51 protein-coding genes, 7 tRNA genes and 2 pseudogenes (1 of these 60 cut by a window edge) are annotated in these 55,070 nt (G+C 72.1%); 20 read left to right on the forward strand and 40 right to left on the reverse strand.

Features of this window, described 5'->3' with window-relative positions; all coding sequences use genetic code 11:
* Window positions 1-132: 132 nt before the first annotated feature.
* The 14 genes from ACIQZO_RS14840 to pgsA all read right to left on the reverse strand — a co-directional run bounded on the left by ACIQZO_RS14840 (window position 133) and on the right by pgsA (window position 12,655).
* Complete coding sequence (locus ACIQZO_RS14840; protein ID WP_403625416.1) at window positions 133-687, reverse strand: adenine phosphoribosyltransferase; 555 nt, start codon at window positions 685-687, stop codon at window positions 133-135.
* On the reverse strand, window positions 684-1,739 hold the full coding sequence (gene secF, locus ACIQZO_RS14845) for a protein translocase subunit SecF (protein ID WP_403625418.1): 1,056 nt from the start codon (window positions 1,737-1,739) through the stop codon (window positions 684-686). The genes ACIQZO_RS14840 and secF overlap by 4 nt, the downstream gene beginning before the upstream one ends.
* 3 nt (window positions 1,740-1,742) lie before the next feature.
* On the reverse strand, window positions 1,743-3,524 hold the full coding sequence (gene secD / locus ACIQZO_RS14850) for a protein translocase subunit SecD (protein ID WP_403625421.1): 1,782 nt from the start codon (window positions 3,522-3,524) through the stop codon (window positions 1,743-1,745).
* A gap of 153 nt (window positions 3,525-3,677) precedes the next feature.
* On the reverse strand, window positions 3,678-4,160 hold the full coding sequence (yajC, locus tag ACIQZO_RS14855) for a preprotein translocase subunit YajC (protein WP_403625424.1): 483 nt from the start codon (window positions 4,158-4,160) through the stop codon (window positions 3,678-3,680).
* Between the two features lie 165 nt (window positions 4,161-4,325).
* The gene (ruvB, locus tag ACIQZO_RS14860; protein WP_030723602.1) at window positions 4,326-5,387 is read right to left on the reverse strand and encodes a Holliday junction branch migration DNA helicase RuvB; all 1,062 of its coding nucleotides are present in this window, start codon (window positions 5,385-5,387) and stop codon (window positions 4,326-4,328) included.
* A gap of 112 nt (window positions 5,388-5,499) precedes the next feature.
* Entirely contained in the window at window positions 5,500-6,132 is a 633-nt protein-coding gene (gene ruvA / locus ACIQZO_RS14865; RefSeq protein WP_403625429.1) for a Holliday junction branch migration protein RuvA, read from the reverse strand.
* The gene (gene ruvC / locus ACIQZO_RS14870) at window positions 6,129-6,659 is read right to left on the reverse strand and encodes a crossover junction endodeoxyribonuclease RuvC (RefSeq protein WP_403625432.1); all 531 of its coding nucleotides are present in this window, start codon (window positions 6,657-6,659) and stop codon (window positions 6,129-6,131) included. The genes ruvA and ruvC overlap by 4 nt, the downstream gene beginning before the upstream one ends.
* Before the next feature lie 129 nt (window positions 6,660-6,788).
* A complete protein-coding gene (locus tag ACIQZO_RS14875) occupies window positions 6,789-7,541 on the reverse strand; it encodes a YebC/PmpR family DNA-binding transcriptional regulator (protein ID WP_403625435.1) in 753 nt (250 codons plus the stop codon).
* 57 nt (window positions 7,542-7,598) lie between these two features.
* Window positions 7,599-8,201 carry a pyridoxal 5'-phosphate synthase glutaminase subunit PdxT gene (pdxT, locus tag ACIQZO_RS14880; RefSeq protein ID WP_403625438.1) on the reverse strand — a complete coding sequence of 201 codons (603 nt, stop codon included), beginning with the start codon at window positions 8,199-8,201 and terminating at the stop codon, window positions 7,599-7,601.
* 6 nt (window positions 8,202-8,207) lie between these two features.
* Window positions 8,208-9,125 (reverse strand): pyridoxal 5'-phosphate synthase lyase subunit PdxS, encoded by a 918-nt coding sequence (gene pdxS, locus ACIQZO_RS14885; RefSeq protein WP_030010552.1) that lies wholly within the window; start codon window positions 9,123-9,125, stop codon window positions 8,208-8,210.
* 138 nt (window positions 9,126-9,263) lie between these two features.
* A complete protein-coding gene (locus tag ACIQZO_RS14890; protein ID WP_030387183.1) occupies window positions 9,264-9,806 on the reverse strand; it encodes a membrane protein in 543 nt (180 codons plus the stop codon).
* Between the two features lie 109 nt (window positions 9,807-9,915).
* Entirely contained in the window at window positions 9,916-11,088 is a 1,173-nt protein-coding gene (locus ACIQZO_RS14895; protein WP_403625442.1) for a glycosyltransferase family 4 protein, read from the reverse strand.
* Window positions 11,088-11,990 carry a phosphatidylinositol mannoside acyltransferase gene (locus tag ACIQZO_RS14900; protein ID WP_403625445.1) on the reverse strand — a complete coding sequence of 301 codons (903 nt, stop codon included), beginning with the start codon at window positions 11,988-11,990 and terminating at the stop codon, window positions 11,088-11,090. The genes ACIQZO_RS14895 and ACIQZO_RS14900 overlap by 1 nt, the downstream gene beginning before the upstream one ends.
* The gene (gene pgsA, locus ACIQZO_RS14905) at window positions 11,990-12,655 is read right to left on the reverse strand and encodes a phosphatidylinositol phosphate synthase (RefSeq protein ID WP_403625448.1); all 666 of its coding nucleotides are present in this window, start codon (window positions 12,653-12,655) and stop codon (window positions 11,990-11,992) included. The genes ACIQZO_RS14900 and pgsA overlap by 1 nt, the downstream gene beginning before the upstream one ends.
* Window positions 12,656-12,978: 323 nt before the next feature.
* Between pgsA and ACIQZO_RS14910 the strand changes: the two genes are divergently transcribed.
* The 3 genes and pseudogenes from ACIQZO_RS14910 (at window position 12,979) to ACIQZO_RS14920 (ending at window position 17,459) form a co-directional block, all read left to right on the forward strand.
* Entirely contained in the window at window positions 12,979-15,162 is a 2,184-nt protein-coding gene (locus tag ACIQZO_RS14910; protein WP_403625765.1) for an elongation factor G-like protein EF-G2, read from the forward strand.
* 153 nt (window positions 15,163-15,315) lie between these two features.
* Window positions 15,316-16,983: a hypothetical protein gene (locus tag ACIQZO_RS14915; RefSeq protein WP_403625451.1), complete on the forward strand. Its 1,668-nt coding sequence runs from the start codon at window positions 15,316-15,318 to the stop codon at window positions 16,981-16,983.
* Between the two features lie 40 nt (window positions 16,984-17,023).
* A pseudogene (locus ACIQZO_RS14920) lies at window positions 17,024-17,459 on the forward strand (DUF1992 domain-containing protein).
* Here the strand turns inward: ACIQZO_RS14920 and ACIQZO_RS14925 are convergent.
* Both ACIQZO_RS14925 and thrS read right to left on the reverse strand, forming a co-directional pair.
* Window positions 17,456-18,016 carry an HIT family protein gene (locus ACIQZO_RS14925; RefSeq protein WP_403625454.1) on the reverse strand — a complete coding sequence of 187 codons (561 nt, stop codon included), beginning with the start codon at window positions 18,014-18,016 and terminating at the stop codon, window positions 17,456-17,458. The pseudogene ACIQZO_RS14920 and the gene ACIQZO_RS14925 sit on opposite strands and share 4 nt — an antisense overlap.
* An 80-nt stretch (window positions 18,017-18,096) precedes the next feature.
* Window positions 18,097-20,073, reverse strand: coding sequence for a threonine--tRNA ligase (thrS, locus tag ACIQZO_RS14930; RefSeq protein WP_403625456.1), 1,977 nt, complete (start codon window positions 20,071-20,073; stop codon window positions 18,097-18,099).
* A gap of 170 nt (window positions 20,074-20,243) precedes the next feature.
* Between thrS and ACIQZO_RS14935 the strand changes: the two genes are divergently transcribed.
* Window positions 20,244-20,744 (forward strand): GNAT family N-acetyltransferase, encoded by a 501-nt coding sequence (locus tag ACIQZO_RS14935; RefSeq protein ID WP_403625459.1) that lies wholly within the window; start codon window positions 20,244-20,246, stop codon window positions 20,742-20,744.
* 10 nt (window positions 20,745-20,754) lie between these two features.
* Window positions 20,755-21,255, forward strand: a complete 501-nt coding sequence (locus ACIQZO_RS14940) for a DUF4232 domain-containing protein (protein WP_403625462.1) — start codon at window positions 20,755-20,757, stop codon at window positions 21,253-21,255.
* Here ACIQZO_RS14940 and ACIQZO_RS14945 read toward each other — a convergent pair.
* Window positions 21,252-22,457, reverse strand: coding sequence for a hypothetical protein (locus tag ACIQZO_RS14945; RefSeq protein WP_403625465.1), 1,206 nt, complete (start codon window positions 22,455-22,457; stop codon window positions 21,252-21,254). The genes ACIQZO_RS14940 and ACIQZO_RS14945 overlap by 4 nt on opposite strands.
* A complete protein-coding gene (locus ACIQZO_RS14950; RefSeq protein WP_403625468.1) occupies window positions 22,457-23,035 on the reverse strand; it encodes a DUF4365 domain-containing protein in 579 nt (192 codons plus the stop codon). The genes ACIQZO_RS14945 and ACIQZO_RS14950 overlap by 1 nt, the downstream gene beginning before the upstream one ends.
* Before the next feature lie 202 nt (window positions 23,036-23,237).
* Between ACIQZO_RS14950 and ACIQZO_RS14955 the strand changes: the two genes are divergently transcribed.
* Window positions 23,238-23,963, forward strand: a complete 726-nt coding sequence (locus tag ACIQZO_RS14955; protein WP_403625470.1) for a 3'-5' exonuclease — start codon at window positions 23,238-23,240, stop codon at window positions 23,961-23,963.
* A gap of 100 nt (window positions 23,964-24,063) precedes the next feature.
* Here the strand turns inward: ACIQZO_RS14955 and ACIQZO_RS14960 are convergent.
* A tRNA-Val gene (locus ACIQZO_RS14960) sits at window positions 24,064-24,135 on the reverse strand.
* 151 nt (window positions 24,136-24,286) lie between these two features.
* On the opposite strand from ACIQZO_RS14960, the gene ACIQZO_RS14965 reads away from it, so the two are divergent.
* Window positions 24,287-26,617, forward strand: coding sequence for an SCO7613 C-terminal domain-containing membrane protein (locus ACIQZO_RS14965; protein ID WP_403625473.1), 2,331 nt, complete (start codon window positions 24,287-24,289; stop codon window positions 26,615-26,617).
* Window positions 26,618-26,669: 52 nt separating this feature from the next.
* Here the strand turns inward: ACIQZO_RS14965 and ACIQZO_RS14970 are convergent.
* A tRNA-Val gene (locus ACIQZO_RS14970) sits at window positions 26,670-26,741 on the reverse strand.
* A gap of 46 nt (window positions 26,742-26,787) precedes the next feature.
* A complete protein-coding gene (locus tag ACIQZO_RS14975) occupies window positions 26,788-27,270 on the reverse strand; it encodes a TIGR02611 family protein (RefSeq protein WP_403625476.1) in 483 nt (160 codons plus the stop codon).
* Window positions 27,271-27,447: 177 nt separating this feature from the next.
* Here ACIQZO_RS14975 and ACIQZO_RS14980 point away from each other — a divergent pair, with 177 nt between their 5' ends.
* The gene (locus tag ACIQZO_RS14980) at window positions 27,448-27,861 is read left to right on the forward strand and encodes an SsgA family sporulation/cell division regulator (RefSeq protein ID WP_030011909.1); all 414 of its coding nucleotides are present in this window, start codon (window positions 27,448-27,450) and stop codon (window positions 27,859-27,861) included.
* A gap of 202 nt (window positions 27,862-28,063) precedes the next feature.
* On the forward strand, window positions 28,064-28,711 hold the full coding sequence (locus ACIQZO_RS14985; protein WP_403625479.1) for a CGNR zinc finger domain-containing protein: 648 nt from the start codon (window positions 28,064-28,066) through the stop codon (window positions 28,709-28,711).
* A 187-nt stretch (window positions 28,712-28,898) separates the two neighbouring features.
* Here the strand turns inward: ACIQZO_RS14985 and ACIQZO_RS14990 are convergent, their stop codons facing one another.
* Entirely contained in the window at window positions 28,899-29,351 is a 453-nt protein-coding gene (locus ACIQZO_RS14990; protein WP_403625482.1) for a hypothetical protein, read from the reverse strand.
* A 257-nt stretch (window positions 29,352-29,608) separates the two neighbouring features.
* On the opposite strand from ACIQZO_RS14990, the gene ACIQZO_RS14995 reads away from it, so the two are divergent.
* Window positions 29,609-30,118 carry a DsbA family protein gene (locus tag ACIQZO_RS14995; RefSeq protein WP_403625485.1) on the forward strand — a complete coding sequence of 170 codons (510 nt, stop codon included), beginning with the start codon at window positions 29,609-29,611 and terminating at the stop codon, window positions 30,116-30,118.
* A 3-nt stretch (window positions 30,119-30,121) separates the two neighbouring features.
* On the opposite strand, the gene ACIQZO_RS15000 is transcribed toward ACIQZO_RS14995, so the two are convergent.
* From ACIQZO_RS15000 to ACIQZO_RS15010, 3 genes are all read right to left on the reverse strand, one after another.
* Window positions 30,122-30,946 carry a GNAT family N-acetyltransferase gene (locus ACIQZO_RS15000; RefSeq protein WP_403625488.1) on the reverse strand — a complete coding sequence of 275 codons (825 nt, stop codon included), beginning with the start codon at window positions 30,944-30,946 and terminating at the stop codon, window positions 30,122-30,124.
* Between the two features lie 62 nt (window positions 30,947-31,008).
* The gene (locus ACIQZO_RS15005) at window positions 31,009-31,830 is read right to left on the reverse strand and encodes an aminotransferase class IV (protein ID WP_403625491.1); all 822 of its coding nucleotides are present in this window, start codon (window positions 31,828-31,830) and stop codon (window positions 31,009-31,011) included.
* A complete protein-coding gene (locus ACIQZO_RS15010; RefSeq protein WP_403625494.1) occupies window positions 31,827-32,909 on the reverse strand; it encodes a chorismate-binding protein in 1,083 nt (360 codons plus the stop codon). The genes ACIQZO_RS15005 and ACIQZO_RS15010 overlap by 4 nt, the downstream gene beginning before the upstream one ends.
* Window positions 32,910-33,089: 180 nt before the next feature.
* On the opposite strand from ACIQZO_RS15010, the gene ACIQZO_RS15015 reads away from it, so the two are divergent.
* From ACIQZO_RS15015 to ACIQZO_RS15035, 5 genes are all read left to right on the forward strand, one after another.
* Window positions 33,090-33,162 (forward strand) — tRNA-Gly (locus ACIQZO_RS15015).
* A gap of 39 nt (window positions 33,163-33,201) precedes the next feature.
* Window positions 33,202-33,275, forward strand: a tRNA-Cys gene (locus ACIQZO_RS15020).
* 1 nt (window position 33,276) lies between these two features.
* Window positions 33,277-33,348 (forward strand) — tRNA-Val (locus tag ACIQZO_RS15025).
* A 19-nt stretch (window positions 33,349-33,367) separates the two neighbouring features.
* Window positions 33,368-33,439 (forward strand) — tRNA-Val (locus tag ACIQZO_RS15030).
* A 42-nt stretch (window positions 33,440-33,481) separates the two neighbouring features.
* A tRNA-Val gene (locus ACIQZO_RS15035) sits at window positions 33,482-33,553 on the forward strand.
* A gap of 266 nt (window positions 33,554-33,819) precedes the next feature.
* Here the strand turns inward: ACIQZO_RS15035 and ACIQZO_RS15040 are convergent.
* Entirely contained in the window at window positions 33,820-34,029 is a 210-nt protein-coding gene (locus ACIQZO_RS15040; protein ID WP_372453106.1) for a hypothetical protein, read from the reverse strand.
* Between the two features lie 527 nt (window positions 34,030-34,556).
* Here ACIQZO_RS15040 and ACIQZO_RS15045 point away from each other — a divergent pair.
* Window positions 34,557-35,811, forward strand: a pseudogene (locus ACIQZO_RS15045) (protein kinase).
* Here ACIQZO_RS15045 and ACIQZO_RS15050 read toward each other — a convergent pair.
* From ACIQZO_RS15050 to ACIQZO_RS15085, 8 genes are all read right to left on the reverse strand, one after another.
* On the reverse strand, window positions 35,778-36,596 hold the full coding sequence (locus ACIQZO_RS15050; RefSeq protein WP_403625497.1) for a TrmH family RNA methyltransferase: 819 nt from the start codon (window positions 36,594-36,596) through the stop codon (window positions 35,778-35,780). The pseudogene ACIQZO_RS15045 and the gene ACIQZO_RS15050 overlap by 34 nt on opposite strands.
* A 42-nt stretch (window positions 36,597-36,638) precedes the next feature.
* Entirely contained in the window at window positions 36,639-37,874 is a 1,236-nt protein-coding gene (gene cobA / locus ACIQZO_RS15055; protein ID WP_403625500.1) for a uroporphyrinogen-III C-methyltransferase, read from the reverse strand.
* A 321-nt stretch (window positions 37,875-38,195) separates the two neighbouring features.
* Window positions 38,196-41,420 (reverse strand): nicotinate-nucleotide--dimethylbenzimidazole phosphoribosyltransferase, encoded by a 3,225-nt coding sequence (gene cobT, locus ACIQZO_RS15060; RefSeq protein WP_403625503.1) that lies wholly within the window; start codon window positions 41,418-41,420, stop codon window positions 38,196-38,198.
* Window positions 41,421-41,694: 274 nt separating this feature from the next.
* Window positions 41,695-42,900 (reverse strand): precorrin-6y C5,15-methyltransferase (decarboxylating) subunit CbiE, encoded by a 1,206-nt coding sequence (gene cbiE / locus ACIQZO_RS15065; RefSeq protein ID WP_403625506.1) that lies wholly within the window; start codon window positions 42,898-42,900, stop codon window positions 41,695-41,697.
* A 106-nt stretch (window positions 42,901-43,006) separates the two neighbouring features.
* Complete coding sequence (locus tag ACIQZO_RS15070) at window positions 43,007-43,705, reverse strand: GNAT family N-acetyltransferase (RefSeq protein ID WP_403625509.1); 699 nt, start codon at window positions 43,703-43,705, stop codon at window positions 43,007-43,009.
* Window positions 43,706-43,969: 264 nt separating this feature from the next.
* Window positions 43,970-44,833: a MetQ/NlpA family ABC transporter substrate-binding protein gene (locus ACIQZO_RS15075; protein WP_403625512.1), complete on the reverse strand. Its 864-nt coding sequence runs from the start codon at window positions 44,831-44,833 to the stop codon at window positions 43,970-43,972.
* Between the two features lie 94 nt (window positions 44,834-44,927).
* Entirely contained in the window at window positions 44,928-45,596 is a 669-nt protein-coding gene (locus tag ACIQZO_RS15080) for a methionine ABC transporter permease (RefSeq protein ID WP_403625515.1), read from the reverse strand.
* The gene (locus ACIQZO_RS15085; protein WP_403625518.1) at window positions 45,593-46,648 is read right to left on the reverse strand and encodes a methionine ABC transporter ATP-binding protein; all 1,056 of its coding nucleotides are present in this window, start codon (window positions 46,646-46,648) and stop codon (window positions 45,593-45,595) included. Before ACIQZO_RS15085 ends, ACIQZO_RS15080 begins: the two co-directional genes overlap by 4 nt.
* Before the next feature lie 556 nt (window positions 46,649-47,204).
* Between ACIQZO_RS15085 and ACIQZO_RS15090 the strand changes: the two genes are divergently transcribed.
* Both ACIQZO_RS15090 and ACIQZO_RS15095 read left to right on the forward strand, forming a co-directional pair.
* Window positions 47,205-47,573: a hypothetical protein gene (locus ACIQZO_RS15090; RefSeq protein ID WP_189972692.1), complete on the forward strand. Its 369-nt coding sequence runs from the start codon at window positions 47,205-47,207 to the stop codon at window positions 47,571-47,573.
* Entirely contained in the window at window positions 47,566-47,997 is a 432-nt protein-coding gene (locus ACIQZO_RS15095) for a hypothetical protein (RefSeq protein ID WP_403625523.1), read from the forward strand. Before ACIQZO_RS15090 ends, ACIQZO_RS15095 begins: the two co-directional genes overlap by 8 nt.
* Window positions 47,998-48,022: 25 nt before the next feature.
* On the opposite strand, the gene ACIQZO_RS15100 is transcribed toward ACIQZO_RS15095, so the two are convergent.
* The 3 genes from ACIQZO_RS15100 to ACIQZO_RS15110 all read right to left on the reverse strand — a co-directional run bounded on the left by ACIQZO_RS15100 (window position 48,023) and on the right by ACIQZO_RS15110 (window position 50,400).
* Window positions 48,023-48,529 carry a GNAT family N-acetyltransferase gene (locus ACIQZO_RS15100; RefSeq protein ID WP_403625526.1) on the reverse strand — a complete coding sequence of 169 codons (507 nt, stop codon included), beginning with the start codon at window positions 48,527-48,529 and terminating at the stop codon, window positions 48,023-48,025.
* Window positions 48,530-48,566: 37 nt separating this feature from the next.
* Window positions 48,567-49,151 (reverse strand): RNA polymerase sigma factor, encoded by a 585-nt coding sequence (locus ACIQZO_RS15105; protein WP_403625529.1) that lies wholly within the window; start codon window positions 49,149-49,151, stop codon window positions 48,567-48,569.
* Window positions 49,152-49,224: 73 nt separating this feature from the next.
* On the reverse strand, window positions 49,225-50,400 hold the full coding sequence (locus tag ACIQZO_RS15110) for a glycerophosphodiester phosphodiesterase (protein ID WP_403625532.1): 1,176 nt from the start codon (window positions 50,398-50,400) through the stop codon (window positions 49,225-49,227).
* Window positions 50,401-50,634: 234 nt separating this feature from the next.
* Here ACIQZO_RS15110 and ACIQZO_RS15115 point away from each other — a divergent pair, with 234 nt between their 5' ends.
* Window positions 50,635-51,324, forward strand: a complete 690-nt coding sequence (locus tag ACIQZO_RS15115; protein ID WP_403625535.1) for a lysophospholipid acyltransferase family protein — start codon at window positions 50,635-50,637, stop codon at window positions 51,322-51,324.
* Window positions 51,325-51,331: 7 nt separating this feature from the next.
* Here ACIQZO_RS15115 and ACIQZO_RS15120 read toward each other — a convergent pair whose 3' ends face one another.
* From ACIQZO_RS15120 to ACIQZO_RS15130, 3 genes are all read right to left on the reverse strand, one after another.
* Window positions 51,332-52,807, reverse strand: coding sequence for a membrane-associated oxidoreductase (locus ACIQZO_RS15120; RefSeq protein WP_403625538.1), 1,476 nt, complete (start codon window positions 52,805-52,807; stop codon window positions 51,332-51,334).
* 69 nt (window positions 52,808-52,876) lie between these two features.
* Window positions 52,877-54,421 (reverse strand): MFS transporter, encoded by a 1,545-nt coding sequence (locus ACIQZO_RS15125; protein WP_403625541.1) that lies wholly within the window; start codon window positions 54,419-54,421, stop codon window positions 52,877-52,879.
* On the reverse strand, window positions 54,418-54,969 hold the full coding sequence (locus tag ACIQZO_RS15130) for a TetR/AcrR family transcriptional regulator (protein ID WP_403625544.1): 552 nt from the start codon (window positions 54,967-54,969) through the stop codon (window positions 54,418-54,420). Before ACIQZO_RS15130 ends, ACIQZO_RS15125 begins: the two co-directional genes overlap by 4 nt.
* Before the next feature lie 89 nt (window positions 54,970-55,058).
* On the opposite strand from ACIQZO_RS15130, the gene ACIQZO_RS15135 reads away from it, so the two are divergent.
* Window positions 55,059-55,070, forward strand: partial view of an HAD domain-containing protein gene (locus ACIQZO_RS15135; protein ID WP_403625547.1) — the beginning only. Its footprint extends 519 nt past the window's final position; 12 of the gene's 531 nt are visible here — the first part of the coding sequence; its start codon is at window positions 55,059-55,061; the stop codon falls past the right edge of the window.

Below are 55,070 nucleotides of genomic sequence, written 5' to 3' on the forward strand. Positions count from 1 at the left end.
TGGGGCCCCCCGGGGCCCCCGCGGGGTTGGGGGGGGGGGGGGCGGGGGGCCCCCCCCCCCCCCCCCCCCCCCCCCAACGGGGGGGGCCCCCGGGGCGGCCCGGGGGCCCCGCCGCTCGGCAAGCGAAGAGGTTCAGACCACGATCAGCGCGTCCAGCGGAGCCTCACCCAGCGCGGGAGCCAGCTTGGCCCTCCCCGGCAGGAACGACAGTTCCATCAGCACCGCCACACCGGCGACCTCCGCCCCGGTCCGCCGGATCAGCGAGAGCGAAGCCTCCGCCGTACCACCGGTGGCCAGCACGTCGTCGATGACCATGACCCGGTCACCGGCCGCCAGATCCTCCGCGTGGACCTCGATCTCCGCCGAGCCGTACTCCAGCTCGTACGACTGTGCGAGCGTCGCACCCGGCAGCTTTCCGGCCTTGCGCACCGGCACGAAGCCGATACCGGCCTGCACGGCGACCGGGGCCGCCAGGATGAACCCGCGCGCCTCCAGTCCGACGATCTTCGTCGCGCCGTACTGCCGGGCCAGTTCCACCAGGGTGTCCGTCAGCGCGGCGAACGCCTTCGGGTCCGCCAGCAGCGGGGTGATGTCCTTGAACATCACGCCCGGCTTCGGGTAGTCCGGTACGTCCTTGATCCGGCTGAGCAGCAGGTCCCGGATGTCCTGGGACAGCGGCCCGGTCAACGCCGCCGCCCCGACCGGCCCGGCGCCACGGCCTCCGGCTCGTCCCGGGTCCCGTAGCCCTCGTCCGGTGACTCGCCCTTGGCGGCCGCGGCCGCCCGCTTGGCGAGCACCCGCTTCTTGAGCGCCTTCATCGCCGGCTCGCGCTCCTTGAGGTCGACGACCAGCGGGGTCGCGATGAAGATCGAGGAGTACGCACCGGCCGCGAGGCCGACGAACAGCGACAGCGAGATGTCGTTCAGCATGCCGGCGCCCAGGAAGCCACCACCGATGAACAGCAGCGCGGCGACCGGGAGCAGCGCCACGATCGTGGTGTTGATCGAGCGGACCAGGGTGCCGTTGATGCTGCGGTTGGCGACCTCGCTGTACGTCCAGCGGGTCTGCTTCGTGATGTCCTTCGAGCCCTCCTTGAGACCGTCGAAGACGACGACGGTGTCGTAGAGGGAGTAACCGAGGATGGTCAGCAGACCGATGACCGTACCCGGGGTGACCTCGAAGCCGACGAGCGCGTAGATGCCGACGGTGATCGTGAGGTCGTGGATCAGGGCGATCAGCGCCGCGATCGCCATGCGCCACTCGAAGGCGATGGCCAGGTAGATCACCACGAGGACCATGAAGATCCCGAGGCCGGTCCATGCCTTGTTGGCGATCTGCTCGCCCCAGCTGGGGCCGACCAGGTCGGCGTTGATGCCGGCCTCGTCGACCTTGAGGTCGGCGGCGAGCTTCTTCTTGACGTCGGTGGCGGCGTCGGTGTCCACACCCGAGATCTGGATGCGCAGACCGCCGGTGCCGAGCTCCTGGACGATCGCGTCGTGGCCGGAGGCCTCTTCGGCGAACTCGCGCGCCCTGGGCTCCGAGACGGCCGTCTTCGGGGTGGTGAAGACCGCACCGCCCTTGAACTCGATGCCCATGTTGAGGCCCTGGACGGCCAGGGCGACGATCGCCGTGATGGTGATCAGGATGGAAACGCCGTACCAGAGAAAGCGCTTGCCGACGAAGTCGTAGCCGACCTCACCGCGGTACAGCCTGGCGCCGAGATCTCCCAGCTTCGACATCTCTCACGCCTCCTTTGCGTCGACGGGGGCGGGGGCGGAACCGGTACGGCGGGACCGGCGCAGCGGGGGCTTGGCGCCCAGCCGCTTCGGGTCCAGCCCGGACCACGGGTGACCGCTGGCGAAGAACTTCGTGCGTGCCAGCAGCGTCATGATCGGCTTGGTGAAGAGGAACACCACGACCACGTCGAGCAGGGTCGTAAGACCCAGTGTGAAGGCAAAGCCCTGGACCTTGCCCACGGTGACGATGAACAGCACCGCCGCGGCCAGGAACGACACGAAGTCGGACACCAGGATCGTGCGACGGGCGCGCGGCCAGGCGCGCTCGACGGCCGGACGCAGGGTGCGGCCCTCGCGGATCTCGTCACGGATGCGTTCGAAGTACACGATGAACGAGTCCGCCGTGATACCGATCGCCACGATCGCACCGCAGACGGCGGGCAGGTTCAGCGCGAAGCCGATGCCCTTTCCGAGCAGCGCCATGATCGTGTAGGTCAGGATCGCGGAGACCAGGAGGCTGATGATGGCGACGAACGCCAGGCCCCGGTAGTACACCAGCAGGTAGATCACCACGAGGATCAGGCCGATGGCGCCGGCGATCAGGCCGGCCTTCAGCTGCTCGCCGCCGAGCGCGGCGGTGACGGTGGTGACGCTGTCCTCACTGAAGGAGAGCGGCAGGGCGCCGTAGGAGAGCATGTTGCCCAGGTCCTGCGCGGACTGCTGGGTGAAGCCGCCGGAGATCTCGGCGTTGCCACCGGTCAGCGCCTGGCTCACGGACGGGTCGGAGATGACCCGGCCGTCGAGCACGATCGCGAACTGGTTCTGCGGCATCTGCTTGGTGGCGAGCTCACCGGTGATCTTGGCGAACTTGTCGGCGCCCTTGTCGGTGAACTGCATGGTGACGATCCACTGGCCGCGCTGGGGGTCGATGACTCCCTTGGCTTCCTTCACGTCCTGGCCGTTGACCTGGGCCGGGCCGAGGATCCACTTGCCCCAGGTGTCTCCGCGCTGGCCACAGGCGAGCATCGGGTCCTCGGGCTTGGCGCCCTTGCCGGCGGCGGCGCGCTGCGCCTCGTTGGTGCAGTCCAGGGCCGCGAATTTGGCCTGGAGGTCGGCGGCCGCGGCCTCGTCGCCGGTGGGCGGCGTGGAGGCGGAGGGCGACGGAGCCTTGTCGTCTGCCTTCTTCGACTCGCTCGCCGTGGGCGAGGGAGTGGGGGCGGCCGGGGCCTTGAGGGCCTCACTGAGCGCGCGGCCCTGGGAAGTGGCGCTGGACGACGGGGTGGCCGAGGGGCTGGTCTTGCCGTCCCCTGCCTTGGGAGCTCCGGAGCCGCTCGCGGAGGGGCTCGGGCTCGCAGTGCCTTCGGGAGCGACGGGGGCGCCGTCCGCGAAGGCGATGACCGGGCGGAAGTACAGCTGGGCGGTGGTACCGACCTGCTCGCGCGCCTGCTGCTCGTTCGTCCCCTTGGGGATGTTCACGATGATGTGGTCGCGGCCCTGGGTCTGGACCTCGGCCTCCGACACGCCGAGCCCGTTGACACGGCGCTCGATGATGCCGACCGCCGTGTTCATATTGGTCTCGTTGATCGCGTCCGGCTTCCCGGGCTCGCTCTTGGCCTTGAGCGTGATGCTCGTACCGCCCGCGAGGTCGATGCCCAGCCTGGGAGTCGTCTGCTTCGTGAGAAACATCCCCGCGGTGAGCGCCACCATCGCGATCAGGATGATCGCCAGGGCACGCCCCGGCCTCCCCTGAGCCCCCGTGGGCCGCCGGCCCTTCTTCGGTGCTGCCACCTTGTCGTTTCTCCCTGTCCAACCGTCCCGCACCGGGTCAGCGCGCGGACGGCCACGAAATGTGTGGTGGGGACCCCTGCCCCCCGCAGAAGTGTCACAGACGGGGACCGTGCCGGCCGCCGGTCAGGCGCCTCCACGGTCCCCGGCCGCGCGCTACTTCGCGCCGGCCTCGCCGTCGGACTTGCCGTCCTTGGGCTCGTCGTCGCCCTTGGGCGCGTCCTCGTCCTTCTTGCCCAGGTCGAGCTTGGGAGCCTCGTCCTCGCCCTCGTCCTTGGTGAGGTCCGTCTTCGGAGCCTCGGTCAGCGCGGAGGCGTCGTCCGGGACGACCGGCGCGTCGGTCGGCTCGTCGTCGCTGATGCCGTGGACGATGCGGTTGTACTCCGCGTCCTCGAGAACGGCACCGATGGAGTTCTTCGCGAAGATCGCGTGGACGCCGGGAGCCAGCTCGAGAGTGACGGTGTCGTCACCGATCTCCTTCACCGTGGCGTACATGCCGCCGATGGTGCGGACCCCGGTGCCGGGCGTCAACTGGTTGCGCATCTGCGCGGCTGCCTGCTGCTTCTTCTTCGCGGAGCGGGTCATCAGGAACATCGCCCCGATGAGCACGATGAACGGGAGGAGTGTCACGAGATTCACGGGACGGAGATCCTTCGCACGACCGCACGCGGACGGCGGCCTTTTCTACGGGGGTGGGCACACCGACCCGAAGGGTCGGCATCGGCGGAGTCTAGGCGAGTCCGCACCGATGGAACAACGCCCAGCATGGCACCGCAGTTCCTGAGGGGTCGAACCTCCGCGCCGTCAGGCCCCGAACAAGCCCTGTTGTCCGCTTGATCCACTCCCGCCGTGCTGCGGCGGTACGAGTCCCAGGTGAGCCCATGCGGCGGGCGTCGCGACCCGCCCCCGGGGGGTGCGGGCGAGCAGGCCCTCGCGGACCAGGAAGGGCTCGGCGACCTCCTCCACGGTCTCCCGCTCCTCGCCGACCGCGACGGCGAGGGTGGACAGGCCCACGGGGCCACCCCCGAACAGCTTGAGGAGTGCTTCGAGAACGGCCCGATCCAGTCGGTCGAGGCCGCGCCCGTCCACCTCGTACACCTGGAGGGCCGTACCGGCCACCTCGCGGTTGATCACACCGTCCGCCCGGACCTGGGCGTAGTCGCGGACGCGGCGCAGCAGGCGGTTGGCAATGCGCGGGGTGCCGCGGGAGCGGCCGGCGATCTCGGCGGCGCCAGCGGTGTCGATCTCGACGTCGAGGAGGCGGGCGGAGCGGTGGATGACGCGCTCCAGCTCCTCGGGGGCGTAGAACTCCATGTGCCCGGTGAAGCCGAAACGGTCCCGCAGCGGCGGGGGCAGCAGTCCGGCCCGGGTGGTGGCGCCGACCAGTGTGAAGGGCGGCAGCTCCAGCGGGATCGCGGTGGCCCCGGGCCCCTTGCCGACGATCACGTCGACGCGGAAGTCCTCCATGGCCATGTAGAGCATCTCCTCGGCGGGCCGGGACATGCGGTGGATCTCGTCGAGGAAGAGGACCTCGCCCTCCTGGAGGGAGGAGAGGATCGCGGCGAGGTCGCCGGCGTGCTGGATGGCGGGGCCGGAGGTGATCCGGATGGGCGCCCCCATCTCCGCCGCGATGATCATGGAGAGGGTGGTCTTGCCGAGGCCGGGGGCACCGGAGAGCAGGACGTGGTCGGCGGTGGCTCCGCGCTGCCGGGCCGCTTTGAGGACGAGGTCCAGCTGCTGGCGGACCTTCTCCTGGCCGACGAACTCGCCGAGGTCCTTGGGCCGCAGGGCCGCCTCGACGGCGGTGTCCTCACCGTCGGCGGCGGCCGCCACGATCCGGTCGTCGCTCTCGTCTTCCCAGTTCACGCTGTCAGTCTGCCTTCTCGGTGGTGGTGCGGGTGTTCGATGCCCGGCGGGCGCGCTCCCCGGGCGCCGCCCGGCCTGCGCGCCTCGATCGCCGGCGCGGCTCCATCGCCGGTCAGCGGGCCCGGTTCAGGGACTGGAGGGCCGCCCGCAGGAGCTGCGGCACGGGCGCGGAGCCGCCGGCGGCGATGGCCGCCTCGGCCTGCGGCGTGACCGCGGCGACCGCGTCCTCCGCATCGCGCGCGGCGTACCCGAGGCCGATCAGTGCGGCGGAGAGCTGCTCGGTCCAGGGCGCGGGCCCGGAGGCCGCGGCGCGCTGGGCGCCCACCAGGCCGCTGCTGCCCAGCGGGGCCCCCAGCTTGCCCTTCAGTTCGAGGAGGAGCTTCTGCGCGCCCTTCTTGCCGATGCCCGGTACGGCCACCAGCGCCTTCTCGTCCCCGGTGGAGACGGCCAGCCGCAGCGCGTCCGGGCTGTGCGCGCCGAGCATGGCCTGCGCGAGCCGGGGCCCGACCCCGCTGGCGGTCTGCAGGACCTCGAAGACCTGGCGCTCGTCGTCGTCGGCGAAGCCGTACAGGGTCAGCGAGTCCTCCCGTACGACCAGGGAGGTGGCCAGCCGGGCCTGCTCCCCCGTGCGCAGTCCGGCGATGGTGTTCGGGGTGCAGTGCACGGCCATGCCCACTCCCCCGACCTCGATGACGGCAAGGGTGGGGGCGAGTGCGGCAACGGGGCCGCTGACGAAGGCGATCATCGGGTACGGCCTTTCGAGGCGTGCAGGGCGACCGCCTGCTGGAGGCGGTTCTGGGCGGGGGCCCGCCAGATGTGACAGATGGCCAGGGCGAGGGCGTCGGCGGCGTCCGCGGGCTTGGGCGGCGCGTCCAGCCGGAGCAACCGGGTGACCATCGCGCCGACCTGGGCCTTGTCGGCCCGGCCGCTGCCGGTGACGGCGGCCTTGACCTCGCTGGGGGTGTGCAGGGCGACCGGTATCCCGCGGCGGGCTGCGCACAGCATCGCGACGGCGCTCGCCTGGGCGGTGCCCATCACGGTGCTGACGTTGTGCTGGCTGAACACCCGCTCCACGGCGACGACTTCGGGCCGGTACGTGTCGAGCCACTCCTCGATGCCCTGTTCGATGGCGACGAGCCGGTGGCCCAACTCGGCGTCCGCGGGCGTGCGTACGACCCCCACACCGAGCATGGTCAGGGGGCGGCCGGCCACCCTCTCGACCACGCCGACACCACATCGGGTCAGCCCCGGGTCAACGCCGAGTACGCGCACCGCGCCCCCCTTCTTCGCTCTCCTGTACGTGCAGCTTCGCAGGTTATCGGGTGGCACTGACAAAGCAGCGGGCCGACGGGGTGTGTCCCCGTCGGCCCGCTGCCCGATGCTGTGAGCGGTGGACGCCGGTCAGGCGTCGACCTTCTCCATGACCTCGTCCGAGACGTCGAAGTTGGCGAAGACGTTCTGCACGTCGTCGCTGTCCTCCAGCGCGTCGATCAGCTTGAAGATCTTGCGCGCGCCGTCTTCGTCCAGCTCGACCTGCATGGTCGGCAGGAAGTTGGAGTCGGCCGAGTCGTAGTCGATGCCGGCCTGCTGGAGCGCCGTGCGGACCGCGACCATGTCGGTGGCCTCGCTGATGATCTCGAAGCTCTCGCCGAGGTCGTTGACCTCTTCGGCGCCGGCGTCGAGCACCGTCTCCAGGACGTCGTCCTCGGACAGCTCGCCCTTGGGCAGCAGCACGACGCCCTTGCGGTTGAACAGGTACGAGACCGAGCCCGGGTCGGCCATCGAACCCCCGTTGCGGGTCATGGCGACACGCACGTCGGAGGCGGCACGGTTGCGGTTGTCGGTGAGGCACTCGATGAGCACCGCGACGCCGTTCGGACCGTAGCCCTCGTACATGATCGTCTCGTAGTCGGCGCCGCCGGCCTCGAGACCGCCGCCGCGCTTGACCGCGGAGTCGATGTTCTTGTTCGGGACCGAGCTCTTCTTCGCCTTCTGGATGGCGTCGAAGAGCGTCGGGTTGCCATCGATGTCGGCGCCGCCCATACGGGCCGCGACCTCGATGTTCTTGATCAGCTTCGCGAAGAGCTTGCCGCGCTTGGCGTCAACCACGGCCTTCTTGTGCTTCGTCGTAGCCCATTTAGAGTGGCCGGACATCTGCCTGTCTCCTTCGCGTCACCAACAGTGTTCGCCTCAGATCCTACCGGGACACCGTTACAGCCCGGCGCGCACCATGTCGACGAAGTAGGCGTGGACGCGGTCGTCACCCGTCAGCTCGGGGTGGAAGGAGGTGGCGAGGACATTGCCCTGGCGCACGGCGACGGTGTGGCCGTCGTACGTGGCGAGCACCTCGGCCGAGGCGCCGACCGACTCGACCCAGGGGGCGCGGATGAAAACGCCCTCGACGGGGCCGCCCGCTATGCCCGCGAAGTCGACCTGTGCCTCGAAGGACTCGTTCTGCCGGCCGAAGGCGTTGCGGCGGACGATCATGTCGATGCCGCCCAGGGTCTCCTGGTCCTCGCGGCCGTCCAGGAGCTTGTCCGCCAGCATGATCATGCCGGCGCAGGTGCCGTAGACCGGCATGCCGGCTGCCACGCGCTCGCGCAGCGGCTCCAGCATGCCGAACAGCACGGCGAGCTTCGACATGGTGGTGGACTCGCCGCCGGGGATCACCAGGGCGTCGACCTCGGCGAGCTCCTCGGGACGCCGGATCGGCCTGGCCACGGCGTCCGCCGCGGCCAGGGCGATCAGGTGCTCCCGTACGTCGCCCTGGAGGGCGAGTACCCCGATGACGGGGTTCACGGGGGTGTTCGTCATGACCGACTACCAGCCGCGGTTGGCGTAGCGCTCGGACTCGGGGAGGGTGTCGCAGTTGATGCCGACCATGGCCTCGCCCAGGTTGCGGGAGGCGTCCGCGATGATCTTCGGGTCGTCGTAGAAGGTGGTGGCCTTCACGATGGCGGCGGCGCGCTTGGCCGGGTCGCCCGACTTGAAGATGCCGGAGCCGACGAAGACGCCCTCGGCGCCGAGCTGGCGCATGAGCGCGGCGTCGGCCGGGGTGGCCACGCCACCGGCGGAGAACAGCACGACCGGGAGCTTGCCGAGCTCGGCAACTTCCTTGACGAGCTCGTACGGGGCGCGCAGCTCCTTGGCGGCGGCGAACAGCTCGTTGTTGTCGTAGCCGCGCAGGCGGGCGATCTCGTTCTTGATCTGGCGCAGGTGGCGGACGGCCTCGACCACGTTGCCGGTGCCGGCCTCGCCCTTCGAGCGGATCATGGCCGCGCCCTCGGCGATGCGGCGCAGGGCCTCGCCCAGGTTGGTGGCGCCACAGACGAAGGGGGTGGTGAACGCCCACTTGTCGGAGTGGTTGACCTCGTCGGCCGGGGTCAGGACCTCGGACTCGTCGATGTAGTCGACGCCGAGGGACTGCAGGACCTGGGCCTCGACGAAGTGGCCGATGCGGGACTTGGCCATGACCGGGATCGAGACGGCCTCGATGATCTCTTCGATCATGTTGGGGTCCGACATGCGCGCGACGCCGCCGTCCTTGCGGATGTCGGCGGGGACCCGCTCCAGAGCCATGACGGCCACGGCGCCGGCGTCCTCGGCGATCTTCGCCTGCTCGGCGTTGACCACGTCCATGATCACGCCGCCCTTCAGCTGCTCGGCCATGCCGCGCTTGACGCGCGAGGTGCCGATCGCCGACTCGGCGGACTGGGGGGAGGTGGGAAGCGTGCTCACGGATTGACCTCACTCGAAAGGAAGACGGAGTACTGCTCGTACTACTCCGCCGAGGAAACCCCAGGGGATCAGTCCACTACAAGGGCCAATGTGGAGCCCGTGGCTCCTTGATTTGTCCCTCGCGGCCCTTGGAGGCCCCTAGATCGGCCGTTCTGCAAGATCCACCGGCGGCTCGTCGTCCATTTCGAAGGCGAGCGGGAAGGGTGCGTGCCCCGCCAGTCTGAACCAGCGGACCTTGCGATGCCTGCGCAGCGCGCGGGCGGCCCGTACCGAGTCATTGAGGAAGCGCCGCGCCATCGGTACCCGGCGGACGGCCGCCGCCAGCTCCTCCGTGGCCTCGGCTCCGCCGGGGGCCGCCTTGAGCACGTCGACCTGGTCGGCATCGGCGAAGACCGCGCGCAGCGCCTGGCTGAGCTCGCTCTCGGCGACCTCGCGGTGGTCCTCCTCGGCCTGCCGGGCGGCGTGCGCGGCCTCGTACAGAACGAGGGAGGAGGCGGGGTCGAGCACCCCGGAGGTGGCCACCTCCAGCACGACGGAGGCCCGCCGCACGAGCTGCGCGTCGAGGGCGGCCCGCGCGGCGTCCATCCGCGAGTGCAGCCGGTCGAGCCGGCCGGCGGTCCAGCTGAGGTAGACCCCGATGACTCCGAGAGCCAGGGCGATCCAGACAAGGGTTTCGATCACGCTGCGCGACCCTACCGCTCCACGCCCCCCGGACCGCCATCGGGCCCGGTGCCGTCCCGGCCGTGCCGATCGGGGCGGTGCCGGTCCGGCCGGACCCGGGGAGCAGCGGTCAGGAGGACGTGGTGTCCTTCGAGAAGCCGAGGCGGGTGCGGAGCGGGACGCGTTCGTCGGTGGCCACCGCCGCCGCGCCGTCCGTCACCGTTTCGTAGACGGCCAGGATGTCCGCCCCGACCGTGGACCAGTCGAAGCGGCGCACGTGCGCCGAGCCGCGGGTGCTGAGCTCGGCCCGTCGCTCCGGGTCCCGGAGCAGGGCGATCGCCGCCGTCGCCAGGGCGTCGGCGTTCTCGTTGGCGAAGAGGTCGCCCGCCCCGCCCTGGTCCAGGACCTGCGCGAAGGCGTCCAGGTCCGAGGCGAGGACCGCGGCCCCCGCCGAGAGGGCCTCGACCAGGATGATGCCGAAGCTCTCGCCGCCGGTGTTCGGGGCGACGTACACGTCGACGCTGCGCAGCAGCCGCGCCTTGTCCTCGTCCGAGACCATGCCGAGGAATTCGACCCGCGGGCGGAGCTCGGCGGGCAGGGAGGCCACCGCCTCCTCCTCGTCACCGCGGCCCGCGACGAGCAGCCGTACGTCCGGGCAGGCGTCCGCGATCTTCGGGAAGGCCGCCATCAGCACCGGCAGGCCCTTGCGGGGCTCGTCGATCCGGCCGATGAAGCCCAGGGTCTGCCCGGCCCAGTCGGGATTGGGGTCGGCCTTGGCGAAGAAGTCCACGTCGACGCCGTTGGGAATGACCACCGCGTCGCCGCCGAGGTGCTCGACCAGCGTGCGCCGCGCGTACTCGCTCACCGCGATCCGCGCGCTGATCTTCTCCAGGGCCGGCTGCAGGATCGGGTACGCCGCGATCATCGCCCGGGACCGCGGGTTCGAGGTGTGGAAGGTCGCCACGATCGGCCCCTGCGCCGCCCAGCAGGACAGCAGTCCCAGCGAGGGCGCGGCCGGCTCGTGGATGTGGATCACATCGAAGGTGCCGTCGTGGAGCCAGCGCCGCACCCGGGCCGCCGACAGGAAGCCGAAGTTCAGCCGGGCCACCGAGCCGTTGTACGGAACCGGCACCGCCCGCCCCGCCGAGACCACGTACGGCGGCAGCGGGGTGTCGTCGTCCGCCGGGGCGAGCACCGACACCTCGTGGCCGAGGCGGATCAGGTGCTCCGCCAGGTCCCGGATGTGGAACTGGACGCCACCCGGCACGTCCCACGAGTACGGGCACACGATGCCGATCTTCACTACGGGCGCTCCTCCAGGTCGTCCAGCCACAGCCGCTGCAGCATGTGCCAGTCCTCCGGGTGCTCGGCGATGCCCCAGGCGAAGACGTCCGCCACCGCCTGGGTCATGACGGCGGTCTTCTCGGTCCGGGTGCCGGTCTTCGGCACCTCGACCTCGGGGTGGATCCGGCCGTACATCTTCGGCGTGTCGCCGTAGTGCAGGGTGGCCGGGAGCAGGACCGCGCCGGTCTGCTGGGCCAGCAGCGCCGGCCCGGCGGGCATGCGGGCCGTGGAGCCGAAGAAGTCCACCTCGACGCCGGAGGCCGACAGGTCCCGGTCCGCGACCAGGCAGACCATGCCGCCGGAGCGCAGCCGGCGGGCGAGAGTGCCGAAGGCGGCGCCGCCGCTGTGCGGCAGGACCTCCATGCCCAGGCTCTCCCGGTAGGCCACGAACCGGTCGTAGAGGCTCTCGGGCTTGAGCCGCTCGGCGACCGTGGTGAACGGCGCCTTCATGTGCCCGATGGCCCAGGCCCCGGCGAGGTCCCAGTTGGCGAGGTGCGGCAGGGCCACGATGACCCCGCGCCCGGAGTCGAGGGCCTCGCGCAGCAGGTGCTCGTCCGTGAACTCGACGTCCGTGCTGAAGCGCTCCGGGTCCATGGTCGGCAGCCGGAAGGACTCCATCCAGTACCGCATGTACGAGCGCATGCCCGCCTGCGACAGCTCGCGCAGCCGCTCGGGACCGGCGTCGGGCACCACCCGGGCCAGATTCGACTCCAGCCGCAGCACGCTCTTGCCGCGCCGCTTCCACGCGAAGTCGGCGATCCGCCGGCCGAGGGCCACGGCGGCCGGTTCGGGCAGCTTGTTCACCCCGGCCCAGCCGAGCCCGTAGAGCCCGTCGACCAGCTTGTCCTGCGTGGCACCCATCAGGCCGCCCCGCCCTCGGCGGCGGCCGCCGCGGCGTCGGCCTCGGCCGACTCGCGGCGCACGGTGACCACCCGCTGGATCAGGGTGACGAGCGAGCCCACCGCCACGATCCACAGGGCGATCGGCAGCAGCACGCCGATCCAGGACGGCACCCCGAAGGTCTGCAGGCCGGACAGACCGGCCGCGACCAGCGAGATCACCAGGCGCTCGGCCCGCTCGATGAGCCCGTTGACGGCCACGGGCAGCCCGATCGACTCGCCGCGCGCCTTGGTGTAGGAGACCACCTGGCCGCTGGCCAGGCAGAAGATCGCCACCGCGCAGAGCGCGTTGTCGTTCCCGCTGCCCGCGTACCAGAGCGCGAGGCCGCCGAAGATCGCCGCGTCGGCGACCCGGTCGAGGGTGGAGTCGAGGAAGGCTCCCCACCGGCTGGAGACCCCGGCCTGGCGGGCCATGTTCCCGTCCACCAGGTCGGAGAAGACGAAGAGGGTGATGGTGATGGTGCCCCAGAAGAACTCGCCGCGGGGGAAGAACCACAGCGCTCCGGCCACCACTCCGGCCGTGCCGATCAGGGTGACCGCGTCCGGGCTCACCCCCCGCCGGAGCAGAAATGCGGCGAATGGCGTGAGAACACGCGTGAAGAATGCACGCGCGTACTTGTTCAGCATGGCCTTCCCGGAGGGTCGCTGGGCCGCACGGCCACCACGGCCACCGGCTGGCCCATCGTAGCCAGCGCACCACCGCGCGGACGCCGCGCACCCACCGGTTCGTGCCACGTAAGACGTACTTCACGCCATCGACCGGCTCCGGTGGGCCCAGGGGGCGTCTGCGGGTACGCCCCCGCTACGACGTATGGACGTGGTGTGACACCAGTGCAAAGCTCGAAGAATCCCGCATTCCTCCCCACTGGGGCGGCCGGGAGACCGATCCGGACACCGATCCACCCACCACCCGACCCTCCTCACCGTCACCACCGGGAGGCATGAGCACCATGGGAGCCACATCACACCAAGCCGGAGCCGCCGGCAGGGCACTGACGGCCGACCGCCCCTCTTCCATCCGGAATGTCGTGCTGGTCGGCCACAGCGGATCCGGCAAGACCACACTGGTCGAAGCGCTCGCCCTGGCCTCGGGAGCGGTCAACCGGGCCGGCCGGGTCGAGGACGGCGCGACCGTCTCCGACTACGACGAGATCGAGCACCGCCGACAGCGCTCCGTCCAGCTGTCCCTCGTCCCCGTCGAATGGGGCGGAATCAAGATCAACATCCTGGACACCCCCGGATACGCCGACTTCGTCGGAGAGCTCAGGGCCGGTCTGCGCGCCGCGGACGCGGCCCTTTTCGTCGTCTCGGCCTCGGACGGGATCGACGGCGCCACCCGCATGGTCTGGGACGAGTGCGAGGCCGTCGGCATGCCCCGCGCCATCGTCGTGACCCACCTGGAGGCCGCCCGCTCCGACTACACGCAGATGACGACCGTCTGCGGCGAGATCTTCGGCGCCGACGACCCCGACGCGGTCATCCCGCTCTACCTCCCCCTGCACGGCCCGGCCGGCCCCGACGGGCACGCCCCCGTCACCGGCCTGCTCGGCCTGCTCTCCCGGCGCGTCTACGAGTACTCCTCGGGCGAGCGCGTGGAGCGCGAGCCCGACCCCGCCGAGCTCTCCCTGATCACCGACGCCCGCGCCCGGCTCATCGAGGGGATCATCGCCGAGAGCGAGGACGAGTCCCTCATGGACCGCTACCTCGGCGGCGAGGAGATCGACGTCAAGACCCTCGTCGACGACCTGGAGCGGGCGGTGGCGCGCGGCACCTTCCACCCCGTCCTGATGGCCGCCCCCGCCACCGACGGCGCCCGCCAGGGCCTGGGCACCGTGGAACTCCTCGAACTGGTCACCGGCGGCTTCCCCACCCCCCTGGAACGCGCCGCCGTCAGCGTCACCCGCCCCGACGGCTCCGCCCGTCCCGCGGTCACCTGCGATCCCGACGGCTCCCTCGTCGCCGAGGTCGTCAAGACCTCCTCCGACCCCTACGTCGGCCGCGTCTCCCTCGTACGCGTCTTCTCCGGCACCCTGAAGGCCGAGGAGACCGTCCACGTCAGCGGGCACGGCCTCGCCGAGCGCGGGCACGAGGACCACGATGTCGACGAGCGGATCGGCGCCCTCTCCTCCCCCTTCGGCAAACAGCAGCGCGTCCTCACCCGGTGCATCGCCGGCGACCTCGCCTGCGTCGCCAAACTCACCCGCGCGGAGACCGGCGACACCCTCTCCGCCAAGGACGACCCGCTCCTCATGGAGCCCTGGACCATGCCCGACCCCCTGCTCCCCCTCGCCATCGAGGCGCACAGCAAGGCCGACGAGGACAAGCTCTCCCAGGGCCTGGCCCGGCTCGTCGCCGAGGACCCCACCATGCGGCTGGAGCAGAACCCGCACACCCACCAGGTCGTCCTGTGGTGCCTGGGCGAGGCCCACCAGGACGTCGCCCTGGAACGGCTGCGCAGCCGCTACGGCGTCCAGGTGGACCCGGTTGCGCACAAGGTGAGCCTGCGCGAGACCTTCGGCGCCAAGGCCGCCGGACGCGGCCGGCACGTCAAACAGTCCGGCGGGCACGGCCAGTTCGCGATCTGCGAGATCGAGGTGGAGCCGCTCCCGCCGGGCAGCGGCATCGAGTTCGTCGACAAGGTGGTCGGCGGGGCCGTGCCCCGCCAGTTCATCCCGTCCGTGGAGAAGGGCGTACGGGCGCAGGCCGCCCGCGGGGTCGCCGCCGGCTACCCGCTGGTCGACGTCCGCATCACCCTCCTCGACGGCAAGGCGCACTCGGTGGACTCCTCCGACGCCGCTTTCCAGACCGCCGGGGCCCTCGCGCTGCGCGAGGCCGCCGCCGAGGCCCGGATCGACCTGCTCGAACCGGTCGCCGAACTCGCCGTCCTCGTTCCGGACGAGTACGTGGGCCCGGTCATGAGCGACCTGGCGGGCCGCCGGGGCCGCGTCGTCGGCACCGACCAGGCGGCTGCCGGGCGCACTCGGATCCGTGCCGAGGTCCCGGAGATCGAGATCGGCCGCTACGCCGTGGAGCTGCGCTCCGTCTCGCACGGCACCGGCCGCTTCGCCCGGGCGTACGCCCGCCACGAACCGATGCCGCCGCAGATCGCGGAAAAGGTGCGCGAACAGTCCTAGAAGGGAATCCGTTCGATAGGACACCGGGTCGGCCGCCCACCCAACCCGCTTGCGGTGGGCGGCATTTCCCTGTCCCATGACCATGGGGCGAGATCCGCCGATAGGCTCTTCGGCGCACCGAAAAAGCACGAACGCACAGCGATGGGGGCAGCGGTGGCGGACGACGGTTTCGACTTCAGGCCCGGAGCGCAGGTCCCGCTGCAGGGTGGCGGCGGGCAGACGGCGGCGACCAACGCCCTCGCCTCGGCCGCGTACCGGGACGGCGGCAAGGACTCCAAACTCGAGGCGATACTCGGCGCCAACAACGAGAACCACCCGGCCACGGTCAAGCCCCCGAAGATCTCCCTCTTCGAGCCCAGCCTCGGCGAGGCCTTCTGCCGGGCCGTGGAGGCCCGCGCCCTCGGTCCCGGCCGCAAGCCCCTGATCCAGTCCTTCGGCGGCGATCCGCAGACGGTCGTGGAGCACTGCCTGGCGGCCTCGCACATCCGCAAGGAGCGCGACCGCAGGCTCCGGCTGATCATGCTGGTCTGCGGGGTGCTGTTCCTGCCCGGCCTGCTGCTGTGGCTGGGCCTGTTCCAGCTCCGCAAGTCCCTGTCCTCCAGGGAGGGCCGGGGCAGTTCCTGGATCGGCACCGTGCTCCTGGTCGGCGTCGGCGTCGTGGTGGCCGTCCTGATGTTCCGGCTGCCGCTCACAGGCTTCCTCGGCCTCTACGCCCGCGGCATGATCATCGCCCCGGCCCTGGGCTGGCTGCTCGCCCGCCGCACCTGCGAGGCCACCGCCAGGGACCTGCGCGCCCGCTGGGACGGGCTGCTGTCGGGCGGCGGGGTCGGCGCCAAGATCCCGGAAGCCGTGCCCGGCAACCCCGACGAGAAGGCGCGCGAGGACCTGCGCCACCAGCTCGCCAAACTGACCGCGGAGAACCGGAGCAATCAGGTCTTCTACGCGGGCCCCAAGGGCATCCTCGGCATGGGCACCCGCTGGGGCAGCTGGCAGATGGCCGAGGAGCTGGCCCCCAAGAGCGAGGGGATGGAGATCCACCCCTTCCGCAGCTGGGACGTCGTACGGGGGATCGACGCCCAGCTGCGCAAGCTGGAGCGCGGCCCCCTGCACACCGGCGGCTTCCCGACCGCCGCGATCCAGCACTGGATCGTCACCCCGATCGGCGAGGGCGCGGGCGAGGTCGCCCGCCCCACCGGCGAGAACATGGACGCCTTCCTCATCAAGCCGCACGAGATCACCCGGATCTGCAACGAGCAGCAGTTCAGCGCCGGGAACCGGCACTACCTGGGCATCCAGTACCCCCTCTGGGACGGCCAGCTGGTCATCAACATGCTGGTCACGGTCACCGTGCTCTACAAGACGCTGCGCGTGGACGTCACCGCGCACGCCCTGGGCCCCGTACACGGCCTGTTCACCAGCAAGTCCAAGGCCCCGACCGTGGAAGTGCCCAAGAGCATCCGCTTCTGGGAGATGGTCGAGCGCCCGCTGCCGCTGGTGGACGTGCAGGAGGTGGTGCGCCTCGCCGTGCGGGCCCCGCTGACCTGGTACCCGCCGCTCCTGGAGTTCTTCGGCGGCAAGCTGGTCCTGCCCGAGCCCTTCGGCCTGCGCCACGTCTGGGCGAGCTCGATGTGGCGGCACCGGTTCATGGCGGACGACGCCCTGCGCACGGTGGCCCCGGTACTGCGGTCCATCCACGCGGCGACCTTCAAGGTGCTGGAGGAGAACGGCGTCGACACCGACCGCTTCACCAACCGCTCCTCGATCATGAGCGGGCTCATCCAGGAGCCCTCCCCGCGCAAGGCCGACGTCTACGACGCGTAGGGGCGCGTGGGTAGGCTGGAACGACGGCCGAGGAGGGACCATGACCGAGCGCAAGCCGCCGGGCGTCAGCTTCGAGTCCTGGGTGGACCGGCAGATCCGGGGCCTCCGAGCGGGGCGAGTTCGAGAACCTGCCGGGCTGGGGAAAGCCGCTGGCCTCACTGGACGCGCCCTATGACGAGCAGTGGTGGATCAAGGGCAAGATGCACCGCGAGGGCTTCGCCGTCCTGCCTCCGGCGCTCGCGCTGCGCAAGGAGGCCGAGGACGCAGTGGAGAAGGTCCGGGCGGCCCGCTCCGAACGCCGGGTACGTGCCGTCCTCGCGGAGATCAACGAGAAGATCGGCGCGGCCCTGCGCATGCCCCCGCCGGGCCCGCTCCTGGGACTGACGGAGTTCGACGTCGAGGCCGAGGTGGAGGCCTGGCGCAGCACCCGCCCGGGCGGGGCGGGGGCGGGCGGGGCCGGGGCGGACCGGAGCTAGCCCACCGGCCACGCGTCGGCGAGCATCTGGCGGGTGTCCGCGAGGAGTTGGGGCAGGACCTTGGTGTGGCCCACGACCGGCATGAAGTTCGTGTCCCCGCCCCAGCGGGGCACGATGTGCTGGTGCAGGTGCGCGGCGATGCCGGCGCCGGCGGCCGCGCCCTGGTTCATGCCGATGTTGAACCCGTGCGCCCCCGAGGCCTTGCGCAGTGCGACCATCGCCCGCTTGGTGAGGTCGGCGAGCTCGGCCGTCTCCGGCCCGTCCAGCTCCGTGTAGTCGGCGACGTGCCGGTACGGGACGACCATCAGGTGGCCGCCGTTGTACGGGTAGAGGTTCAGCACCGCGTACACGTGCCGGCCGCGGGCGACGACCAGGCCGTCCTGGTCCGACATCTCCGGAATCCCGCAGAAGGGACAGCCGTCCCCGGCCTCCGGGCCGGTCGGCTTGTTCTCCCCCTGGATGTAGGCCATCCGGTGGGGCGTCCACAGACGCTGGAACGCGTCCTGCGTGCCCACACCGATCTGCTGCTCCGGCTGAGTCGTCATGGCGGCAAGCATATGACCTCGGCTTCGCGTACGAGGAGGGCCCCCGGGAAGTGATCACTTCCCGGGGGCCCTCCTGGACGGATCCGGCCGGATCAGACCTGGACGCGGTCCGCGACGACCTTGGCCAGCTTGGCCAGCGCCTCGTCCTTGGCGATGCCGTTCTCCTGCGAACCGTCGCGGTAGCGGAAGGAGACGGTGCCCGCGGCCATGTCCTCGTCACCGACGATGATCATGAACGGCACCTTGAGCTTCTGGTGGTTGCGGATCTTCTTCTGCATGCGGTCGGAGGAGGCGTCCACCTCGACCCGCAGACCCTGCTTCTTCGCCACCGCGGCGAACTCCCGCAGGTACTCGACGTGCCCGTCGCCGATCGGGATGCCCACCGCCTGGACCGGGGCCAGCCACGGCGGCATGGCTCCCGCGTAGTGCTCCAGCAGCACGGCGAAGAACCGCTCGATCGAGCCGAACAGCGCGCGGTGGATCATGACCGGACGCTGGCGCGAGCCGTCCGGGGCGGTGTACTCGAGGTTGAAGCGCTCCGGCAGGTTGAAGTCGAGCTGCACGGTCGACATCTGCCAGGTGCGGCCGATGGCGTCCTTGCACTGGACCGAGATCTTCGGACCGTAGAAGGCGGCGCCGCCCGGGTCCGGGACCAGCGGGAGGCCCTGCTTCTCGGCGACCTGCGCGAGGACCGCGGTCGCCTCCTCCCACGCCTCGTCCGAGCCGACGAACTTCTCCGGGTCCTTGGTGGACAGCTCCAGGTAGAAGTCGGTCAGGCCGTAGTCGCGCAGCAGGTTGAGCACGAAGGTGAGGGTCGTGTCGAGCTCCTCCGCCATCTGCTCACGGGTGCAGTAGATGTGCGCGTCGTCCTGGGTGAAGCCGCGGGCGCGGGTCAGGCCGTGGACCACACCGGACTTCTCGTACCGGTACACGGTGCCGAACTCGAAGAGGCGCAGGGGCAGTTCACGGTAGGAGCGGCCGCGCGCGTCGAAGATCAGGTTGTGCATCGGGCAGTTCATGGGCTTGAGGTAGTAGTCGGTACCACCGTCGAGCTGCATGGGGGGGTACATGCCCTCCGCGTACCAGTCCAGGTGGCCGCTCTTCTCGAAGAGGGCGCCCTTGGTGGCGTGCGGGGAGTAGACGAACTCGTAGCCCTCCTCCTCGTGCCGCTTGCGCGAGTAGTCCTCCATCACCCGGCGGATGATGCCGCCGCGCGGGTGGAAGACGGCGAGGCCGGAGCCGATCTCGTCCGGGATGGAGAAGAGGTCGAGCTCGTTGCCGAGCTTGCGGTGGTCGCGCTTCTCGGCCTCGGCGAGGAAGTCGAGGTGGGCCTTCAGCTCTTCCTTCGACGGCCACGCGGTGCCGTAGATGCGCTGGAGCATCGGGTTCTTCTCGCTGCCGCGCCAGTAGGCGGCCGCGTTGCGCATGAGCTTGAACGCGGGGATGTTCCGGGTGGTGGGCAGGTGGGGACCGCGGCAGAGGTCCTTCCAGCACAGGTCGCCGGTCTTCGCGTCCAGGTTGTCGTAGATGGTCAGCTCGCCGCCGCCCACCTCGACGTTCGCGCCGTCGTCGGTGGAGGCGGAGCCCTTGATCCCGATGAGCTCCAGCTTGTAGGGCTCGTCGGCGAGCTCCTCGCGGGCCGCCTCGTCGGTGACCACGCGGCGGGAGAACCGCTGCCCGCGCTTCTGGATCTCCTGCATCTTCTTCTCGATGGCCTTCAGGTCCTCCGGGGTGAAGGGCCGGGCCACGTCGAAGTCGTAGTAGAAGCCGTTCTGGACCGGCGGGCCGATGCCGAGCTTGGCCTCGGGGAACAGCTCCTGCACGGCCTGCGCCATGACGTGCGCGGTCGAGTGGCGCAGGATGTTCAGGCCGTCCTCGGAGGAGATCTCCACCGGCTCGACGGTCTCGCCGTCCTTCACCTCGTACGCGAGGTCCTTGAGCTCGCCCGCGATGCGCGCGGCGACGATGGTGCGCTCGCCGGCGAAGAGCTCAGCCGCCGTAGTGCCCGTGGCCACCACGCGCTCGTCCCGCTCGGAATCGCGTTGGATGATCACACGGACGTCTGACACCGGTCTCTCCTGACCCAGGGGATGCGCGGGCGAACGCCGCGCGCCTGAATCGTACCGAGCGGAGTGGCCGCGCCGCTAAACGGTTACCGCCCGGGCCGGCCCGGACCCGCTCGGCGGGCCCCCCCGCCCCACCCGAAGCTCGGCGGTGTGCGCCGGTAACGTGGCGCGGTATGCAGATACGCCCGCTGGACCTCACCGACGATGCCACCGCGACGGCCGTGCACCGGATCGGGCGGGCCGCGTACGGCGTGGAGGCCGCACTGATCGGCTTCGACGGCATCCCGGCACTGGGTGAGAGCCTCGCCGACCTGCGGAGCACGGACCTGAACTGGGTGGGTGCCTTCTCCGGGAGCGGCGAGCTGGCCGGCTTCCTCGCGTGGGAGGAGGGTGCGCGGATCAGCATCGACCGGCTGTGCGTGGATCCGGGGTGGTTCCGGCGGGGTGTCGGCTCGCTGCTGCTGCGCCATGCCCTGGCGGAAGTGTTCCCGGGGCGCGCCGTCCGGGTCACGACCGGCGCCGCCAACGCTCCGGCGGTGACCCTCTACGAACGGGTGGGCTTCACCCGCGGTCCGGACTTCTCCCCCGTCCCGGGGCTGACCATGGCTTCCTTCGGCCGGGCCGCCGGGAACACCCCGTGCGATGGTGGAAGGGGATCTTCCGACCTGGCATGAGGTGACACCCATGAGAGTGACCCGGAAGGCGGCCGCCCTGGGCGCCGCGACGGCCCTGCTTGCGGGCGGGATGCTCCTCGCCGCCCCCGCGGCGGCGGCGCCTGCCGCCGCGTGCACCGGGGACCAGCTCTCCGCCACCGGCGCCGACCGGACGGGCTCCGAGCGGGTGCGGTTCACGGTGGTCAACCAGGGCCCGGCGTGCGAACTGCGGGGCTTCCCGACGGTGGCGCTCTCGGGCCAGGGCTCCCCGGACCGGAACGCTCCGCTGCGCGTCGTCCCGCGCGGCGGGGCCCGGCCGGTGCTGCTGGCCCAGGGCGGGTCCGCGTCGACGGTCCTGACCTTCACCCCGGTCCTCGGCGAGGCGGACGGCTACTGCGCCTCCGGCGCCGAACCGACCACCGCCCCCTCCCTGGTGGTGGGCATCGCGGGCATGGGCTTCCAGGTCGCGCCGTCCGACGGCGGCCAGTTCGCCCTCTGCGGCACCACGGTCCGCGCCACCGCCTTCCGCTAGTCGTCGCAGGGGAGGGCGTCCTCGGGGTCGAAGGACGCGTCCAGGGACTTCATCAGCCGGTCCCGCTCGACCTCGTCCATCGGTACGGGTGCCACGTCCGCGGCGTCGGACAGCCTCCGGAAGCCGCCCCGTCGTTGGAGCCGGCCGGTGACCCGGACCGGCAGGCCCACCAGGTGGGCGTGGCCGGCGATGCGGTACGCCTCCTCGTCGAGCGCCGCCCGGACGTACGGGACCTCCGCCCCGGCCAGCACCCGTAGCCGTACCGTTCCCCCTCCCCCGGCCGCCTTGCGCCGCATCCGCACCACGGCCCCCGCGAGCCGGACCGGTACGGCCGGTTCCGCGCGGGTGTAGCGGGCCGCGGCCTCCCGCAGTACGGGGAGGTCGCCCGGGGAGAAGTCCACCGGTTCGGGGCGGGCCGCGCAGCCCGCCGGGACCCCGGCCGCGGGAGCCCAGGCCAGGGCGATGCGGGCGCCTTCCGAGCCCCGGACCAGGGAGATGAGCGCCTCGGCCAGTTCCCGGCTGACCCCGGCGGCCACCGCCGCGTCGAAGGCTTCCATGCCGCCGGTGGCCCGCCGGTAGTCCACTGCCTCGCGGGCCGCGTGCAGGGCGTGGTGGAGCCGGGTCACGGGTCCCCGGCCGCCGTCCACGGGGACGTACGCGCTCAGTCGGCGCCCGCCCGGGGAGGGGCCCACCAGGACGCCGTCCAGGGTGTGTTCGGCCTGCGCCTGGTGCCGGGCCCCGTAGTAGCCGGCCCGGGCCCGGTCGGCGAGGGCCCCCGCGATCAGCAGCCGGCGGGCGGCGGAGCGCAGCTGTTCCTGCACGGGCCAGGCGGCCTCGCCCCGGAATCCGTGGGGCCCCTCCGGGATCTCCCGCTCCCAGCGGATCTCGTCGCTGGGCACGCTCAGCCCGAGGAGCACCTCGCGCGCCGAGGGCAGTTGGCCGTGGGCGAGGGCGGTGAGTGCCTCCTCCAGCAGGTCCGCGCAGTCGGGGAAGGTGCGGCTCTCGGGGACGAGCAGGCTGGTGCCCGAACGCCCCGGCGGGGTCCAGCGCCCGTACCTCCCGGCCGCGCCGCCGCGCCGCAGCCAGCCGTGCCGCTGCAGCAGCGCCCCCAGTACCTGCGGGTCGACCTGCGCGGGATCGGGACCGCTCGGGGTGTACTGCGGGGACGGGAGCGGTTCGAGGTGCGGTGAGTGCAGGTTCATCAGGGTGTCCCTCCCGACCCGACCCGGGTCATGATCTCGCACAGCGCACGGTCGTCGAAGATCCGCGTGGTGGGGATCCGTACGGTGGTGCGGCGCCGGCCGGTCACGGGGTGCCCGGCGAGGTTGGTCCAGTAGCAGCAGTGCCTCAGGTCGAGCCGGTCGTGTCCGGCGGCGAGCCACTGGTCGCGCTCCCTCGGTACGAGCATCACGACGAGGATCTTGTGCACGGCGACGGGCGACCGGGCCAGCTTCACCAGGTGTTCGTTGTCGAGGGTGAAGGCGAAGGTGGCCCCGGCCGGCCGCGGCGGTATCTGGTAGGTCGCCTTGAGCTGCACCTTGATGGTGACCTCGTCGTCGACGACGTGGTCGGGCGCTCCGTGGGAGACGTGCCAGTCGATGCCGTTGTCGGGGAAGGGTTGCGAGAGCGAGCAGCCGGCGGCGGCCGCGACGGCGTGCAGGTATCCCACCTGGAGGGTCTCCATGCAGGCGGTGGTGGCGAGTGTGCCGCGCAGGGATGCGGTCCGCGGACCTGCCCCCTCCTGCAGCACCCCGCCCGGTTCGGGCTGTGTGAGCGCCATGGCCGGCTCCCCATGCCTTGCGGGCTCTACCGCGTGCGGTGCTGGGTGACGACCGGTCATGTGTACGGCCCCCCACTGAAGTTGTCTCCGCACCCGACTGCCCGCAAACGGCGTACGGGGCAAACAGCCCGGGTATCACCGATGCGGCGGGGCTGGAGTGTTCAGGAAGCTCCATCCGCCGCTCGGGGACGAGGAGTTCGCCATGACACGCTGGTACGAGGGCCCGCTGGCCGCATTCGACACGGAGACCACCGGGGTGGACGTCGAGCAGGACCGGATCGTGTCCGCCGCGCTCATCGTCCAGGAGTGTGCGGGCGGCCGGGTCCGCACCACGCGCTGGCTGGTCAATCCCGGCGTTCCGGTGCCCGCGGGCGCCACGGAAGTGCACGGGCTGACCGACGAGCACCTGCAGCGCCACGGGCGCTGGCCGGCGCCGGTGGTGGAGGAGATAGCCCGGTCGCTCGGGGAGCAGCAGGTGGCGGGCCGGCCGGTGGTGGTGATGAACGCGCCGTTCGATCTGACGCTGCTGGACCGGGAGTTGCGCCGGCACCGGGCGTCCTCGCTGTCGCGCTACCTGGAGAACCGGCCGCTGACGGTGCTGGATCCGCGGGTGCTGGACAAGCATTTGGACCGGTACCGCAAGGGTCGCAGGACGCTGACGGACCTGTGCGCGCACTACGGGATCGAGCTGGAGGGCGCGCACGAGGCGGCGGCGGACGCGATGGCCTCGCTGGAGCTGGTGCGGGCGGTGGGGCGCCGGTTCGCGCCCCGGCTGGAGCGGCTGACCCCGGCCGAACTGCACACGCTGCAGGCCGTGTGGCACGCGGCGCAGGCGCGCGGTCTGCAGGCGTGGTTCGCCCGGCAGGGGACTCCGGAGGCCGTGGATCCGCACTGGCCGCTGCGGCCGGACCTGTCGACGGCCGCGTAGGCCGGGCCGGGTGGGTCCTGTGGGGGCCCCGGGAAGGGCTCGGGGAGGGCCCCGAACATGCGGAAGGCCGGTCCGTCTGTGACGGACCGGCCTGTCCCGGTGGGCGATACTGGGATCGAACCAGTGACCCCTTCGGTGTGAACGAAGTGCTCTCCCGCTGAGCTAATCGCCCGGGAACGGATTGAACAATACAGAAGGCTCGGGGCTGGTTCAAACCGCTTCTCCCGAGCCGCCCCGCCGGGCACACCTCACGTACCTACTCAGGGCACATCTGAGTACCCACACCCATGTCCTGACTGCGTGACCGCCGCCACACTCCGGATATGAACACCCCTCTGCCGCCCGCCGAAGAGCTGGCGCTCATCGACCGCGAGCTGGCTCAACTCGATGCCCGGCGGTTGTATCTGCTGGGCCGCCGCGACTGGCTGCTGCGGCTCCTGCGGCAGCCCGGCGGCGCGCCCGCCCCGATCCGCTGGGGACCTGCCGCGCCCGCCGGGCCCACGAAGGAGGCTTCGGCCCCGAGCGCGCAGAACGTGCTGCTGACCCTGGGTGCGGTGCTGCTGGCCGTAGCCGCCCTCGCGTTCACGCTGGTCAGCTGGGGGTCCATGGGGATCGCCGGCCGCTCGGCGGTGCTGGCCGCGGTGACGGCGGCGGCGCTGGGCGCGCCCGTGCTGCTGCTGCGCCGCGGGCTGCGGTCGACGGCGGAGTCGGTTGCCGCGGTGGGGCTGCTGCTGACGGTGCTCGACGCGTACGCGCTGTACGCGGTCGGTATGCCGGACCTCGACGGCACGGGCTACGCGGCGGGTGCGGCCGCGGTGCTGGCGGCGGTGTGGGCCGGGTACGGCTCGGGGCTGCGGACGCTGCGGATCCCGCTGCCGGCGGCGGTGCTGGCGGCGCAGCTCCCGCTGCCGCTGGCGGCGCTGGCCGTGCGGCCGGACCCGTTGCCGCTGGGCTGGGCGCTGCTGGCGACGGCCGTGCTGGACGCGGCGCTCGCCCTGCGGGTCAGGTGGGCGGTGGTTCCCGCCGCCGTGACGGCGTCCGGGGCGCTGCTGATCGGGGTGGCCCAGTCCTGGTCGGCGGGGTCCGCGGGGGCGGCGCTGGCCCCGGCCGCGCTGCTGCTGGCGGGCGCGGCCCTCGGTGTGGCCGCGGCCTGGCGCGAGCCCCGCGCCTCGGCGGCGGCGCTGGTGGGCGCGCTGGCCGCGGTGGTCGCCCTGGGCGGACCGGCCCGGCCGGGTCTGGCCCCGGGCTGGGCGGCGCTGGTGCACCTGCTGCTGGCGCTGCCGCTGCTGGCGGCGGTACGGAGCTCCGCGCTGCCGGCGGCGGTACGGCGCGGCCTGGCCCGGGCGGGCGCGGCGGTCGTGGCCCTGGTGGCGGTGGCGGCGGTTTCCGCGGTGGTTCCGATGCTGGCGGCCCGGCTGCGGGTGCTGGGCGAGGTGTGGGCGGGGACGACCCCGGGGCGGGATCCGTACGCGCCGGGGGCGGCGGTCACGCTGGCCCTGCTGATCTCGGCGGGGGCTGCCTGGTGGCTCTCGCGGGCTCTGTCGCGGCCGGAGCCTTTGGTGGTGGCGGTGGTCCTGGGCTGGGCGGGGCTGTTCTCGGCCCCGACGGTGCTCGGTTTCCCGGTGGCGGCGGTGTTCGCCGCGCAGCTCGCGGTGTCGGGCGCGGTGGGCGTCCTCGCCCTGCGCTCCCCGACGCGCGGGGTGCGAATCGCGGCGGCGGTGTGTGCGCTGGCCGGCGCCGCGAACGTGTCCCTGGGCGCGCTGGACGGCCGGACGGCGACCTTCGCGGTGTGGGGGCTGCTGGGCGCGGGCTGCGCGGCGGGAGCGGCGTACGGGCCCGCTCCGATGCCGGTGCGCTCCACGGCGGCCGTGTGCGCGGTCGGGTACGCCACGGGCCTGCTGGTGGCGGTGGGCGCGGTGTCGGACCTGGAGGTGGTCCGGTGGGCGCTGCCGGTGCTCGCGGTCCCGGCGCTGGCGGCGGCCCTCGGGCCGCGGCTGGGCGGGGTCCGGCTGCCCGTGGAGATCGCCTCGGCAGCGGCGGGCGTCCTGGCGCTGGGCCTGTCGGCCGGGCGGGCCGACACCCTGGCCCTGGTCCTGGCGCTGGCCGGGGTGGTCTGCGCGGGGGCGGCGGTGCGGCCCGAGCGACGGGTGCTGGGCTGGGCGGCCGGGGCGCTGTTCGCGGCGGCGACCTGGGTCCGGCTGGCCGAGGCGGGGGTGACCGCACCGGAGGCCTACACGCTGCCGGTGACGGTGCCCGCCCTGGTGGTGGGTCTGCTGCGGCGCCGCCGGGACCCGCAGGCCTCGTCCTGGACGGCGTACGGCCCGGGACTCGCGGCGACGCTGCTGCCGAGCCTGCTCGCGGCCTGGGGCGACCCGGGCTGGATGCGCCCGTTGCTGCTGGGGGCGGCCGCACTGGCCGTGACCCTGGCCGGCGCGCGGTGGCGGCTGCAGGCCCCGCTCCTGCTGGGCGGCGCGGTGCTGGCGGCGGTGGCGCTGCACGAGCTGGCCCCGTACGTGGTGCAGGTCGCGGGCGCGCTCCCGCGCTGGGTGCCGCCGGCCCTGGCGGGCCTGCTGCTGCTGGCGGTGGGGGCGACGTACGAGCGCCGGCTGCGCGACGCCCGCCGCCTGCGGGCCGCGATCGCCCGGCTGCGGTGAGTGAAACGCCAGAGGCCCGGAGACGGTGAAGTCTCCGGGCCTCTGGTCCGGGTGGGCGATACTGGGTTCGAACCAGTGACCCCTTCGGTGTGAACGAAGTGCTCTCCCACTGAGCTAATCGCCCGGACGCACCGCAAACATTACCGCATGTCAGCGGTGCTTCCTGACCATCACTGGTCCTTGAGGTCCCAGGGCAGGACGAGCCCGTACTTCCACAGGTAGAAGCCGATCAGCGCGCCCGCGATGACGAGGCCCGCGCTGGTCAGGATGATGTTGCGGCGGCGGACCTTCGGGTCGAGAGCCTTCTGCGCGGCCTCGGTGACTTTCCGCTTCGTCCAGCGCAGCACGAGGTGGGCCCAGGCGAACTCGGTGGCCCAGATCGCCAGGCCGGCGAAGATCGCGACCCAGCCGGGGCCGGGCAGCACGAGCATCGCGACGCCGGCGGCGATCACCGCGAGGCCGATGATGAAGACGCCGACCTGCCAGCTCAGGTGCAGGCTTTTGTTCGACTTGATGAAGGCCGGAGCCTTCGACACGTGCGGCGTCTGCGCGCCGGGCTCCGCGGTGGCCTCCGAGGAGGCGGCCGTGGTGGATTCCGGCGTGGATTCGTCAGCGGCGGACCCGTGGGTGCCGCGGTCACTCCCCGTATTCATGGACCCGAATCTACCCGAGCTCGATGCACACGTGAATGCAGGTTTGGATCCGCCGTCCGAGGGACCCAGAGGTCCGCAAAACGGTCAGAGGGGTTTACAACGGCACCGTAGGTGGCATGTCGATTTCGCCGACGTGCGAATCCCCGAGCGCACACTGAGCGAAAGGCCCTGGCGCTTATGAACACCACGGTCAGCTGCGAGCTGCACCTGCGCCTCGTTGTGTCGAGCGAGTCCTCACTGCCTGTTCCCGCGGGCCTGCGGTATGACACGGCCGACCCCTACGCCGTGCACGCCACCTTCCACACCGGCGCCGAGGAAACGGTCGAATGGGTATTCGCCCGCGACCTCCTCGCGGAGGGCCTCCACCGGCCCACCGGTACCGGCGACGTCCGCGTCTGGCCGTCCCGCAGCCACGGTCAGGGCGTCGTCTGCATCGCCCTGAGCTCACCGGAGGGAGAAGCACTGCTCGAAGCACCCGCCCGAGCACTCGAGTCGTTCCTCAAGCGGACGGACGCCGCGGTCCCACCCGGGACCGAGCACCGGCACTTCGACCTCGACAAGGAGCTCTCCCACATCCTGGCCGAAAGCTGAGCCAGGCCCACAGCCGCTCGACACCGTCCGACTCGGGGCGACGGTGCGGAGCGGCCGACAGCCACATACGGCAGTGCCGGCGCTGTTCCCGCGGAAGCCACCCGCGAGGACGGCGCCGGTGTGCTTCGGCGGGACCCGCTATTGTCGGGCGGCAGCGGCGGCGCCTCCCGTCGCCGCAGGCCCGGCCTCTCAGGGAGACCCCGTGCAGATCCCCCACGACACCCGTCGCGCGCTCGACGTCGTCGTCGCGCTGGTGAACACCGCGGCCGAGGCGGACCAGCCCGACGGGCTCTCGGACATCGGAACGCTGCGCGGATTCGTCCAGGAGTACTCGATCAGCGACGTCGGCGAGCTCAGCGCCCGCGACCTGGCCGGGGTCCGGACCGTGCGAGGCAAGTTCGCCCAGGTCTTCGCCTCGCCGAACCCGCGTGCGGCCTCCGTACTGATCAACGAGCTCGTGGCCACGGCCGGCACCACCCCGCAGCTGACCGACCACGACGGCTACGACTGGCACGTGCACTACTTCGCGCCGGGCGCGTCGGTGGGCGACCACCTGGCGGCCGACGGCGGCATGGCGCTGGCCTTCATCGTGGTCTCCGGCGAACAGGAACGGCTGCGGCGCTGTGAGGCCCCGGACTGCCGGCGGGCCTTCGTGGACCTGTCCCGCAACCGCTCCCGGCGCTACTGCGACAGCCGGACCTGCGGGAACCGGCTGCACGTGGCGGCGTACCGGGCCCGGCGCAAGGAGGCCGACGCGGAGGCGTCAGAGCAGGAAGAGATCGTGCACCGCGGCGAGCAGCAGCAGGATGCCGATCACCGCCAGGAAGATCATCAGGGGCGGTTGGGATAGCGCGAAGAGACAGCCTCGCGGCTCCTCCACAACGGGGGCGGGTACCGGCGGCTCACCGTGCGATGTCTCGAACATGTCGGGCCGATGATGGCGCAGCGCACCACGGACCGCCCCTCAACACGCCAACATCCGCGCGGGAGTTCGCTCGATCTTGTGGACGAGGGATGTCCGGCGGGGCCGGGCCGGGTCAGATCCCGTGCTTCTTGAGGATGGCCTCGATGTCGGAGAAGTCGTCGGCGGGGGCGGCGGACTGCGGCCGGGCGCCGGTGCCGGCGGCGCCCAGGGACGGTGCGGAGGCGGTTGGGGCGACGGCCTCGCCGACCGGGCTCCCCTTGACCTTCTTCGCGGGCTTGCCGGACTTCACGGGCTTCTCGGAGGCGCCGGCGCCGCGGCGCTCGACGGCCCGGGTGGTCATGAAGAGCAGCCAGGACAGCCCCAGCAGCCCGAACCCGGCCCAGACGGTCGGGTTGAAGACCATCCCGGACACCCACTCCACGAAGCCCGTCATCACCAGGGCGACCGGCACCAGCGCGTACGCGGCGATCCGCGTGGCGGCGAGGAAGCGCTTGCGGTAGGCGGTCACCGCGGCGAGGCCCAGGCCCGCCGCTGACACCGCGGAGCAAATGGTCTCGGCAAGCATGCGGTCCTCCGGACTCTCGGCGGGTCGGCGATCTGTCCCTGTCCATCCTGCACCGACCGCCGTCGCGGCGGCCAGGTCCGCAGCCGCCCCCGGACGGATCTCCGGGACATCTCCGGGTCGCGCCTCCTCCCTGGGTCCCGGTCGCGGTCCTGGTCGAGACCCTGGTCGAGGTCTCGGTCGAGGTCCTGGTCGAGGTCCTGGTCGAGGTCCTCGAGGTCCCGGTCGGTGGGGCGGGCGGGGGCTGGGAGACTGTCCGTATGACCGATTCCGTGATCCTCGACGTCTGGTGCGAACTGCAGTGCCCGGACTGCCACCGCGCCCTGGACGACGTACGCGCCCTGCGGGCCCGCTACGGCGACCGGCTGGACATCCGGCTGCGCCACTTCCCGCTGGAGAAGCACAAGCACGCCTTCGCCGCGGCCCAGGCCGCCGAGGAGGCCGTGGAGCAGGGCCTCGGCTGGCCCTACACGGAAGCCGTACTGGCGCGGACCGCCCAGCTGGCCGAGCGCGGCGAGCCGGTCCTGCTGGACGTGGCGCGTGAACTGGGCCTCGACGTCGAGGAGTTCGACACGGCGCTGATCGACGGCCGGCACATCCTGATCGTCGACGCCGACCAGGCCGAGGGCAAGGCCATCGGCGTGACCGGCACCCCGACATACGTGATCGACGGACAGCGGCTCGACGGCGGCAAGAGCCAGGACGGCCTGCGCGCCCGCATCGAGGAGATCGCCGACCGCCTGCTGTCGGACGGCGCCCGGCCGGCCTGATCCCTAGATCAGGTCCTTGGCGAAGTTGAAGTTCGTGGGCCGGTAGCCGAGGGACCGGTACAGCCGCAGGGCCGGGGTGTTCCCGGCAAAGACCTGGAGCGCCAGCAGGCGGTGCCCCTCGGCGAGGGCCGCGCGCTCGGCGAGCAGCATCAGGTCGCGGCCGTGCCCGCGGCCCCGGTGCTCGGCCCGGACCTCGATGTCGTAGATGTACGAACCCTCCGCGCGCGGCGCGAGCCACACATGGCCGACGGGCACACCGGCCGCCTCCAGGACGACGAAGGTCGCTCCCGGGGTCGCCAGTCCCCCGGGCAGCTGGCTCTCGTGGTCGGCCACCGACTTGGCGCGGGCGGCCTCGGCGGACATGCCGCGGCTGCTCCAGTTCGCGGCGTAGGCGTCGACGGCCCCCGCGTGCCAGACCTCGTACTCGGCGTCCGTCATGGGCCGCCCCCGGACCCCCTCGGGGAGCGCGGGCGGCTCGGCCGGCAGGTCCTTGGCCATGTTGCGGCTGTACTCGGCGTACCCGAGGGCCTCGGCCATGCACAGGCCGCCCTCCGATTCCGCCGGAACCGACACGCGCACCCTGCGGCAGCCCCAGCCGCGCAGCACCTCCTCGGCGGCGAGCGCGGCCACGGTGGCCCTCCCCCGCCGCCGGTCCCCCTCCTCGACGTCCAGGTCGCGGATCTCCCCGACCGTCGGCCCGAAGGGGGTGTCGGACGCGAGCAGCAGGGCGCCGACCCGTCTGCTGTTGACCCGGATCTCGTACGGGCGCGACCGCGCCCCGGCCGTCGTCTGCTGGAGCGGCCCGGACGGCCGCAGGGTGGTGGTCATCCCTTGAGTTCTACCCGTCCCGCGGACGCCGCGACAGTCCTCCTGTGGACGTACGGTCCGGCCTACGGGTCGACGTCCGCGCCCGCCTTCACCTCGAAGATCCTCATCACCTCGGCCGTGACCGGTCCGGGGGCGGTCCCCAGCTCGCGGTCGTCGATCCGCAGCACCGCCTGGGCGTCGCGCAGCGAGGAGGTCACGAAGACCTCCTCGGCCCGCTCCAGCACGTCGAAGGGCAGGTCGCTCTCCTTGGCACCGGCCCATTCGACGACCAGGGCCCGGGTGATGCCGGCCAGGCAGCCGGAGGCCGGCGGCGGGGTGTGCAGTTCGCCGTCGAGGACGACGAAGACGTTGGAGCCGGTGCCCTCGCAGAGCCGGCCGAGGGTGTTCGCGAGGAGCGCCTCGGAGGCGCCGGCCCGGTGGGCGGCAGCGAGGGCGACCACGTTCTCGGCGTACGAGGTGGTCTTCAGCCCGGCCACGGCCGAGCGCTCGTTGCGGACCCAGGGCACGGTGGCCACGGCTGTGGTGTCCGGGCGGCGGGCGGACTCCGCGACGGCGGCGATCAGGGTGGTGCCGGCGTCCCCGCGGTCGGAGCCGAGCGGGGAGACCCCGCCGGTGTAGGTGACGCGCAGCCGTCCGTGCTCCACCGGGTTGGCCTCGAGGACGGCGGCGCAGGCGCGGCGGACCTCGTCGAGGTCGGGGTCCGGCAGGCCCAGGCCCCGGGCCGAGCGGGTGAGCCGTTCCAGGTGGCGGGTGAGCGCGAAGGCGCGACCGCGCTCCGCCTTCAGCGTCTCGAAGACGCCGTCACCCACGGTCAGGCCGTGGTCGAGGACGGACACCTTCGCGTTGTCCACCTCGGTCAGGGCTCCGTCGAGCCAGATTCTCATCGTGCGGTCCTTCCGATCGTGCCGTTCGTCCCCTGGATACCGCTGACCTCGTGACCGGTGGCCACCCGCAGCAGGCGGGCGGCCTTCAGCTCGGTCTCCGCCCACTCCCGGTCGGGGTCGGAGCCCCAGGTGATGCCGGCGCCGGTGCCGAAGAGGAGGCGGGGTCCGCCGGCGGTCTCGCGGTCGATCCAGAAGGTACGGATGCCGACGGCGAGCTCGGCGGTGCCCCGGTCGGCGTCGACCCAGCCGATGCCTCCGCAGTAGGGGCCGCGCGGGGCGGTCTCCAGGGTCTCGATGATCCGCAGTGCGGAGGACTTGGGCGCGCCGGTGACGGATCCGGGCGGGAAGGTGGCGGCGAGCAGCTCGGGCCAGCCGGCCCCGTCGGCGAGCTCGCCGCTGACGACGGAGACGAGGTGCACCAGTCCCGGGTGCTCCTCGACGGCGCACAGCTCGGGGACGGCGACGGAGCCCGTCGCGCAGACCCGGCCGAGGTCGTTGCGCACGAGGTCCACGATCATCACGTTCTCGGCGTGGTCCTTGGGCAGCAGGTCGTGGACGGTGCGGCCGGTGCCCTTGATGGGGCCGGACTCGACGTGCCGGCCGGCCCGGCGCAGGTACAGCTCGGGCGAGGCGGTGGCGATCTCGACTCCGTACGCGGCGAGGCGAATCGTTCCTGCGAAGGGTGCCGGGTTGCCGCGCGCGAGGAGCGCGGTGAGCGCGTCGACGTCGGCGCGGTCCGGGTCGGGCAGCGGCGCGGACATCACCCGGCAGAGGTTGGCCTGATAGACCTCACCTGCGGCGATGTACTCGCGGACCCGCCGTACGCCGGCCACGTACGCGGCCCGGTCGAGCGAGGAGGTCCACCGGTCGGGGTCGGGTCCGCGCCAGGCGCCGGGGACGGGGGCGGGTACCGGCTCACGGCGTACGTCACCGAAGCGCGCGCAGACGAGCCGCCCCTCGAAGTCGGCGGACACGGCCCAGAAGCCGGTGGAGTCGAGAGCGGCGGGATCGCTGGTGACATCCCGGAGATCGGTCGCGAGGAGGCCGCCGAAGCGGGCCAAGGGGGGCAGGTCGTGCACGGCTGCGAGTCTATGACCGGTGACGACGCGGCGCCGGTGCGGTGACGGACGGGTGACCCGTGGTGATCGAGCGGCAGCACGCTGCGGAAACGCGTTTTTGAGCTGGCCCGGGAATCCGCTAGAGTTCAACACGTCGCCAGGGAGCGAAGGGGCAAAACCCCGGAGCGAACACGGTGACCTGCGGACGTAGCTCAGTTGGTAGAGCACCACCTTGCCAAGGTGGATGTCGCGAGTTCGAGTCTCGTCGTCCGCTCGAAGTGGGGGATCTTCCCGAGAATCCCTGCAGCTCCATGGTGGAGTGGCCGAGAGGCGAGGCAACGGCCTGCAAAGCCGTCTACACGGGTTCAAATCCCGTCTCCACCTCCAAGGACGATTAGCTCAGCGGGAGAGCGCTTCCCTGACACGGAAGAGGTCACTGGTTCAATCCCAGTATCGTCCACTGATCCGCAAGGATCCCCGCGCGATTAGCTCAGCGGGAGAGCGCTTCCCTGACACGGAAGAGGTCACTGGTTCAATCCCAGTATCGCGCACGCAGCACCTGTACGACCTGCGGCTTTCGAGCCGCAGAGCCCGCGCGATTAGCTCAGCGGGAGAGCGCTTCCCTGACACGGAAGAGGTCACTGGTTCAATCCCAGTATCGCGCACCGCACGAAAGCCCCGGCCGTTCTCACGGTCGGGGCTTTCGCGTTGCCCCGCCCGGGTGGGCCGAGGGCCAGGAGTCGGGCGCGCGGCGTCGCCGGCATCGGAACGCGTGGTGCACAGGGGCATGAAAAAGGGTGCTGCCCGTCCGACTCCCCAGTCGTACGGGCAGCACCCTTCACCTGCCGTCCGTCCGCCTCTCCCCCGTCCCCACGGGGTTCGACAGGCCGATGTCCCGGTCCGGGCCGCTCTCCCGGACCTGGGGCGCCGCTCAGCGCCCCAGCATCAGGCCTACGGACGACGCCTGTGCCGCCAGCTGATCGAAGCCTCCGAAGAGGAAGAGCAGCAGGGCAGCCAGGGGGAGCACCATGGCCGCGGCCACCAGTGGGTGGCGGGTGCCGGACTCGTGGCCGTTGAACGCGAATGCCTTGCGTCCTTGCCGTGCGATGTCCGCCATGGTCCTCTCCCTGTCGTCTGGCAGCGGCGGGCTCGTGACCTCGGGGGACGAGTGCGCCACCCGCCGCTTGTCTTCAACCCTAGGCGGGCGGGCGGCCCCTGGCCTCATGCCCTCGTACCCATTGCCGGGCCTCCAGGAGGATGACGGGGCCTCTCCCGTGTACTCCCCTGGGTGGAGACCGCTCCCCCGCAGTGAGGGTCTTCCCGGAGGGGATGACCGGAGGGTAGTGACTTCGCTCACTTCCGTCACTCCCTGTCGTCGCGTGTCCGGGCACCCGCCGCCGACAAGATCCACTCGGTCGTGCGCCCCGTACGGGCACGCCGCAACCCGCCCGGACCACCACCGGAGCGCCAACCCCCTTGGGGAAAAGGCCGCTTGGACGTGCGGAGCACCCCGGACGCACCCCCGGACGGCGGCGCCGACGCTCTCTCAAGTGTGCTGTGCCGCACTGACAATCGAATCCTCCGGCGAGGGCGCGGCCTCTGAGCACGCATGCCGGATGGTCCGTAAGCTGTGCCAGGTCAACAGGACGACCGGTCAGCGGGGTGGACATGGCGATGATGCGGCTCCGGCGCGAGGACCCGCGTGTCGTCGGCTCGTTCAGACTGCACCGGCGGCTCGGCGCCGGCGGCATGGGCGTGGTCTACCTGGGATCGGACCGGCGCGGACAGCGCGTCGCCCTCAAGGTCATCCGGCCGGATCTGGCCGAGGACCAGGAGTTCCGCTCGCGGTTCGCCCGCGAGGTGTCCGCCGCCCGGCGGATCCGCGGCGGCTGCACCGCCCGCCTGGTCGCGGCGGACCTGGAGGCCGAGCGGCCCTGGTTCGCGACGCAGTACGTACCCGGTCCCTCGCTGCACGACAAGGTGGCCGAGGAAGGCCCCCTGACGGCCGCCCAGATCGCTGCCGTGGGCGCCGCGCTCTCCGAGGGCCTGGTCGCCGTCCACGAGGCCGGGGTCGTCCACCGGGACCTCAAGCCGTCCAACATCCTCCTGTCGCCCAAGGGCCCCCGGATCATCGACTTCGGGATCGCCTGGGCCACCGGGGCGAGCACCCTCACCCATGTGGGTACGGCCGTCGGCTCCCCCGGCTTCCTCGCGCCCGAGCAGGTGCGCGGCGCCGCGGTCACCCCGGCCACCGACGTCTTCGCCCTCGGCGCCACCCTGGCCTATGCGGCCACGGCCGACTCGCCCTTCGGGCACGGCAGTTCCGAGGTCATGCTGTACCGCGTCGTGCACGAGGAGCCGCACCTGCAGGGCGTCCCGGACGCGCTGGCGCCCCTGGTGCGGGCCTGCCTGGCCAAGGACCCCGAGGAGCGGCCCAGCACGCTCCAGCTGTCGATGCGGCTCAAGGAGATCGCGGCCCGCGAGGCGCAGGGGCTCTCCGACGGGCGCCCGCCGGCCCAGCGGGCCCGGGCCGAGCGGCCGACGGGACGGCTCCCCGAGGCCGAGCGGATCGGCGGGGCGCAGGAGTACCCCGGCCGGCGTACGGAGCGTCGTACGGGCGGCGGCACCGCGCCCCGGCCCCCGGGCGGGTCCCCGAGCGGTCCGCACTCGCGGCCCTCGTCCTCCCGCAACCCGCAGCAACCCGGTGGCCCGACGTCCCGGCCGACCTCGGGTCGTACAGGCGGCCGCCCGGCCCCCAGGACCACGGGGACGGGACGGCGGCCCTCACGGCCGGACCCGAAGCTGATGCGGCAGCGGCTGATCGTGTTCATCGTGGTGACGCTGATCGTCGCGCTGGGCATCGCGGCGGCCCAGAGGCTGTAGCGGGCCCTACTGCGCGGCGCGCCCCTGGGCCACCGCGTAGAAGGAGACCGCGGCGGCGGCCCCCACGTTCAGCGAGTCCACGCCGTGCGCCATCGGGATCCGCACCCACTCGTCGGCGGCGACCAGCGCCGGCGTGGACAGCCCGTCGCCCTCGGCGCCGAGCATCAGCGCGACCCGTTCGAGGGACTGCGGCGCGGCCACGTCGATGGGTGTGGCCTTCTCGTGCGGGGTGAGGGCGAGCAGCTTGAAGCCCGCCTCGCGCACCGAGTCCAGGCTCTTGGGCCAGGCCTCCAGACGGGCGTAGGGGACGGAGAACACCGCACCCATGGAGACCTTCACCGAGCGGCGGTAGAGCGGGTCCGCGCAGTCCGGGGACAGCAGCACCGCGTCCATGCCGAGCGCGGCGGCGCTGCGGAAGATCGCCCCGATGTTGGTGTGGTCGTTGACCGCCTCCATCACGACCACCCGGCGGGCCGTGGAGAGCAGGTCCTCGGCGGTCGGCAGCGGCTTGCGCTGCATGGAGGCCAGGGCCCCGCGGTGCACGTGGTAACCGGTCACGCGCTCGGCGAGCTCGGGGCTCACCGCGTAGACGGGCGCCGGGAGTTCGTCGATGACGTCGCGCATGACGTCGACCCACTTGGCGGAGAGCAGCATCGAGCGCATCTCGTACCCGGCGTCCTTGGCACGTCTGATGACCTTCTCGCCCTCCGCGATGAAAAGGCCTTCCGCGGGCTCGCGCCTGCGCCGGAGTTCGACGTCGGTCAGGCCCGTGTAGTCGCGCAGGCGCGGGTCGTCGGGGTCCTCGACGGTGATGAGATCAGCCACAGGGTGATACTGCCTTGTCCTGGGTACGGTGCCAACGGCCTGTCAGGCGCCGGCGGTGGGAACGTCCTGGCTTCCGACGCGGACGACCTCACCGATGACGATGACGGCCGGCGGACGGACCGCTTCGGCGCGCACGGTCTCGCCGACCGTGGCCAGGGTGGCGTCCACCCGGCGCTGGGTGGCGGTGGTGCCCTCCTGGATCACCGCGACGGGGGTCTGCGCGGGTCGGCCGTGGCGCACCAGCGCCTCGGCGATGAGGCCGATCTTGTCGACACCCATCAGGATCACCAGGGTGCCGGTGAGCTTGGCGAGGGAGGCCCAGTCCACGAGCGAGCGCGGGTCGTCGGGGCCGACGTGACCGCTGACCACGGTGAACTCGTGCGCCACACCACGGTGGGTGACCGGGATGCCGACGGCGCCGGGCACCGAGATGGAGCTGGAGATGCCGGGGACGACGGTGCAGGGGATACCGGCCTCGGCGAGGGCCTGGAGCTCCTCCATGCCGCGGCCGAAGACGTACGGGTCCCCGCCCTTGAGCCGGACCACTGCCTTGCCGGCCTTGGCGTGCTCGATCAGGGCGTTGTTGATGGCCTCCTGGGCCATGAACCGGCCGTACGGGATCTTCGCGGCGTCGATGACCTCGACGTGCGGGGGGAGCTCGTCGAGCAGGTCACGGGGGCCGAGCCGGTCGGCGATGACCACGTCGGCCTCGGCGAGGAGGCGGCGGCCGCGCACGGTGATCAGGTCCGGGTCGCCCGGACCGCCGCCGACGAGCGCCACGCCGGGCGTGGCCTTGTGGCGGTGGGAGGGAGCGGTGAGGGTGCCGTCGCGCAGGCCCTCGACGACGGCGTCGCGGACGGCCGCGGAGCGGCGCGGGTCGTTGCCGGTCAGCACGGCGACGGTGACGCCCTCGATCCGGCCGGTCGCGGGGGTCCAGGCGGTGGCGGCGGAGGCGTCGTCGGCGCGGACGCACCAGACGCGCTCGCGCTCGGCCTCGGCGGAGGCGCGCTCGTTGTCCTCGCGGTTCTGCGTGGCGATGAGCGCGTACCAGGCGTCGGCGAGGTCGCCGTCCTGATAGCGGCGGCGCTCCCAGCGGATCTCGCCGGTCTCGGCCATGGCGTCCACGGACGGGGTGGCGGAGGGCGAGATGAGCAGGACGTCGGCGCCGGCCGCGATGAGCGCGGGGAGGCGGCGCTGGGCGACCTGGCCACCGCCGATGACGACGACGCGGCGGCCCGCGAGGCGGAGTCCTACGGGGTAGGCGGGGGTGTCGGCCATGGCGGTGCGGCTCCTGGGGGCGGCGTTGCTCGTGCGTGCCGCTGCGGCGCTGGAGCGGCGGTGTACTGACGTGCGGATATACCGTGCGGGTCCACCATACGACTCGGGTCGTCCCGGAGTACGGACGGGGCGGCGGCTGCGGCTCGTGGAACGGGGCTCCGCCCCGGACCCCGCGCCTCAAACGCCGGCGAGGCTGGAGGGGCGAGCCGGAGCCGCCCGAACCCCGGACCGGTCGCGGTGCGGACCGGCGGGGCTGGAGGGGCAGGCGTACGCGGTCCGAGGCCCGGACCGGGGCCGCCGGGCGACCCCGCCCGGGTACGACTACTTCTCCGTCACGCCCGCCGAGTCGAAGGTGGCGACCTCGTGCATCGCGCGGGCCGCGCTCTGGACCAGGGGGAGGGCGAGCAGGGCGCCCGTGCCCTCGCCGAGGCGGAGGTCCAGGTCGATCAGCGGGCGCAGGCCCAGCTTGTTGAGCGCCGCGACGTGGCCCGGCTCGGCGCTGCGGTGGCCCGCGATGCAAGCCGACAGCGACTCGGGGGCGATGGCGCGGGCCACCAGGGCGGCGGCGCCGGCGCTGACGCCGTCCAGGATCACCGGGGTGCGGAGCGAGGCGCCGCCGAGGAGGAGGCCGACGATCGCCGCGTGCTCCAGCCCGCCGATCGCCGCGAGGACGCCGATCGGGTCCGCCGGGTCCGGCTGGTGGAGCTCCAGGGCGCGCCGGACGACCTCGACCTTGCGGGCGTGCGTCTCGTCGTTGATGCCCGTGCCGCGGCCGGTGACATCGGAGGGGTCTACCCCGGTGAAGACCGAGATGAGGGCCGCGGAGACCGTGGTGTTCGCGATGCCCATCTCACCCGTGAGCAGGGCCTTGTTGCCCGCCGCCACCAGGTCGCGGGCGGTTTCGATGCCCACCTCGATGGCCGCGATCGCTTCCTCGCGGGTCATGGCGGGGCCGGTGGAGAGGTCGGCGGTGCCCGGGCGGACCTTGCGCGGGAGCAGGCCCGGGGTGGCCGGGAGGTCGCCCGCGACGCCGACGTCGATCACGCAGACCTCGGCGCCGACCTGGTTGGCGAAGGCGTTGCAGACCGCTCCGCCGCCCAGGAAGTTGGCCACCATCTGGGTCGTGACCTCCTGCGGCCACGGGGTGACGCCCTGGGCGTGCACGCCGTGGTCACCGGCGAAGATCGCGACCGCGGCCGGCTCCGGGATCGGCGGCGGGCAGACCCGCGACAGGCCGCTGAGCTGGGCGGAGATGATCTCCAGCATGCCCAGGGCGCCTGCGGGCTTCGTCATGCGCTTCTGCCGCTCCCAGGCCTCGCCGAGCGCCTTCGCGTCGAGCGGGCGGATGCTGGCGACGGTCTCGGAGAGCAGGTCGTGCGGCTCCTCGCCGGGCAGTGCGCGGCGGCCGTAGGTCTCCTCGTGGACCACCCAGGAGAGCGGGCGGCGCTGCGACCAGCCGGCCTGGGCCAGCTCGGGCTCCTCGGGGAACTCGTCCACGTAGCCCACGCAGAGGTAGGCGACGACTTCGAGGTGTTCGGGGAGACCGAGCTCGCGGACCATCTCGCGCTCGTCGAAGAAGCTGACCCAGCCGACGCCGAGGCCTTCGGCGCGCGCGGCGAGCCAGAGGTTCTCGACGGCGAGGGCCGAGGAGTACGGGGCCATCTGCGGCTGGGTGTGCCGGCCGAGGGTGTGGCGCCCGCCCCGGGTGGGATCGGCGGTGACGACGATGTTCACCGGGGTGTCGAGGATGGCCTCGATCTTGAGTTCCTTGAACTGCTTCGCGCGGCCCTTGGGCAGCGACTTGGCGTAGGCCTCGCGCTGGCGCTGGGCGAGCTCGTGCATCGTCCGGCGGGTCTCGGCGGAGCGGATGACGACGAAGTCCCAGGGCTGCGAGTGGCCGACGCTGGGCGCGGTGTGGGCCGCCTCCAGGACGCGGAGCAGCACCTCGTGCGGGATCGGGTCGGTACGGAAGCCCTTGCGGATGTCCCGGCGCTCGCGCATGACGCGCAGGATGGCCTCCCGCTCGGCCTCGGCGTAGCCGGGGGCCGCCTCGCCCGCGGCGGGGGCGTCCGCGGCGGGCTCGGCCCGGTCGGCGGGCTCGACCTCGGGCAGGGCCTCGGGCTGCTCCGCCCGGACCGGCTCCGGGGCGGCCTCGGGGTGGATCTCGAGGGGCGCTTCCACCGGCTCCGGCCGGACGGTCTGCGGCCGGACGGTCTGCGGCCGGACGGGCTGGACCGGCTCGGCCACGGCGGCCGGGGCTGCGAGCACCGGCTCGGGCTGTGCTCGGACCGGCTCCGGCGCGGCTTCGGGCTGGACGGGCTGGACGGCCTCCGGCTGCACCGGGACGGGCTCCTGCTCCGCCGGGGCCGCGAGCGCCGGCTCGGGCTGCGCCAGGGCCGGCTCCTGCGCGGCTTCGGACTGCGCGGGCCGGACGGCCTCCGGCCGCACCGGAACGGGCTCCGGCTCGGCGGGGGCGGCAGCGACGGGCTCGGGAGCCTCGGGTGCGGCCTCGGCCGGTACCCCCGGCTGGACCGGCTCGGCGGCGACCGGCAAGGCGGCGACCGACAAGGACTCGGCGGGGAGCACCTCGGCGGCCGGCAGCTCGGGGGATTCGGCAGCCGCGGCGGGCTCCTCGGCCGGGTCGACCTCCGTCGGTGCGGGGTGTGCGGGCTGTGCGGGCTGCATCACCGTTTCTGCGGCGACGGCCACCGGCTGCGGCTCCACGGGCTGCGCCGCGGCCTCGGCGGGGGCCTCCACAGGGGCCGCGGCGGGCTCCGCCGCGGGCTCGGGCTCCGCCACCGGCTCGGGGGTCCACGGGGCCCCGGCCTGCGGCGGGATCTCGCCGGGCTGGGCCGCGGCGACCGGGGCGGCCTCCGCGCTCGGGATGTCCAGGTACTCGGGTCCGGTGGTCGGGGGGCCTGCCTGGCGCAGCGGGACGGGCATCACCGGGGTGCCCACGGCGGCCATCGGCGCGGCCGGGGCGGGCGCCGCGGCGGGACCGCGGTCCGCGAGGGACCGTACGACGCCGCCGTTGGCCTCGGGCATGGGCGGGCCCATGTGCAGCGGGCGCCGGACGGGGGCCGCGGGGGCCACCGGGGCGACGGGGGCCGCCGGCGGCGGGACGACGAGCCCGCCGAGGTCGAGCGCGCCGGAGTCCCGGCCGCCCGTCTCGTGCGCGCCCGCGCTGTAGCCGCCGTCGGGGAACACCGGCGGGGGGAAGTCGGTGTACGAGGCCGGGGCCTCGGGGTAGGAGGGCTCCGAGCCGTAGGCCGGGTCCGTGTACATCTGCGGGCCATCGAGGTGGGACGGGGTGGGGAAGGCGGGGGCCTGCGGGACGACCTGCGGGTCGCTCCAGGCGCCCTGGCCGCTCGGCATCAGCAGCAGTTCCTCGTCCTCCGGCTCGGCCGGGTTGTCCATGAGGTCCTGGAACGCGTAGCCAGCGGGGATCGGTGCCGGGATCTGGACCGGAGCGGGGACGCCCTGCTGATCCACCATGCCCGCATTGTCCGGGAAACCCTCGCCCGGGACCTGGCCGGTGTCAGTCATGCTTACCCCTCGCCCATCGGTGTTGCCTCTTCGATCGCCCGGTCGCCCACGGGGCCGCCGAGCGGTTTTGCCTGCGGGGTTGCGGTGCGACGAGTTCGTCTCGCATACGCCCGCACGACAACCAGTAAGCATTGTCGCGCCCGTCGACGATCGTGGCGGCCATAACCGTCACGGTCCTCTGTGGACTGCGCCACGTCGCGCGTCCGGACGGTGTCGCGATGCCCGAATCGTCCGAGGCAGTACGACGATCGGCCAGCCTACCCCGGCCCTCGTCTCAGCGCGTTACGGGGCGTTCGGCTGCCAGGAGGAACACCACGGAACGGTCCTGTTCGGCCCAGGTCCGGGGGTCCAGGGCGACGGACTGGAGCAGCGCGCACTCGACGGCGTAACCGTGTTCGGTCAGCGCCCTGCCGATCGCCTCCGCCTCGTCGCGGGTGGAGGCGTGGCTGACGATCCGTTCGGGGCGGCGTTCGGCCACGGCCGCGACGACCGCGGCGCCGCCGCCACCGACGCGGACGACATCGGGCTCGGGCAGGTTCTCCAGTACGTGCGGTGCGCGACCGGCGACGACCTGGAGCTGCACTCCCCGCGTACGGGCGGCGGCAGTTACGCGGTCGCAGGCGGCCGGGTCGGCGTCCACGGCGATGACGGCGGCGCCGAGGGCGGCCGCGTCCACGGCCAGGCCGCCGGATCCGGCGCCGATGTCCCAGACCAGGTCCCCGGTACGCGGGCCGAGGCGGGCCAGTTGGGCCGCGCGCAGCTGGGTGGACCCGCCCTCGCCGGTGTCCTCGTCGGGCCGGGGCGCGGCCCAGCCGCGGTCGGCCGGGCGGGCGGCGCTCTGGCCGAGGAGCCAGCCGGTGTCGGCGGGTACCGGTCCCCCGCCGCCGATGACGATGACGACGTTCGGGTCGCGCCAGCTGTGGTCGGCGGCCGTGTCGGAGGTGAGGACGCTCACCTGCTCGCGGTCCGTGCCGAGTTCCTCGCAGACGACGAAGGTGCGGTGAACTCCTTCGAGGAGCAGGGCGAGTTCGGCGGGGCCGGCGCCGGGTGAGGTGAGGACGGCGACCTTGGCGTGGGCGCGGCAGACGTTGACAGCTCGGCGCAGGGTCCGGGGGTGGGCCACGACGACCTGGGCGTCGTCCCAGGGCATGCCGGCGCGGGCGAAGGCGGCGGCCACGGAGGAGACGGCCGGGACGACCTCCACCTCCAGGCCGTGCTCCGGGGCGCGCAGGGTGCGTACGACGCCGAAGAAGCCGGGGTCGCCGTCGGCGAGGACCACCGCCGTACCGCGGTGGCCGGCGATGCGGCGCGCGGCGAGGCCGGGGCTGCCCAGGCGGATGCGTTCGGCGGTGGGCGGCACTTCGGGAAGGGCGAGGTGGTGGGCGGCGCCGGCCACGAGGGTGGCGGCGGAGAGCGCGGACCGGGCGCCCGCGGTCAGGGGGGAACCGTCCCAGCCGATCACCGTGACCCGGTCGGCCATCGTCGTCTGTCTCCTGGTCTGGCGGGGGGGGGCACCTCCCAGCGGTAGCTGGGGGAGGGCGAGGCTTCGTCCGGGGCGGGCACGGTGAGACTACCTGCTCATCGGTTCATTTCCAGTCGGCGCCGACGCGGTAGCCGCTCGCGTCGGCCCGCTGCGGGAAGGCGGAGCCGCGGGCGTATCCGTCGTAGCTGTCGAAGCTGTCGTACCCGTCGTAGCCGTCGCTCTCGTCGAGGTCCTCGGGGACCAGGCTCCAGACGATGAGGTCGGTCCGGGTGTCGCCCCAGCCGCCGTCGGGGGTCTGCGTACGCACTATCCACGCGTTGCGCAGAACGCCCTCGCTGATGCAGCCGATCTTCTGGGCCACCTGCTGCGAGGCGGTGTTGTCGGCGGCGGTGCGCAGTTCGAGCCGCTCGAACCCCTGGTCGCGGAAGAGCCATTGGGCGACGGCGAGGACGGATTCGCTGGCGTAGCCCTCGCCGCGGGCCCAGGGGGCGGTGACGTAGCCGACCTCGGTGGCGCGGGTGCGCCAGTCGGTGCCCTGCAGGTGCACGAGGCCGACGAGGCGCTGGGTGAGGAACTCGGTGACGGCGAAGACGATGCCGCGGCCCTCGGTGCGCTCCGCGTGGGAGTGCCGGGTGGCCCAGGCGTGCGCTTCGGCGGGGGTGTAGGGGTGGGGCGCACCGGTCCAGGCGATCACGTGCTCGTCGTTCATCATCTCGGTGAGCGCGGTGACGTCCTCTTCCTCGAAGGGGCGCAGCACCAGCCGGTCCGTGCTGATGGTGACGTCCGGGAAGGTGGTAGTCATGCGCAGCTCCATGCCTGAGACCGTGGTGCGACCGTGTTGCGATGCGACCGCGGTGCGGGACCGATCGTGCGGGACCTGCGTGCGGGTCGTAGGCCACAGCATGCAGCATCGACCGGTTGATGTGCAGGGCCGGGTTGCCCGGAAGCGGGCAGAGCTCGGCCCCGCGCGCCGTCAGGGGCGTGCGGGGCCGAGATGCATGACCGGCCGGGGTGGAACCGGGTCAGGGGAAGCGGTTCGGGAGGAACCGGTTCAGGAGGAAGCGGTTCAGGAGGCCGGGGTGCCGAAGGCCGGGACGACCGAGCCCTGGTACTTCTCCTCGATGAACTTCTTGACCTCGTCGGAGTTCAGGAGCTTGGCGAGCTTCTGGATCCGCGGGTCGTTCTGGCTGCCGTCCTTGACCGCGAGGAAGTTGGCGTAGGGGTTGCCCTCGGCCTTCTCCAGGGCCAGCGCGTCCTTGACGGGCGACAGCTTGGCCTCGAGGGCGTAGTTGCCGTTGATGATGGCGGCGTCCACGTCGTTCAGGGCGCGCGGGACCGTGGCGGCCTCCAGCTCCTTGAACTCCAGGCCCTTCTTGTCGGTGATGTCGGACAGCTTGGCGCTGGTGCCGACACCCTCCTTGAGGGTGATCAGGTTGTTCGCGGCGAGCAGCTGGAGCGCGCGGCCCTCGTTGGTGGTGTCGTTGGGGACGGCGATGGTCTGGCCGGCCTTGATGTCACCGATGGCCTTGATCTTCTTGGAGTAGAGACCGAGGGGCTCCAGGTGCACGTTCACGACGGGCACGACGTGCGTGTTGTTCTTCTTGTTGAAGTCGTCGAGGTAGGGCTTGTGCTGGAAGTAGTTGCCGGCGACCTGGCCCTGCTCGGTGGCGGTGTTCGGCAGGACGTAGTCCGTGAACTCCTTGACCTCCAGCTTGAGGCCTTCCTTGGCCGCGAGCTTGTCCTTGACGAAGTTCAGGATGTCGGCGTGCGGGCTCGGGGAGGCCGCTATGACGAGGGGCTTGCTCTCGTCGGTCTTGCCGCCGTCGGCCTTGGCGGAGGACGGGTCCGAGGAGCTGCCGCAGGCGGTGAGGCCGAGGGCGAGCGCGGTGGCCGAGGCGGCGAGGGCGGTGAGCTTGATGTTCTTACGCACGAAGAGTGCCTTTCTTGCTGAACAAGTGCTGATGACTTGCTGGTGGCGGCCCAAGCACGACAAGTGCGGGCTCTGTGAGGGGTGGAAAGTCTTTTCAGGCGGTCCGGCCGCGGCGGGCGAGGAGCCGGACCACGCCGTCGCCGAGCAGCTGGATCACCGTGACGAGGACGACCAGGACCACGACAGTGGCGATCATGAAGCCGGTCTCGAAGCGCTGGAAGCCGTAGGTGATGGCCTTGGAGCCGAGTCCTTCGCCGCCGACGGCGCCGGCCATGGCCGAATAGCCGACGAGGGTGATGACAGTGGTGGTGACACCGGCGACCAGGGAGGGCAGGGCCTGCGGGAGGAGCACCTTGCCCACGAGGGTCGGGATGCCGCCGCCCATGGACTCGACGGCCTCGATCAGGCCGTGGTCCACCTCGCGGACGGCGGTCTCGACGAGGCGCGCGAAGAAGGGGACGGCGCCGATGGCGAGCGGGACGATCATGGCGGTGGGGCCGATGAACGTTCCGACGACCGCGGTGGTGACCGGGATCAGGAAGATCAGCAGGATGATGAACGGCAGCGAGCGGCCCAGGTTCACGATCACGCCGAGAACCTTGTTGAGGGGCTGGTTCTGCAGGAGGCCGCCCTTGTCGGTGAGGACCAGCAGAATGCCGATGGGCAGGCCGCCGAGCACGGTCACCAGGGTGGACCACAGCACCATGTAGAGGGTGTCGTAGGTGCCCTGGGTGAGCAGGGGCTGCATTTCGGACCAGGTCACTTGGCACCATCCTTGACCAGCGCGGCGAATTCGGCGTCGGCGTCCACGTCGCCCTCGACGATGTCGACCTGGAGGCCCTGCTCGCGCAGGAAGCCGACCGGCACGACGTTGTCCTCGTAGCCACCGGGCAGTTCGATGCGCATGCGCCCGATCTGCCGGCCGGCGACGGTGTCCATCGCGGCGCCGAGGATCGAGATGTCGATGTTGTACGTGCGCGAGAGCTGCGAGATGACCGGTCGGACGGCCGCTTCGCCGTGGAAGGTGACGTCGACGACCGTGCGGTCGGGGCCGGTGGCGGTACCGGTGACCGGGAAGAGTTCCCCGGCGAGCTCGGAGCCGGGGGTGGCCAGCAGCTCGGCGACGGTGCCGGACTCGATGATCCGGCCGTTCTTCATCAGGGCGGCCGAGTCGCAGACGGACTTGACCACGTCCATCTCGTGCGTGATCAGCAGCACGGTGAGGCCGAGCTGCTGGTTGAGGTCACGCAGCAGCTGGAGGATGGAGCGGGTGGTCTCCGGGTCCAGGGCGCTGGTGGCCTCGTCGGAGAGCAGCACCTTGGGGTCGCCGGCCAGGGCGCGGGCGATGCCGACGCGCTGCTTCTGGCCACCGGAGAGCTGGGTCGGGTACGCCTTGGCCTTGTCGGCGAGGCCGACCAGGTCGAGGAGTTCGGCGGCCTTGCGGGAGCGCTCGCGGCCGGAGATCCCGAGGATCTCCAGGGGCAGCTCCACGTTGGCCTGGACGGTGCGCGAGGACAGCAGGTTGAAGTGCTGGAAGACCATGCCGATGCGGCTGCGGGCCTCGCGGAGTTCCTTGCCGGCGCGGCGGCCGCGGCCGGCGAGGGCGGTGAGGTCGACGCCGTCGACGGTCACCGTGCCGGCGGTGGGGCGTTCCAGCAGGTTGACGCAGCGGATCAGGGAGGACTTGCCCGCGCCGCTCTGGCCGATGACTCCGTAGACCTCGCCCTCGCGGACGTGTAGATCGACGCCGTCCAGGGCGGTGACCTCACGGCCACGGGACTGGTAGACCTTCGTGAGGCCCGATGTGGTGATCACAGGATTTCCGTCGCTGTCGAGTGCGCGACGCAGCGGGGTGCCGGCACGGGGCAAACAATCTGGGGACGCGATACGGGACGAACCGTCAGAAAACGATGACATCGACACGTGCGCGGGGCAGGAACGAGCCGTGCTGTTCCTCAGGGGACGAAGCACGGGCGCGTCTGGTCTCGCTTCGGGGCGCGAGGCTCAGGAAGGGGCCCTCAGAAGGCGCACATTCGACACATACAACGAGCACCGGGCGTCATCGTCGCCTCGGTCGCAAGGGTGCGGCTGCTCGTCGTGGTCATGGGCCCCAGTAAACCAGACCTCTCCCCTGACCGATCAACGGCGTCCGAATAGCGGACGCATTTCGACCGCATACCGGACAGCACCGGGTGCGGCCTCCCCTCTGCGTCAGGCCCGCATCGCGGCGCTGACCTGCACCGACAAGGCCATCGGAGCCCGTGCGGCCGGAGCTGTCCGAGGTGCGGCGAGAGGGTCTGCTGTGGTCAAGACCACGGTGGGAGACAGGGGCGCGCGCTTCGGGTCTTTCGGCCCGTAATACCCTCGCTGCATGCTCGACGCCCTGACGGTCGCCATCGGCGTGGCCGCACTCGCCCTCGCCGCCTGGTGCGGCCACGCCGCATGGCGGGACCAGCCGACCAAGGACTGGCACTTCATCGGGATGGCCGTCGTGACCGTGCTGGTCCTGGCGCAGCTGGTGATCGGCCTGGTGAAGCTGGCCCAGGGCGAGAAGCCCGACGAGGGCACGGTGATCTTCGTGGCCTACCTGGTGGGCGCGTTCGCCGCGGTGCCGGCCGCGGGCATGCTCTCGCTGACCGAGCGGACCAAGTGGGGATCGGTGACGGTGGCCGCCGGCGCCGTCGTACTCGCCGTCCTCGAGGTACGGCTCTACGACATCTGGGGAACCACCGGTGCCTGACGCTGACACGACGACCGACGCGACGGGTCCCGCGCCCGCCGGGCGCAAGCGGCTGGTCTCCGGGCCCGGGCTGCTGCTGGTGTGGCTGTACGGGGTGATGGTGGTGGGCGCGGTCTCCCGGTCCGCCTACCAGATCTCCACCGAGTTCGACCGGGCGCCGCTGGCGTACTCCCTGTCCGCCGTGGCCGCGCTGGCCTACGCCTTCATCACGTACTCACTGGTCCGTGGCGGGGAGACGGCCCGCAAGGCGGCGCTGGTCTGCTGCGCCGCCGAGCTGGCCGGAGTGCTGGCCGTGGGGACCTGGACGGTGCTGCGGCCCGAGTCCTTCCCCGACACGACCGTGTGGTCCCAGTTCGGGATGGGATACCTGTTCATCCCGGTGATCCTGCCGATCACCGGGATGCTCTGGCTGCGCAAGCGCTGAGGGTCCGCGCGGCGAGGGCCGCGCGCTACGCGCTGACCGCGAAGTCGGTCGGGTCCTTGGCTTCCTTCTCCAGGATCACCAGTTGGACGCCGTCGGAGGCCGTGCGGCCGCCGACCTGCACGTAGCCGGCCTTGCGGTAGAGGCGCAGGTTGGATTCGCTCTTGTGCCCGGTGTGCAGGCGGAAGCGGTGGGTGGTGCCGGGGCTCGCCAGGGCCTCCTCGACCGCGCGCAGCAGGCGCGCGCCGAGGCCGTGACCCTGCAGACGCGGGTGCACGCAGAGCTTGGCGATCTTGGCGGTGCCGTCCTCGTCGACATTGCCGCGCACGGTCCCGACGATCTCGTCTCCGAGCCGGGCCACCAGGACGGTGTCCGTCGCCAGCTCCCCCTTGAGGGAGTCCAGGGACTGGGTGAGCGGCTGGATGAGGTAGTTGCCGTACAGCTCGGCCTCGCGCTGGAAGGCCAGGTACTGCAGTTTGAAGATCTGCTCAGCGTCCTCGGCTGCCGCCGCCGAAATGGTCACGCTCATGCCCATGTGCGCATGCCTCCAGCTCACCTGGTAGCCCGTTGGTCTACCGCTCCTTTCCCCGCAGGCCAGGAGCCGCAACCTCTGCAGCCAGCATTCTGCGCAGACATCCCAGGCAACGGGAACGGACGGGCCCCAAACTTCCTTGTGAGATACCCAACTCTCCTGCGATTTCACGGTAAGTGAGGTCTCTGGGCGAAAGAAGTGCCCTCATCAGCTCCGGACAGCGTCCGGGCAACCGGGCGACCGCCGATCGGAGTGCCCGGTTCTCCTCGCCGTGCAGGAGGGCGTCTTCCGGTTCGGCCCGGGTGGCCGTGCCGGCCGGTGGCCCGCTGTCCGCGGAGTGCCGGCGGCGGCTGTCCGGGGGGCGACGACGCTCGTCGTACGGGACCTCCCGCCTCGCCCGGCGCCGGGCGAGGCGCGCCTCCGCCCGGACCGCGCGGCGCAGCCAGCGCGCCGGCTCCGCGGGCTCGGCCGGATCGGGGGCGTGGCGGCCGCTCTCCAGCAGCCTGACCCAGACGGCTTGTTCCAGGTCGGCCGCGTCCACTCCGGTGCCCGGGGCCTCCGCGGCCGCCTCGGCGGAGAGCAGCGGGCCGAGCTTGTCGAGGTATTCAGCCTTCAACAGGTCCATGCCGGGCGGGACGAGTGGGTCGGGCCCGGCGGTTTCCCCGCCGGGCCCGGCCCACTCGTACGGGAAGCGGCGTTCAGCGGTTGACGGGGCGTCGGCCCGGGCGGAAGGCCTCGGCCGCGAGCAGTCCGGTGTCCGGGTTGTCGGTGAAGATTCCGTCGATGCCCTGTTCGAAGTAGGTCCGGAAGGCGGCGAGGGCGTCCCCGTAGGCGGTGGGGTCGGTCCCCTTGCGGTACTCGGCGGGCAGGAAGCTGTTCTCGTTGCGCGCGGTGTAGGGGTGCAGCAGCAGGCCGCGGGCGTGCGCGTCCTTCACCAGGGTGGTCGGGGCGCCGAGCTTTCCGGCCGCGTCGCGCGGCAGGATCAGGTCCATGGTCGGGCCGATGCCCTGGGCGAAGCCGGCGATCCACTTCAGCCCTTCGGGCTTCACCAGGTCCGCGACCGTACGCGGGTCCTTGGCCACTTCGAAGTCCCAGGGGCGGGTGCCCGCGGCGGAGAGCAGGACCACGCGGGGCGCGGAGACCAGCCGGGAGAGCCGCTGGATGCTGGAGGGCTCGAAGGACTGGAGGAAGACCGCGGCGCCGCGGCCGTCGCGCCCGTAGCGGCGCAGCAGCTTGGCGAGGGGCTCCTCCAGGCCGAGGCCCAGGGCCCGGAAGTAGCTGGGGTGCTTGGTCTCGGCGTGCAGCCACACCCGCCTGCCGCGTCGCTTGCCCTCGCGGTCGGCCCAGCGGAGCACCTCTTCGAAGGTGGGCACGGCCCACTGGCCGTCGTAGAGCGTGTTGCGCTGGCGGACGGCGGGGATGCGCTCCTTCGCGCGCAGGGTCCGCAGCTCGGCCAGGGTGAAGTCCTCGGTGAACCAGCCGGTGACGGAGACGCCGTCGACGGACTTGGTGGTGCGCCGCGAGGCGAACCCGGGGTGATCGGCGACGTCGGTGGTCCCGCCGATCTCGTTCTCGTGGCGGCAGACCAGCTGACCGTCCTTGGTCGGGACCAGGTCCTGCTCGACGACGTCCGCGCCCAGGTCGAGGGCGAGCTGATAGGAGCCGAGGGTGTGCTCCGGCCGGTAGCCGCTGGCTCCGCGATGGCCGATGACCGTCGGGTACGGGAGGTCCCGGTAGCCTCCGTCGCCGTACCCGTCGCCGTACCCGTCGCCCGCGGCGGCCGCGGATCCCGCCGTGAGTCCGGTGATGCCGGTGCCCGCCGCCAGGACGGCTGCCCCCAGGACCGTGCGCCGTGCTGCCCCACCCTGCTTCATGAGTGCCACTCCTCGTCGTGAACGCCGTGTCGCGGCCCGCGAACGGCGTGCCGATGGTAGGCAAAGGGGGGTGACCGAGGAGGATGCGTCGACGGCACATCCGGGGAACTTGGCGCAAACAAGCGTCAACAATGCGTATCCGACACGTGAACCCGATGTGCGCGCGGAGCTGACCCGCGAGTATCGTCCTCACCTGCGCTACCGCCACCGGGTCGGTGCGCGAACCGCTTTTCGATGCCGGAGGGCCCCACGTTGTTCCGTACGAAGCTCATCAAAGCCACTGTCGGACCGGTCATGCGCATGATGTTCCGTACCCGCGTGGAGGGCATCGAGAACATCCCCGGCTCCGGTCCGGTGATCCTCGCGGGCAACCACCTCACCTTCATCGACTCCATGATCCTGCCGCTGGTGTGCGACCGTACGGTCCACTTCATCGGCAAGGACGAGTACGTGACCGGCAAGGGGATCAAGGGCCGCGCCATGGCCTGGTTCTTCACCGGCTCCGGCATGATCCCCGTCGACCGCGACGGTGCGAACGGCGGTGTCGCGGCCCTGATGACCGGCCGCCGCATCCTCGAAGAGGGGAAGATCTTCGGGATCTACCCCGAGGGCACCCGCTCCCCCGACGGCCGGCTCTACCGCGGCCGCACCGGCATCGCCCGCCTGACACTGATGACCGGCGCCCCCGTGGTGCCGTTCGCGATGATCGGCACCGACAAGCTCCAGCCCGGCGGCTCCGGCATGCCGCGCCCGGGCCGGGTCACCGTCCGCTTCGGCGAGCCGATGGAGTTCTCCCGCTACGAGGGCATGGACCGCGACCGCTACGTGCTGCGCGCCGTCACCGACTCGGTGATGGCCGAGGTCATGCGCCTCTCGGGCCAGGAGTACGTGGACATGTACGCGACCAAGGCGAAGGCCGCGTAGCACTCCCCTACTGACGCTGGAGGGAGCGGCTGACGCCGGCTGCCGTGGTCGTGGCGAGGATCCATCCGGTCACGATCAGCAGGTACGACAGCCACTGGTGCCAGCCGCCCGGGGCGAAGGCCGCCTCCTGGCCGAAGCTGACGATCGGGACCATCAGGTCGATCGTGTAGAAGACCGCGTTGAATTCCGGCGCCTCCCCCGCCTTCAGGGCGCGCGGCGGGTCGATCCCGTAGGCGATCGACCCCGTCAGTAACAGCGCGAGCAGCCAGCCCGCCGCGCGCAGCGGCCGGAAGCCGTAGCCGACGGTGGCGTCCTGGAGCAGCCCCCACGCGCGGGCGGCCCGGGGCAGGGTGTGCCGGTGCCGCCGCAGTTTCGCGAGCTGGACGGTCCGGGCCGCGGCCTCGTCGCCCGCCGTACGGTAGGCCGCCGCGAGCTGCTCGTAGGCGTAGGTGAGGTATCCGGACTCCTCCCGCTCCAGAGCGGGCAGCCGCTGCTCGGCGGGGAGGTGCGGGGCGAGGGTGCGGTAGGTGAGGCCGTCGATGGCGATCCGCTCGGGCCAGGTCTGCGGTTCGATGTGGAGCAGATCGAGGGTGGAGCGGCGCAGGTTCACATCGCCCTGGATCTGGTCGCACCGGCGCAGCCACAGCTCGCCGATGGTGCAGCTGGAGGCGCGCAGGGCGGTCCTGTCCGGGTTGACGAGGTCGGCACGGCTGAGGTTGGCCTGACCCGGTATCCGGGAGCCGGTGAGGTTGACCATGCCCCGGGCCTTCAGCCGGTGCGCGCGCAGGTCGGTGCCGACGGTCAGGTTCTCGGCGTGCAGGGCGATGGCGCCGGGCGCGAGCAGCTGGGCCCGGTCGAGCTGGACCTGGCCGCCGACCGTGGCTCCGTTGAGGCGGAGCTGGCCGTGCACGGTCAGGTCGTTCGCGATGATGTCGGTGTCGACCTCGATGTGGTTGAGCTGGAGCGGCGGCTCGTCCGCCTCCTCGCCGCTCGTGGGGCCGATCACCGCTCCCTGGAGGAAGAGCCCCCCGGCTATTTTGGCGCCCTGCAGCCGCACGGGGCCGGTGATCCGGCAGCAGGAGAGCCGCAGGACCACCTCGACGCGCACCGTGGAGGCGGTCAGGCCGGGCAGCGTGGAGTAGCCGAGGACCAGGGCGCGCAACTGGGCCCCGTAGATCAGGGGCTTGCGCTCGAACCAGCAGTCGCGCAGCCGGATGGGGTGGTCGATGACGGCGTAGCGCAGGTCGAGTTTGCCCACGATCTTCGCGCCCTTGAGCTTGAGCCCGGGGATTCGGCCCTGCACGGTGGGGCAGGCTCCCAGCAGGATGGCCCGCAGCACCTCGGCGCGCAGGGCGCGGTCCGGGCCCCAGTCGGCTCCGTCGACGGAGCTGTCCTCGGGCGTGGCACGGAAGTCGACCCCGTCGCCGCGCGGGAAGGCTTCCCAGACTCGGCGTTCCGCCGGGGTCAGGTCGTTGATCTCCATCGCCGGGATGGTGTCCCGCGGTTCCACACACTGTCAACTCTGGCCGGAACACCATCCTTCGGCGGGACGTCAGTGCTCGACGCCCTCCTGGAGCCTCTGGCCCTTCAGCAGGAACCAGGCGGCCACGGCGGTGGCCAGCAGCACGGCCGCGCCGACGCCGGAGGCGAGCCGCAGCCCGTCCACGAAGGCGTCCTGGGCGGCGCCCACCATCACCTGGGCGGTGTGCGGGTCGAGCGCCTTGGCGGCCTCGACGGCCCCGCCGAGGGATTCGTGCGCGGCGTCGGCGACCGGGCCCGCCACGGAGGCCGGGGCGGTGAAGCTCTGGTAGACGCCGGTGACGATGGAGCCGAGCAGGGCGATGCCGAGGGCGGCGCCGAGTTCGTACGCCGTCTCGGAGACGGCGGAGGCCGAACCGGCCTGTTCCTTGGGCACGCTGGAGAGGATGACGTCGGCGGTCACGGTGAAGGAGAAGCCGGCGCCGAGGCCCACGACGAGCAGGGCCGCGCCGAGCAGCGGGTAGCCGCTCTCCTTGTGGATCACTGTCAGCACGGCGAGGGCCAGGCCGATGGCGCCGAGGCCGCCCGCCACGATGCTCCGTACCGAGTACCGGCGGGCGTACCTGCCCGCGATCAGGCCGGTGACCACCGCGCCGATGGCGGCGGGCAGTTCGGCGAGACCGGCCTCCAGCGGATCGCGGCCCTGGACGAGCTGCAGGAACTGGGAGAGGAAGAAGACCAGTCCGGAGAGGCCGAAGACGGTGAGCAGGTCGGCGAGGACCGCGCCGGAGAAGCCGCGGTGCTTGAAGAGCCGCATGTCGAGCAGCGGCGACGGCAGGCTGAACTGGCGGCGTACGAAGGCGTACAGCGCGCCGGCGCCGAGTGTCGCGGTGGCCGCGACCTCCCAGGTGATGCCGTGCGTGGCGAGTTCCTTGACGGCGTAGACCACGCTGATCACGCCGACGAGGGAGAGGCCGACGCTGACGAGGTCCCAGGGACCGGCGACCGGGTTCTTGGATTCGGGAAGCAGCTTGATTCCGACGACGACCAGGGCGATCATCACGGGGAGGTTGATCAGGAAGACCGAACCCCACCAGAAGTGCTGGAGCAGGGCTCCGCCGACGACCGGGCCGACGGCCGCGCCGGCCGAGGCGGTGGCGCCCCAGATGCCGATCGCGAGGCTGCGCTCCTTGGGGTCGTGGAAGATGTTGCGGATCAGCGCGAGGGTGGACGGCATCAGGGTGGCACCGGCCACGCCGAGCAGGGACCGGGCGACGATCATCATCTCGGGGCTGGTCGCGTAGGCGTTGAGCACGGACACCGCGCCGAATGCGGCGGCGCCGGTGAGCAGGAGCTTCTTGCGGCCTATTCGGTCACCGAGGCTGCCCATGGACACCAGCAGTCCGGCGATGACGAAGGAGTAGATGTCGCCGATCCAGAGCAGCTGGGTGCCGGACGGCTTGAGGTCCTCGGAGAGTGCGGGGGTGGCGAGGCCGAGTACGGTCGCGTCGACGGCGACCAGCAGCACCGCGAGCACCAGCACGCTCAGGGCGAGCCAGCGGCCGCGGCTCTTGGTCTCCGTCCCGATCGGGCTGTTCAGCTGCTGGGTCGTGCTCATTTCTCCACACTCCGTCTGGCGCCACCGAGCAACAGCTCGATGATCATGTACTGGAAGTCCTTGGCCGCGACCCGGCCGTCCATGACGGCCCAGGCGCAGGTACCGACGAGGCCGTAGAGGGCCTCGGTGAGCCATGCGGGGCTCAGGTCGATCCGGATGTCGCCCTCTTCCTGGCCGCGCCGGAAGAGCGCGCCGACGCGGGCGTCGAGCCGGGCCCACCCCTCATGGACCTCTTCGCCCTCGAACAGCTGGTTCTCGGTGACGAGGAAGGCCAGCAGCTGGGCGTTGGGCTCGGCCTCGGCGACGAGGCGCCGCAGCGCGTCCACCGCCGTTCCTTCGTCGAGGCGGGCGTTGTCGAAGGCCACCTCGAACTCCCGGATGCCGAGTTCCTCGAGGGCCCGTACGAGGGCGTCGCGCCCGGCGAAGTGCCGGTGGAGCGTCGCGCGGCCGATTCCGGCGGCGCGGGCGACCTCGTCCATCGTCGCGGTCGACTTGCGGGAAAGCAGGGCGGCCGCATCGCGGAGCACCTGGTCACGATCCATGGCCATGAGACAAGCATACCCCGAATGAGACGCCATTGTCTCATTCAGTCGAAAAATAGGCGGCCCGAGGGCAGCCGGAACGGAATCCTGCCGAAATGAAGCCACTG

Source organism: Streptomyces sp. NPDC097617 (assembly GCF_044761485.1).
Taxonomy (GTDB): Bacteria; Actinomycetota; Actinomycetes; order Streptomycetales; family Streptomycetaceae; genus Streptomyces.

Bases quoted from the DNA above. Each gene is read 5' to 3' on its own strand.
- secF (WP_403625418.1), bottom strand. From the start codon at position 1,739: ATGTCGAAGCTGGGAGATCTCGGCGCCAGGCTGTACCGCGGTGAGGTC.
- ruvA (WP_403625429.1), bottom strand. From the start codon at position 6,132: ATGATCGCCTTCGTCAGCGGCCCCGTTGCCGCACTCGCCCCCACCCTT.
- ACIQZO_RS14875 (WP_403625435.1), bottom strand. From the start codon at position 7,541: ATGTCCGGCCACTCTAAATGGGCTACGACGAAGCACAAGAAGGCCGTG.
- pdxT (WP_403625438.1), bottom strand. From the start codon at position 8,201: ATGACGAACACCCCCGTGAACCCCGTCATCGGGGTACTCGCCCTCCAG.
- ACIQZO_RS14900 (WP_403625445.1), bottom strand. From the start codon at position 11,990: ATGGGTGCCACGCAGGACAAGCTGGTCGACGGGCTCTACGGGCTCGGC.
- pgsA (WP_403625448.1), bottom strand. From the start codon at position 12,655: ATGCTGAACAAGTACGCGCGTGCATTCTTCACGCGTGTTCTCACGCCA.
- ACIQZO_RS14910 (WP_403625765.1), top strand. From the start codon at position 12,979: ATGGGAGCCACATCACACCAAGCCGGAGCCGCCGGCAGGGCACTGACG.
- ACIQZO_RS14925 (WP_403625454.1), bottom strand. From the start codon at position 18,016: ATGCTTGCCGCCATGACGACTCAGCCGGAGCAGCAGATCGGTGTGGGC.
- ACIQZO_RS14935 (WP_403625459.1), top strand. From the start codon at position 20,244: ATGCAGATACGCCCGCTGGACCTCACCGACGATGCCACCGCGACGGCC.
- ACIQZO_RS14940 (WP_403625462.1), top strand. From the start codon at position 20,755: ATGAGAGTGACCCGGAAGGCGGCCGCCCTGGGCGCCGCGACGGCCCTG.
- ACIQZO_RS14945 (WP_403625465.1), bottom strand. From the start codon at position 22,457: ATGAACCTGCACTCACCGCACCTCGAACCGCTCCCGTCCCCGCAGTAC.
- ACIQZO_RS14950 (WP_403625468.1), bottom strand. From the start codon at position 23,035: ATGGCGCTCACACAGCCCGAACCGGGCGGGGTGCTGCAGGAGGGGGCA.
- ACIQZO_RS14955 (WP_403625470.1), top strand. From the start codon at position 23,238: ATGACACGCTGGTACGAGGGCCCGCTGGCCGCATTCGACACGGAGACC.
- ACIQZO_RS14965 (WP_403625473.1), top strand. From the start codon at position 24,287: ATGAACACCCCTCTGCCGCCCGCCGAAGAGCTGGCGCTCATCGACCGC.
- ACIQZO_RS14975 (WP_403625476.1), bottom strand. From the start codon at position 27,270: ATGAATACGGGGAGTGACCGCGGCACCCACGGGTCCGCCGCTGACGAA.
- ACIQZO_RS14980 (WP_030011909.1), top strand. From the start codon at position 27,448: ATGAACACCACGGTCAGCTGCGAGCTGCACCTGCGCCTCGTTGTGTCG.
- ACIQZO_RS14990 (WP_403625482.1), bottom strand. From the start codon at position 29,351: ATGCTTGCCGAGACCATTTGCTCCGCGGTGTCAGCGGCGGGCCTGGGC.
- ACIQZO_RS14995 (WP_403625485.1), top strand. From the start codon at position 29,609: ATGACCGATTCCGTGATCCTCGACGTCTGGTGCGAACTGCAGTGCCCG.
- ACIQZO_RS15000 (WP_403625488.1), bottom strand. From the start codon at position 30,946: ATGACCACCACCCTGCGGCCGTCCGGGCCGCTCCAGCAGACGACGGCC.
- ACIQZO_RS15005 (WP_403625491.1), bottom strand. From the start codon at position 31,830: ATGAGAATCTGGCTCGACGGAGCCCTGACCGAGGTGGACAACGCGAAG.
- cobA (WP_403625500.1), bottom strand. From the start codon at position 37,874: ATGGCCGACACCCCCGCCTACCCCGTAGGACTCCGCCTCGCGGGCCGC.
- cobT (WP_403625503.1), bottom strand. From the start codon at position 41,420: ATGACTGACACCGGCCAGGTCCCGGGCGAGGGTTTCCCGGACAATGCG.
- cbiE (WP_403625506.1), bottom strand. From the start codon at position 42,900: ATGGCCGACCGGGTCACGGTGATCGGCTGGGACGGTTCCCCCCTGACC.
- ACIQZO_RS15070 (WP_403625509.1), bottom strand. From the start codon at position 43,705: ATGACTACCACCTTCCCGGACGTCACCATCAGCACGGACCGGCTGGTG.
- ACIQZO_RS15090 (WP_189972692.1), top strand. From the start codon at position 47,205: ATGCTCGACGCCCTGACGGTCGCCATCGGCGTGGCCGCACTCGCCCTC.
- ACIQZO_RS15100 (WP_403625526.1), bottom strand. From the start codon at position 48,529: ATGGGCATGAGCGTGACCATTTCGGCGGCGGCAGCCGAGGACGCTGAG.
- ACIQZO_RS15105 (WP_403625529.1), bottom strand. From the start codon at position 49,151: ATGGACCTGTTGAAGGCTGAATACCTCGACAAGCTCGGCCCGCTGCTC.
- ACIQZO_RS15110 (WP_403625532.1), bottom strand. From the start codon at position 50,400: ATGAAGCAGGGTGGGGCAGCACGGCGCACGGTCCTGGGGGCAGCCGTC.
- ACIQZO_RS15115 (WP_403625535.1), top strand. From the start codon at position 50,635: ATGCCGGAGGGCCCCACGTTGTTCCGTACGAAGCTCATCAAAGCCACT.
- ACIQZO_RS15120 (WP_403625538.1), bottom strand. From the start codon at position 52,807: ATGGAGATCAACGACCTGACCCCGGCGGAACGCCGAGTCTGGGAAGCC.
- ACIQZO_RS15125 (WP_403625541.1), bottom strand. From the start codon at position 54,421: ATGAGCACGACCCAGCAGCTGAACAGCCCGATCGGGACGGAGACCAAG.
- ACIQZO_RS15130 (WP_403625544.1), bottom strand. From the start codon at position 54,969: ATGGCCATGGATCGTGACCAGGTGCTCCGCGATGCGGCCGCCCTGCTT.